The sequence below is a fragment of the Flavobacterium gelidicaeli genome, from assembly GCF_013294005.1.
Lineage (GTDB): Bacteria > Bacteroidota > Bacteroidia > Flavobacteriales > Flavobacteriaceae > Flavobacterium.
In genome coordinates this window covers 1-57,671 of the sequence record NZ_JABSNK010000007.1, presented here as the reverse complement: position 1 = coordinate 57,671, position 57,671 = coordinate 1, and the positions used below count along the sequence as shown (strand labels likewise).

The 57,671-nt window shown below is 33.0% G+C and carries 48 protein-coding genes and 1 tRNA gene (1 of these 49 running past the window's edge); 26 read left to right on the top strand and 23 right to left on the bottom strand.

Going from position 1 to position 57,671, the window contains the following annotated elements:
* The 12 genes from HNP99_RS11780 to HNP99_RS11725 all read left to right on the top strand — a co-directional run.
* On the top strand, positions 1-306 hold the end of the coding sequence (locus HNP99_RS11780) for a mevalonate kinase family protein (protein ID WP_173853587.1). Its footprint begins 633 nt before the window's first position; 306 of the gene's 939 nt are visible here — the last part of the coding sequence; its start codon lies off the left edge, out of view; it ends in the stop codon at positions 304-306.
* 70 nt (positions 307-376) lie between these two features.
* Positions 377-1,336 (top strand): geranylgeranylglycerol-phosphate geranylgeranyltransferase, encoded by a 960-nt coding sequence (locus HNP99_RS11775; RefSeq protein WP_173853586.1) that lies wholly within the window; start codon positions 377-379, stop codon positions 1,334-1,336.
* A gap of 233 nt (positions 1,337-1,569) precedes the next feature.
* Positions 1,570-2,478 carry a pseudouridine synthase gene (locus HNP99_RS11770; protein WP_173853585.1) on the top strand — a complete coding sequence of 303 codons (909 nt, stop codon included), beginning with the start codon at positions 1,570-1,572 and terminating at the stop codon, positions 2,476-2,478.
* Between the two features lie 88 nt (positions 2,479-2,566).
* Entirely contained in the window at positions 2,567-2,929 is a 363-nt protein-coding gene (locus HNP99_RS11765) for a nuclear transport factor 2 family protein (protein WP_173853584.1), read from the top strand.
* A gap of 217 nt (positions 2,930-3,146) precedes the next feature.
* Entirely contained in the window at positions 3,147-3,998 is an 852-nt protein-coding gene (locus HNP99_RS11760; RefSeq protein ID WP_173853583.1) for a c-type cytochrome, read from the top strand.
* A 64-nt stretch (positions 3,999-4,062) separates the two neighbouring features.
* A complete protein-coding gene (locus tag HNP99_RS11755) occupies positions 4,063-5,829 on the top strand; it encodes a DUF885 domain-containing protein (protein ID WP_173853582.1) in 1,767 nt (588 codons plus the stop codon).
* Between the two features lie 412 nt (positions 5,830-6,241).
* The gene (locus HNP99_RS11750) at positions 6,242-7,810 is read left to right on the top strand and encodes a type I restriction-modification system subunit M (RefSeq protein WP_173853581.1); all 1,569 of its coding nucleotides are present in this window, start codon (positions 6,242-6,244) and stop codon (positions 7,808-7,810) included.
* On the top strand, positions 7,794-9,005 hold the full coding sequence (locus tag HNP99_RS11745) for a restriction endonuclease subunit S (RefSeq protein ID WP_173853580.1): 1,212 nt from the start codon (positions 7,794-7,796) through the stop codon (positions 9,003-9,005). The genes HNP99_RS11750 and HNP99_RS11745 overlap by 17 nt, the downstream gene beginning before the upstream one ends.
* A 34-nt stretch (positions 9,006-9,039) precedes the next feature.
* Positions 9,040-12,171 carry a metallophosphoesterase gene (locus tag HNP99_RS11740; RefSeq protein ID WP_173853579.1) on the top strand — a complete coding sequence of 1,044 codons (3,132 nt, stop codon included), beginning with the start codon at positions 9,040-9,042 and terminating at the stop codon, positions 12,169-12,171.
* Between the two features lie 326 nt (positions 12,172-12,497).
* Positions 12,498-13,223, top strand: coding sequence for a DUF6088 family protein (locus HNP99_RS11735; RefSeq protein ID WP_173853578.1), 726 nt, complete (start codon positions 12,498-12,500; stop codon positions 13,221-13,223).
* A complete protein-coding gene (locus HNP99_RS11730; protein ID WP_254596858.1) occupies positions 13,208-14,218 on the top strand; it encodes a nucleotidyl transferase AbiEii/AbiGii toxin family protein in 1,011 nt (336 codons plus the stop codon). The genes HNP99_RS11735 and HNP99_RS11730 overlap by 16 nt, the downstream gene beginning before the upstream one ends.
* Before the next feature lies 1 nt (position 14,219).
* Positions 14,220-17,408: a type I restriction endonuclease subunit R gene (locus tag HNP99_RS11725; RefSeq protein WP_173853577.1), complete on the top strand. Its 3,189-nt coding sequence runs from the start codon at positions 14,220-14,222 to the stop codon at positions 17,406-17,408.
* Between the two features lie 239 nt (positions 17,409-17,647).
* Here HNP99_RS11725 and HNP99_RS11720 read toward each other — a convergent pair.
* Positions 17,648-17,729 (bottom strand) — tRNA-Leu (locus HNP99_RS11720).
* 110 nt (positions 17,730-17,839) lie between these two features.
* On the opposite strand from HNP99_RS11720, the gene HNP99_RS11715 reads away from it, so the two are divergent.
* The 4 genes from HNP99_RS11715 to HNP99_RS11700 all read left to right on the top strand — a co-directional run bounded on the left by HNP99_RS11715 (position 17,840) and on the right by HNP99_RS11700 (position 22,511).
* On the top strand, positions 17,840-19,231 hold the full coding sequence (locus HNP99_RS11715) for a dipeptidase (protein ID WP_173853576.1): 1,392 nt from the start codon (positions 17,840-17,842) through the stop codon (positions 19,229-19,231).
* 436 nt (positions 19,232-19,667) lie between these two features.
* Positions 19,668-20,114, top strand: coding sequence for a toxin-antitoxin system YwqK family antitoxin (locus tag HNP99_RS11710; RefSeq protein WP_173853575.1), 447 nt, complete (start codon positions 19,668-19,670; stop codon positions 20,112-20,114).
* Between the two features lie 562 nt (positions 20,115-20,676).
* Positions 20,677-21,051, top strand: a complete 375-nt coding sequence (locus HNP99_RS11705; RefSeq protein ID WP_173853574.1) for a BlaI/MecI/CopY family transcriptional regulator — start codon at positions 20,677-20,679, stop codon at positions 21,049-21,051.
* Positions 21,048-22,511 carry a M56 family metallopeptidase gene (locus HNP99_RS11700; protein ID WP_173853573.1) on the top strand — a complete coding sequence of 488 codons (1,464 nt, stop codon included), beginning with the start codon at positions 21,048-21,050 and terminating at the stop codon, positions 22,509-22,511. The genes HNP99_RS11705 and HNP99_RS11700 overlap by 4 nt, the downstream gene beginning before the upstream one ends.
* A 58-nt stretch (positions 22,512-22,569) precedes the next feature.
* Here the strand turns inward: HNP99_RS11700 and HNP99_RS11695 are convergent, their stop codons facing one another.
* Positions 22,570-23,940, bottom strand: coding sequence for a saccharopine dehydrogenase family protein (locus HNP99_RS11695; protein ID WP_173853572.1), 1,371 nt, complete (start codon positions 23,938-23,940; stop codon positions 22,570-22,572).
* 166 nt (positions 23,941-24,106) lie between these two features.
* Here HNP99_RS11695 and HNP99_RS11690 point away from each other — a divergent pair, with 166 nt between their 5' ends.
* From HNP99_RS11690 to HNP99_RS11680, 3 genes are all read left to right on the top strand, one after another.
* The gene (locus HNP99_RS11690) at positions 24,107-24,493 is read left to right on the top strand and encodes a DUF423 domain-containing protein (RefSeq protein ID WP_173853571.1); all 387 of its coding nucleotides are present in this window, start codon (positions 24,107-24,109) and stop codon (positions 24,491-24,493) included.
* Positions 24,494-24,572: 79 nt separating this feature from the next.
* On the top strand, positions 24,573-26,174 hold the full coding sequence (gene pckA, locus HNP99_RS11685; protein WP_173853570.1) for a phosphoenolpyruvate carboxykinase (ATP): 1,602 nt from the start codon (positions 24,573-24,575) through the stop codon (positions 26,172-26,174).
* Between the two features lie 193 nt (positions 26,175-26,367).
* Positions 26,368-27,468, top strand: coding sequence for a DUF4407 domain-containing protein (locus HNP99_RS11680; RefSeq protein ID WP_173853569.1), 1,101 nt, complete (start codon positions 26,368-26,370; stop codon positions 27,466-27,468).
* Between the two features lie 63 nt (positions 27,469-27,531).
* Here HNP99_RS11680 and HNP99_RS11675 read toward each other — a convergent pair whose 3' ends face one another.
* Both HNP99_RS11675 and HNP99_RS11670 read right to left on the bottom strand, forming a co-directional pair.
* Positions 27,532-28,266, bottom strand: a complete 735-nt coding sequence (locus tag HNP99_RS11675; protein WP_173853568.1) for a PH domain-containing protein — start codon at positions 28,264-28,266, stop codon at positions 27,532-27,534.
* A 170-nt stretch (positions 28,267-28,436) separates the two neighbouring features.
* The gene (locus tag HNP99_RS11670) at positions 28,437-29,612 is read right to left on the bottom strand and encodes a glycosyltransferase (RefSeq protein ID WP_173853567.1); all 1,176 of its coding nucleotides are present in this window, start codon (positions 29,610-29,612) and stop codon (positions 28,437-28,439) included.
* 140 nt (positions 29,613-29,752) lie between these two features.
* On the opposite strand from HNP99_RS11670, the gene HNP99_RS11665 reads away from it, so the two are divergent.
* The 3 genes from HNP99_RS11665 to HNP99_RS11655 are packed head-to-tail and all read left to right on the top strand — an operon-like array spanning position 29,753 to position 35,617.
* Positions 29,753-32,845 (top strand): hypothetical protein, encoded by a 3,093-nt coding sequence (locus HNP99_RS11665; protein WP_173853566.1) that lies wholly within the window; start codon positions 29,753-29,755, stop codon positions 32,843-32,845.
* Positions 32,842-34,077, top strand: a complete 1,236-nt coding sequence (locus tag HNP99_RS11660) for a hypothetical protein (RefSeq protein WP_173853565.1) — start codon at positions 32,842-32,844, stop codon at positions 34,075-34,077. Before HNP99_RS11665 ends, HNP99_RS11660 begins: the two co-directional genes overlap by 4 nt.
* Positions 34,064-35,617: a glycoside hydrolase family 2 TIM barrel-domain containing protein gene (locus tag HNP99_RS11655; protein ID WP_173853564.1), complete on the top strand. Its 1,554-nt coding sequence runs from the start codon at positions 34,064-34,066 to the stop codon at positions 35,615-35,617. The genes HNP99_RS11660 and HNP99_RS11655 overlap by 14 nt, the downstream gene beginning before the upstream one ends.
* On the opposite strand, the gene HNP99_RS11650 is transcribed toward HNP99_RS11655, so the two are convergent.
* The 3 genes from HNP99_RS11650 to HNP99_RS11640 are packed head-to-tail and all read right to left on the bottom strand — an operon-like array spanning position 35,614 to position 38,418.
* A complete protein-coding gene (locus tag HNP99_RS11650; RefSeq protein WP_173853563.1) occupies positions 35,614-36,792 on the bottom strand; it encodes a glycosyltransferase in 1,179 nt (392 codons plus the stop codon). The genes HNP99_RS11655 and HNP99_RS11650 overlap by 4 nt on opposite strands.
* Before the next feature lie 54 nt (positions 36,793-36,846).
* Positions 36,847-38,097: an MATE family efflux transporter gene (locus HNP99_RS11645; RefSeq protein ID WP_173853562.1), complete on the bottom strand. Its 1,251-nt coding sequence runs from the start codon at positions 38,095-38,097 to the stop codon at positions 36,847-36,849.
* A 30-nt stretch (positions 38,098-38,127) separates the two neighbouring features.
* Entirely contained in the window at positions 38,128-38,418 is a 291-nt protein-coding gene (locus HNP99_RS11640) for an STAS domain-containing protein (protein ID WP_173853561.1), read from the bottom strand.
* Between the two features lie 149 nt (positions 38,419-38,567).
* Here HNP99_RS11640 and HNP99_RS11635 point away from each other — a divergent pair, with 149 nt between their 5' ends.
* Positions 38,568-40,628, top strand: coding sequence for a tetratricopeptide repeat protein (locus HNP99_RS11635; RefSeq protein ID WP_173853560.1), 2,061 nt, complete (start codon positions 38,568-38,570; stop codon positions 40,626-40,628).
* Positions 40,629-41,001: 373 nt separating this feature from the next.
* Here the strand turns inward: HNP99_RS11635 and HNP99_RS11630 are convergent, their stop codons facing one another.
* From HNP99_RS11630 to ruvC, 14 genes are all read right to left on the bottom strand, one after another.
* Positions 41,002-41,349, bottom strand: a complete 348-nt coding sequence (locus HNP99_RS11630; RefSeq protein ID WP_173853559.1) for a hypothetical protein — start codon at positions 41,347-41,349, stop codon at positions 41,002-41,004.
* Between the two features lie 107 nt (positions 41,350-41,456).
* Positions 41,457-42,164 carry a LytR/AlgR family response regulator transcription factor gene (locus HNP99_RS11625; protein ID WP_173853558.1) on the bottom strand — a complete coding sequence of 236 codons (708 nt, stop codon included), beginning with the start codon at positions 42,162-42,164 and terminating at the stop codon, positions 41,457-41,459.
* Between the two features lie 11 nt (positions 42,165-42,175).
* The gene (locus HNP99_RS11620) at positions 42,176-42,493 is read right to left on the bottom strand and encodes an Hpt domain-containing protein (protein ID WP_173853557.1); all 318 of its coding nucleotides are present in this window, start codon (positions 42,491-42,493) and stop codon (positions 42,176-42,178) included.
* Entirely contained in the window at positions 42,480-43,517 is a 1,038-nt protein-coding gene (locus tag HNP99_RS11615; RefSeq protein ID WP_173853556.1) for a sensor histidine kinase, read from the bottom strand. The genes HNP99_RS11620 and HNP99_RS11615 overlap by 14 nt, the downstream gene beginning before the upstream one ends.
* Positions 43,517-44,650 carry an FIST signal transduction protein gene (locus HNP99_RS11610; RefSeq protein WP_173853555.1) on the bottom strand — a complete coding sequence of 378 codons (1,134 nt, stop codon included), beginning with the start codon at positions 44,648-44,650 and terminating at the stop codon, positions 43,517-43,519. Before HNP99_RS11610 ends, HNP99_RS11615 begins: the two co-directional genes overlap by 1 nt.
* A 2-nt stretch (positions 44,651-44,652) precedes the next feature.
* A complete protein-coding gene (locus HNP99_RS11605) occupies positions 44,653-46,950 on the bottom strand; it encodes a PAS domain-containing protein (RefSeq protein WP_173853554.1) in 2,298 nt (765 codons plus the stop codon).
* A gap of 4 nt (positions 46,951-46,954) precedes the next feature.
* The gene (locus HNP99_RS11600; RefSeq protein WP_173853553.1) at positions 46,955-47,497 is read right to left on the bottom strand and encodes a heme NO-binding domain-containing protein; all 543 of its coding nucleotides are present in this window, start codon (positions 47,495-47,497) and stop codon (positions 46,955-46,957) included.
* A gap of 5 nt (positions 47,498-47,502) precedes the next feature.
* Positions 47,503-47,916, bottom strand: coding sequence for a response regulator (locus HNP99_RS11595; RefSeq protein ID WP_173853552.1), 414 nt, complete (start codon positions 47,914-47,916; stop codon positions 47,503-47,505).
* A 120-nt stretch (positions 47,917-48,036) separates the two neighbouring features.
* Positions 48,037-48,402, bottom strand: a complete 366-nt coding sequence (locus HNP99_RS11590; RefSeq protein ID WP_173853551.1) for an MmcQ/YjbR family DNA-binding protein — start codon at positions 48,400-48,402, stop codon at positions 48,037-48,039.
* 12 nt (positions 48,403-48,414) lie between these two features.
* Complete coding sequence (locus tag HNP99_RS11585; RefSeq protein ID WP_173853550.1) at positions 48,415-48,816, bottom strand: GNAT family N-acetyltransferase; 402 nt, start codon at positions 48,814-48,816, stop codon at positions 48,415-48,417.
* On the bottom strand, positions 48,813-49,577 hold the full coding sequence (locus tag HNP99_RS11580) for a cyclase family protein (protein ID WP_173853549.1): 765 nt from the start codon (positions 49,575-49,577) through the stop codon (positions 48,813-48,815). Before HNP99_RS11580 ends, HNP99_RS11585 begins: the two co-directional genes overlap by 4 nt.
* A gap of 52 nt (positions 49,578-49,629) precedes the next feature.
* Positions 49,630-50,784, bottom strand: a complete 1,155-nt coding sequence (gene hemW, locus HNP99_RS11575) for a radical SAM family heme chaperone HemW (protein ID WP_173853548.1) — start codon at positions 50,782-50,784, stop codon at positions 49,630-49,632.
* Positions 50,785-52,125, bottom strand: coding sequence for a hypothetical protein (locus tag HNP99_RS11570; RefSeq protein WP_173853547.1), 1,341 nt, complete (start codon positions 52,123-52,125; stop codon positions 50,785-50,787).
* A 3-nt stretch (positions 52,126-52,128) separates the two neighbouring features.
* On the bottom strand, positions 52,129-52,683 hold the full coding sequence (gene ruvC / locus HNP99_RS11565; protein ID WP_173853546.1) for a crossover junction endodeoxyribonuclease RuvC: 555 nt from the start codon (positions 52,681-52,683) through the stop codon (positions 52,129-52,131).
* A gap of 245 nt (positions 52,684-52,928) precedes the next feature.
* Here ruvC and HNP99_RS11560 point away from each other — a divergent pair, with 245 nt between their 5' ends.
* Together HNP99_RS11560 and HNP99_RS11555 are read left to right on the top strand one after the other, a co-directional pair.
* Positions 52,929-53,873, top strand: coding sequence for a lysylphosphatidylglycerol synthase transmembrane domain-containing protein (locus tag HNP99_RS11560; protein ID WP_173853545.1), 945 nt, complete (start codon positions 52,929-52,931; stop codon positions 53,871-53,873).
* Entirely contained in the window at positions 53,873-54,973 is a 1,101-nt protein-coding gene (locus HNP99_RS11555) for a glycosyltransferase family 2 protein (protein ID WP_371810469.1), read from the top strand. The genes HNP99_RS11560 and HNP99_RS11555 overlap by 1 nt, the downstream gene beginning before the upstream one ends.
* Here the strand turns inward: HNP99_RS11555 and HNP99_RS11550 are convergent.
* Positions 54,966-55,679: a DUF4184 family protein gene (locus HNP99_RS11550; protein ID WP_173853543.1), complete on the bottom strand. Its 714-nt coding sequence runs from the start codon at positions 55,677-55,679 to the stop codon at positions 54,966-54,968. The two genes, HNP99_RS11555 and HNP99_RS11550, sit on opposite strands and share 8 nt — an antisense overlap.
* A gap of 3 nt (positions 55,680-55,682) precedes the next feature.
* Positions 55,683-56,159, bottom strand: a complete 477-nt coding sequence (locus tag HNP99_RS11545) for a hypothetical protein (protein WP_173853542.1) — start codon at positions 56,157-56,159, stop codon at positions 55,683-55,685.
* A gap of 460 nt (positions 56,160-56,619) precedes the next feature.
* Here HNP99_RS11545 and HNP99_RS11540 point away from each other — a divergent pair, with 460 nt between their 5' ends.
* A complete protein-coding gene (locus HNP99_RS11540) occupies positions 56,620-57,120 on the top strand; it encodes a DUF456 domain-containing protein (protein WP_173853541.1) in 501 nt (166 codons plus the stop codon).
* Positions 57,121-57,671 lie beyond the last annotated feature (551 nt).

Sequence of the window (57,671 nt, the reverse complement as noted above, 5' to 3'; positions counted from 1 at the left end):
CGAACAATGTTAAAAAATCAGTTTGTAAAACACACTGATGCTTGTGTTGAAAACTTTTTAGGAGGTGACATGAAATCATTGTTTAGCAATACTAAAAAATTATCAAAAGTTGTTTTAAGTCATTTTAAACCAATGATTCCAGAACAATTTCATGCTATTTGGCAAAAAGGAATTGACACAAATGACTATTACTTGAAACTTTGTGGTTCAGGTGGCGGTGGATATATCTTAGGATTTACTGAAGATCTAGAACGAGCAAAAACAGCATTGAAAGATTACAAATTAGAAGTAGTTTATCAGTTTTAATAGAACAAAAAAAACCAAATTTAAAGCTTAAAATTCAATGTGATTTTAAGCTTTATTATTTTAATAAAGTATGGCATTAAGTAGAAAGCAAAAGCTTTTTTTAAAAAAGGTAATCAGTTTATTCTCAGTAGTAAGGGGACACAACATCCCGGTTATTATATTGGCACAGTACCTTTCGGCGATATTTATCTTAGCACCAGAGAAAAGAGCGATTGCTATTTTACTGGATTTCAATTTGTTTTTATTAGTTTTTGCCTCAGCGATTACGATTGCTTCTGGTTACATTATCAATAATTTTTACGACAGCCAGAAAGATTTAATCAACCGCCCTAATAAATCGATGCTAGACCGCTTAGTAAGTCAGGCCACCAAACTAAAGGTCTATTTTACTTTGAATTTTATTGCCGCATTGCTAGCTTTATGTGCTTCTTGGCAAGCCTTTTTATTTTTTTCGGCTTATATTTTCTTAATTTGGTTTTACTCCCATAAAATAAAAAAATATCCGGTTGTAGGTAATTTGACCGCTGCAATGATGGCTATTATACCGTTCTTTGCCTTACTCCTACACTATTACAATAGCATAACCTTTGAAGAAATAGAAAGTTACAAAGGCCATTTTGCCGTGATTTTTGCACATGCATGTTTCTTGTTTTTATTATTGCTAATACGAGAAATGATTAAAGATTTAGAAAATTTAAAGGGAGACTTGGCTAACAATTACCAAACAATCCCAATTCGTTTTGGCGAGCAAATGTCTAAAAAGATCATTACTATTTTAACGATAGCTACTATTGTCCCAGTTTATGTTTTAATAGATATTTATGACGTAGGTTATATGGACATCTATTTTTATGTTTGCTTTATCATCCTTATTTTCTTTTTACTTTACTTATGGAAATCACATCAAAAAGCAGAATACTTATTGTTGCATAATGTTTTAAAATTCTTGATTGTTGCAGGCGTTTTTTGCATTGTTTTGATCAATCCATCTGTTTTATGGAACGGCAGGAAATTGTTGCTAATGATGTAAAAAAGGTTTCTTTTAAATCCTAACTTTCTCGTAATTCTAGCCCTGATTACAACGGTATCCTTTTACTTTTTTCTTTAAAAAGTAAAAGATATAGTGGAAAGCAGGAAATAGCTCCTTAAAAAAACCAAATTCACTTATTTAATACTCCTATAGGTTAACGTTTTAGCATTTTAATTAGTAGTTATTGATTGCCAATTATATAAATACTATCTTTGCGCAAATTATTGATTATTATGAATAACAAGGAAGGCAATAATAAGAGTAGCGGCGGAAGAGCAAATAGCTCACGACCACACTCGAATAAGCCAAAACCTGCCATGCAGAAGCGCGCTCAAGGGCCAAAAAAAGTTAAGGTAACTACTAAAGTTGCCGATGTTGCTACTGATAAAGTAGAAAAAAAGCCAAATCAAGCGCCAAAAAGACCGAAGGTAAAAGACGAAATTCGTTTAAATAAATACATTGCTAATTCAGGTGCGTGCTCGCGTCGCGATGCAGATATTTACATTACATCAGGAACAGTAAAAGTAAACGGAATTCCGGTTACTGAAATGGGATATATGGTTAAACCAGGAGATGTGGTTAACTTTGATGGTGCTACATTGACACCAGAGAAAAAAGTGTACATCTTATTAAACAAGCCAAAAAACTTTACTACCGCTTTTGACGAAGGTCAAGAGTTCCGTAATGTTCTTGAGTTAGTAAAAGGTTCTACGACTGCCAAAATTGGTGCTGTAGGAAGAATGGATAAAAATACGACGGGTTTATTATTGTTTACTAATGATACTGACATGATTCGTAAATTTACTTTACCAAGTCAAAAATCATCTAAAATATACCACGTATCTCTTGATAAGAACTTAAAATTTGAAGATTTAGAAAAAATCAACAAAGGACTAACTCTTGATGGACACCGTGTTTTTATTGAAGACGTAAGTTATATTGAAGGAGAAGCTAAGAGCGAAATAGGTCTTAAATTAAGATCCGCTAACGTGAAAGTGGTTCGTAACATATTTGAACACTTTAGCTACGATGTTTTGCGTATTGACAGGGTCTCTTTTGCAGGTTTGACTAAGAAAAACTTACCAAGAGGAAACTGGAGATTGCTTACTGAACAAGAAATCATCAATTTAAAGAACGTTTAATAACCGCCTTTAAAAATAATACATAATTAGAAAAAATCCTTTTCATTCGTGAATAGGATTTTTTTTTACTCCTAACCCATCATTCCCCATGACACCAGAAAAACTACAATCGATTGCTTTTAAATGGATCGAAACTTTTAACAACAAAGAATTAGACAAATTATTATCATTATATGATGATGATGCCGTTCATTTTAGTCCAAAATTAAAAATAAAAAACCCTGAAACTAACGGGAATGTTAGTGGAAAAGAGGCTTTACGCCAATGGTGGCAATCGGCTTTTGAGAATATACCGAGTTTACAGTACCAGCTTAAGTCGGTTACTGCAAATGGAGATCGTGTTTTTATGGAATACATTAGAACCGTTGACAATGAAGATGACTTATTAGTTGCCGAAGTTCTTGATATTAGAGAAGACAAAATTGTTGCTTCAAGGGTATATCACGGTTAAAATTGACAGTAAGATTAGTCAAGAAACAAACGTTATTACACCATTTAAAATTCCATTTCGATCTCCTCGAAATGGAATTTTTTATTTCGCACTCATTTTAAAAGGGGTTTATAAACTATCTCCTCTATCAAAGCTATTGAAATATTGCCTAATTTTGAGTATCACTTTATTGGTAACATTATTTCAATTACAGCTTTACTCTTTATTCAAACACAAAATGCACAAATTATATTTAAAACTAGTTGCCTTATTATTCCTTACACTAGCGAGTTGTCAACAGCAGGGAAAGCAACACAAAATTGTTGCCGAAAACACTACTAATGCTAGCACAAAACAGATAGTTGATTCTATGAGCATTGATTTGCTTGCTTTACAACAAGAAGGTAAATTAAAAAACACCCACTTAGTCACTGTGCAAGATGATCCTGTTTATCACAGCATCAAAAGATATCAGGCAGTTGCTTTGTCTAAGTTACTCTCCAGCTATACCGCTATTAAAACAATAGATCCTAAAAATTACCAAATCGTTTTTGAATGTGAGGACGGATACAAACCCATGATGCCTTTGCAAAAAATCATGGATTCTAAAGCGTATGTTGCCGTAAGCGATATTGACGCTCCAAAGGGTCAATTGTGGTCGGAGATTATTAAGGACGGACACGAAATGAAAGCAGCACCTTTCTATCTAATTTATGAAGCCGTACCTGCTAATGAAACAGACTATAAATGGCCTTACAACCTTGTCAAAATACAGCTCGTGAACAACAGCCTGAATATTGCCCTTATCGCTCCAAAAGACGATCCTAAAGCACAAGCGGGTTTTGACTTATTTGATAAAAATTGTGTGACTTGCCACGCCATAAATAAAATAGGAGGCACTATGGGACCCGAATTAAATTATCCAAAGAGTGTCACCGAATACTGGAAAAAAGACCAATTAAAAAAATTTATACAGCATCCAGCATCGTTTAGGAATGATGTAAAAATGCCAACCTTGACAAACATAACCCCAAGAGACATCGATCAAATCTTTTATTACCTAGAATACATGTCATATCATAAAATATAATTTTATTTTAATCGAAAAAAAAAAAAAATACAAATAGATAAGAAACTTAGTTAAACCACCTGATATGACAACACAAAAACTTCTGATTTTAGGAATAGCAGTCTGCTTATTTTTTAATAGTTGCAAAAAAGAAGAGCGTAAAACTGCTGATTTTAAGGCCATTACTAAAAACTATTTTGACGATAAAAACACACTCGATCCTTTGAGCGCAACCCAAAACGGACAAAACCAATACAACGACCAATTGCAATTTGAAATGACTGATAGTTATCGCAAATCACAATTGGCTTTTTTTGATAAATACCAAAAAACCATCGCAGGTATCAATCAAAAAGACTTGTCTGAAGAAGAACTCAACAGCTATGAAATTATTAAATGGGAAGTAACCGTAGGCGAGGAATTATTAAACCAACCCACCAATTTAATTCCGATACATCAGTTTTGGGGAACGCATTTAACCATGGGGCAATATGCTGGAGGAAGTAGTGGCCAACCTTTTAAAACAGAGAAAGACTATACCAATTTCTTAAAAAGGATGGACTTGTATAGCGTTTGGATTGACTCGGCGATGGTGTATATGAGAAAGGGAATTGCAAAAGGAGCGGTTTTACCTAAGGCGCTAACCGAAAAACTACTTCCGCAGTTTGCTAACATGCCAACCGCTAACGTCGCCGACAATTTGTTTTATTCGGCGATTAAAATCATGCCAGCAACTTTCTCAGACGCCACTAAAAAAGAGCTAACCGCAAAATACACCGCTACAATCAACGATAAGTTGGTGCCACAATACAAGAAAATGGCCGACTTCATTAAAGACGAATACTTGCCAGCCTCTCGCACGACAAGTGGTATAGGCAGTTTGCCTTTTGGAAAGGCATTGTATGCTGTTTATGTCAAACAATGGACCACGACAAGCATGACTCCTGATGCAATTCATGCGTTGGGACTAAGCGAAGTCGCGCGCTTGAATAGCGAAATGGAAAAGGTAAAAACGCAGGTAGGTTTCAAAGGAACATTACTCGAATTTTTTGACTGCGTAAGAAACAAACCCGAACTAAAACCCTTCAAAAAACCCGAAGAAGTCATTGCAAATTTTGAGCGAATCTACAGCGTGATCAAACCCAATGTAGACCGATTGTTTTCGTTACAGCCAAAAACTGAATTTGAGATTCGAAGAACAGAAGCCTTTAGAGAACAAACAGCCAGTGCTGAATACAGTCCAGGCACAACAGACGGAACACGTCCAGGGATATTTTATGTACCTATTCCAGATGTGAAGGAATACAATATGTATGGAGACGAAGATTTGTTCTTACACGAAGCCATTCCGGGGCATCACTTTCAGATTTCGCTACAGCAAGAAAACGCTAGCCTACCTGATTTTAGAAAATACAACTGGTTTGGCGCCTACGGTGAAGGCTGGGCATTGTACACCGAAAGTCTGGGGAAAGAAATGGGCTTGTACAAAGATCCGTATCAGTATTTTGGGATGTTAGGAAACGAGATGCACCGTGCGGTACGGTTGGTTGTCGACACGGGATTGCATAGCAAAGGATGGACTAGAGAGCAAGCTATAGCCTATTCACTAGCCAACGAAGCCGAAAGCGAAGCCAGCATCACCACTGAAATTGAACGCTATATGGCGATTCCAGGGCAGGCGTTATCATATAAAATAGGACAATTAAAAATCATGGAACTGCGCAAGAGAGCACAAGATAAAATGGGTACCCAATTTGACATTAAAAAATTCCACGAGAAAGTATTAGCATCTGGAGTAATGCCACTGGCTTTATTAGAGAAAAAAATCGATGCTTGGATTCAGGAAAAATAATTTAAAATAGCACGTATAAAAAAGCTTCTCAAATGAGAAGCTTTTTTATACATCGACTATCGATACTATTCTTAAATGGTAGTTCATCACATCTAATATCACTAAAACTGGGTATTGCCAGATTCTTAAAATCCTCGTTACTTTACAATTGACCAAGCTAAAAGACATTAATCTAATTCAAACGGATTTAAAAATGGCTTTAACGCACCAAATTGTGGAAAACCGTAAGCAAAAACAAATTTATCAGCTTAGTTTTGGTTTTAGTAATAATGAACCTATTACAAATCACTCCATGAGTTTTTTATGTAATACATTATAAAGCTGTTCCGTATTTGAATAGGTTATTGTGTTTTAAATCCTATTTTTACCAGTAAATCAATTAACGTAAAAGCATAACAGCAACTAATTCATAATGGCAAAACTAGTAAAAGCAAAAAAAGAAAAATCAATAGAAGAAACCCTATGGGACTCAGCAAATAAACTCCGTGGAACAGTAGAATCATCAGAATACAAACACGTAGTACTGGGGTTGATCTTTCTAAAATTTGCCAGCGATAAATTTGAAGAACGTCGCAAAGAATTGATTGAAGAAGGCAAAGAGAAGTTCATCGAGATGAAAGAGTTTTACAACATGAAAAACATCTTTTTTTTACCTGAAGAATCTCGTTGGTCTTTCATTATACAAAATTCCAAACAAAATGATATTGCCTTAAAGATTGACACCGCTCTTCATACTGTAGAGAAAAACAATCCTGCTCTTAAAGGTGCATTGCCAGACAATTACTTTTCCCGTTTAAATATGGATGTGAGTAAACTAGCAGCTTTACTAGACACCATTAATAACATCGACACTATAAAAGACAAACAACAAGACATTGTAGGTCGTGTGTATGAATATTTCCTAAGTAAGTTTGCCCTTGCCGAAGGAAAAGGAAAAGGCGAATTCTACACCCCAAAAAGCATTGTGAATCTAATTGCTGAAATGATAGAACCGTACAAAGGCGTAATCTATGATCCCGCTTGTGGTTCTGGTGGTATGTTTGTGCAATCGATCAAGTTTATCGAAAACCACCACGGAAACAAAAAAGAAATCTCCATTTACGGACAGGAATATACGGCTACGACTTATAAACTGGCCAAAATGAACCTTGCCATTCGGGGTATTGCAGCTAACTTAGGCGATGTTCCTGCTGACACTTTTGGTCGTGACCAACATCCGGACTTAAAAGCCGATTACATTATGGCCAACCCCCCTTTTAACCAAAAAGATTGGAGAGCCAGTGACGAATTGATAGATGATCCTCGTTGGAGAGGGTATGACGTCCCTCCTACCTCAAATGCCAACTACGCATGGATTTTGAACATGGTAAGCAAACTTTCTGAAAATGGTGTGGCTGGATTTATCTTGGCCAATGGTGCCTTGTCAGGTGGTGGCGATGAATACAAAATTCGTAGAAAACTAATTGAAGATGATTTGGTAGAAAGTATTGTGATTTTGCCCCGATCTATGTTTTATACTACTGATATTAGTGTAACGCTTTGGATTTTGAATAAAAACAAAAAAGAAAGAACGGTTACTCTACCCGATGAAACGAGAAACTATCGTAACAGAGAAAACGAAATCTTGTTTCTGGATTTAAGAGAAAAAGGAATTCCGTTCGAAAAAAAATACACCCAATTTTCTCCAGAGAATATTATCGAAATTACCCAAGCCTATCACAATTGGCAAACCGATTTAAACAAATACAATAACGTAGCTGAGTTTAGTTATTCTGCGACTTTAGATGAAGTAATTGCTAAGGATTTCTCCTTAGTACCTAGTAAGTATATTGAATTTATAAACCGTGACGAGAACATTGATTTTGATGATAAAATGAAATCACTTCAAATTGAATTCTCTGAATTACTACAAGCCGAAGCCCAATCCAAAAATGATTTATTAACCGTTTTCAAAGAATTAGGTTATGGGATCGAATTATAAGCGATTAGGTGATTATATACAAGAAGTAAATATTCGTAATAAAGCGTTGATTGAAGCTCCTTTGATGGGAGTAAGTATCAAAAAAGTACTGATGCCTTCTATTGCTAACATTATTGGTACAGATATGTCAACCTACAAATTGATTCAAAAAAATCAATTTGCTTATGGCCCAGTTACTTCAAGAAATGGTGATAAAATATCTATTGCTTTATTAGAAGAACACGATCACGCAATGGTCTCTCAAGCCTACACAGTTTTTGAGGTCATAGATAATAATGAACTACATCCTGAATATTTGATGATGTGGTTTCGCCGACCTGAATTTGACCGTTACGCACGTTACATGTCACACGGTAGTGCACGAGAGATATTTTCATGGACTGAAATGTGCGATACTTTATTACCAATACCTTCTCCAGAAAAACAACTTGAAATTGTAAAAGAATACAACACCATTCAAAACCGCATTCAACTTAACAACCAACTTATTACCAAACTCGAAGAAACCGCACAAGCTATTTACAAACAATGGTTTGTGGATTTTGAGTTTCCTGATGAAAATAACAAACCATATAAAAGTAATGGTGGGGAGATGGTTTTTTGTGAGGAGTTGGATAAGGAGATTCCTGTGGGGTGGGAAATGAAACCTTTTACTTCTGTTGTCAAATTGAGTGGTGGTGGTACACCGAGTACAGAAGAAATAGAGTATTGGAATGGAAGTATACCATTCTATACACCAGGAGATTTAGTGCAAAATTATTTCACTATTTATACTTCAAAACATATTACTGCATTAGGATTACAAAAATGCAGTAGTAAATTGTATCAAAGAAATACAACATTTGTTACGGCAAGAGGAGCGACTGTTGGAGGAGTTAGTCTAGCAGGTGAACCGATGGCAATGAATCAAACCTGTTACGCCATAATCAGTAATGACTCTTGTTCTTTTTTTGCACATCAATTGACTTTGCAAACTATACAAAAATTAAAGAAAGAAGCAACTGGAGCTACATTTGAAGCACTTGTGACCAAAGACTTTGATGGTTTTTTAGTTCTACAGCCTGATAATTTCTCTATGATAACATTTGAAAAAATAATTACAAACTTATACCAATCGATGTTGATAAAATCAAAACTAAATCAAAAACTTGAAGAGCTGAAATTTTTATTATTAGCTAGAATGACGAAAGTATAATAATTAAGCCACAGAATAATACATTTATAAAATCATGATACGAATATTACATTTAACAGATTTTCATCTAAATAAAAAAACATTAAAAGATTGGGATGATTTTTTGAAAGAAGCTTTCTTTAAGAAAATTGAAGAACTACAAAGTGAAAGACCTATTGATTTAGTTTTATTTACTGGTGACATGATAGATAAAGCTGGATTGGATTTCAAAGAAAAAGACGACCTTATTTCTCCAACCACTAAAGCATTTGATATATTTAAAAATCAAATAATAGATCCGATAATACAAAAATTACATCTCGACATATCAAAGTTTATTATTTGTCCAGGAAATCATGATATAAATAGAAATGCTGACAAAATTTATAATGAAAGTGGTTTGAAAAATCACTTAAATTCAATTGATTCAATTAATGCATTTACAAATTTGAATGACGATGATTATGATGGAATCCAAAGAATAAAGGATTACAAAGATTTTGAATTTAAATTATACAATGAAGTTGATGACAAGCTTCACTCAAAGTTTAAATTTTCTATTAAATTAAAAATCAACGGAAAATCTATTGGAATTTCCTCCTTAAATTCCTCGTGGAGATGTTACGATGACAATGATTTTCAAAACCTTCTTATTGGAGAAAATCAAATTAATGACAATTATAAATTCATAAAAGATTGTGAAGTGAAAATTGCATTAATGCATCATCAATTAGATTGGATATCAGAAATTGAATCGAAAACTGTTAAAGGTCATATAACTCAAAATTATGACTTAATCTTTAGTGGTCATGTACATCAAACTGATGTAGAATATGTACAAAATTTGACAGGTAAAAGTCTTAGGTTCGTATCTCCCTCAGGATTAAATAATATTAGACAAACTGATAGCAATTTCACAAATGGATTTAGTGTCATTGATAATGATGAAAAAAATAATAAATGTCATTTTTTTAAGTATGTTCATATCAATAGAATGTTTGTTGATAATACTGATGTCTGTGATAAAGGAATTTTAGAAATTAAAATTGACTCAACAAAAGTTTTAAATCAAGTTGTAGATATGAAGTCTATGGTTGAAGATGAGTTTTATGATTTTTTAAAAGATAGCGGTGCAAATTTCACCCATAGAAGTAAAACATTAACCCTTGAAGATATATATGTGCCTCCTTTTATGGAGCAATTTAGTTTAAGTGATGATGAAGAAAAAGGGTCATCAGTTAGATCAGAAGATGTTCTAAATAGATTCAACAGGAAGGAGGTCGATCATACGATAATATTAGGAGAAGAAAATAGTGGAAAAACATCTTTTTGTAAAAAAATATACCTCAATTCTTTAGCTTTACAGAATACAGTTCCAATCTTTATTAAAGGACGTGATATAAAAAAAACGACTATCGCTGATATATTAAAATTAATCAAGAAGGAATTTAGAAAGCAATACAAAGAAGATATTAATTTAGATACAAAGGATTTAGTTATAATTATTGATGATTTAAATAACTGTAGGCTTCCTCAAAAAAGTAAAAAGAATTTTATTTTAAATCTCTATTCTCTTACTTATCAAACTGTAATTACTTGGGATGAATATTTCACATTAAGTGAGCTGCTTGAATCTCAAGTTACAACTATTGAAGTATTCGAAATACTGAAATTTAGTGGAAAAAAAAGGTTGGAATTGATTAGAAAATGGATTGATTTATTAGAAGACGAATTTGAAGATGAACAATCTAAGGAATTTCAAATAAAAGAATTAGCAAAAATAGTAAATGCTGTTATAGGCAAAAATTTAATCCCTTCACTTCCTATATACATATTAACAATCTTACAAGCCAATGAACTAACCAGTACAACAAACTTTGAACAGAGTACTTTTGGTCATTATTATGATGTATTAATTAAATCTGCACTGGGGCAAAAAATTAAAGCTAATGCTGAAATAGAAAAATATTACTCCTATTTAACAGAATTATCATTTTGGCTTTATGAGGAAAAAACTATTGAAATAGATGAGGGTAATTTTATAGAATTTCATCAATTTTTTATTAAAAAGTATAGTATTCAATTTAGTTTTCGGGAAGTTTCTGAAATCTTAGAGAACTGTAATTTAATTCATAAAAATGGGGTCATGTATAAATTTAAATATAAATACATTTATTTTTATTTTATAGGCAAGTACCTTTCTGATAATTTAGAAGACGAGTTAATTCAAAACAAAGTAACTGATTTATCTAATAAATTATATCAGACCGAAAGTGCTAATATTTACATTTTCTTATCCCATCATAGTAAATCTAAATTTATAATAAAACAGATTTTAGAGAGAGCTAGAGAATTGTTCAAAGAGGAAAACATTATAAAATTTAACGATGACATTAAAGCAGTAAATAATTTAATTGAAAGAACAGTTGTTAATATAGATTTTAATGGTAAAGTCGAAATACTAGAAGCAGAAGATGACAGCGTAGAAATTGAAGTCATTGATGAAAATAATAATGATCTCAATGATGAAATAGACAGCATCTCAAATGTTAACAAAGCTTTTAAGACTATCGAAATTTTAGGTTATATTATTAAAAATCGATATGCTTCATTAACAGGAACTGATAAATCTGATCTAGTAGAAGAATTGTACAAATTGGGATTACGTTCTTTAACTTTCTTATTTAGGACACTCTTGGGCGGTGAAGAGTATATTAAAACTGAAATTATTGACTTAATAAAAAAAGACCCTAACGGCTCCCTGACAGTTCGCGAAAGAGAAGAATTAGCGAAACAATTTATGTTCAATTTATTATACATGGTTTCATATTCAATATTTAAGCGTATTTCATCTTCTATTGCATCTAAAGACTTGGAAATTACATTTAACGATGTAAGAACTAAATTATCAGTTTACGATGATGGTAAAAAAAATAATGCAATATCTTTAATAGACATTGCCGTAATATTTGAGTACAGCAAAACTTTTCCAGAAAAAGATGTAAAACGTATGACTGAAGATCTAAAACACAACCCTCTTGCATTCCATATTCTTCGCCGTCTAGGACTTAATTTTATGAGAATGATTCCGATGAAGGAACAAGAGCAGCAAAGAGCAGGTAATTTGTTAGATATTTCAATGAAAAGCCAAAGATTAATTGGTGGAACTTCATCAATTCGAAAATAGTAATTTAGTTTTTCAATATTTATTAATAAGTAAAAATATTTCATAGTAAAATATAGCGTACACCAACAGCCCGTAGAAACCTTATTGAGGTAGATAAAATCTGGCGATATCGCCATACCTAAAATAGTAGAAGAATAGCATGAATATAACTCGTTAGTTTTTGCGACAAGAAACAAAGAGAGGATGGGGGTTATTTAACTTTGATTTATCAAAGTTAAATAACCCCACTCAAATAACCTAAATAATTATAATATTATTGTAAAAAATGTCCAGTTTTTTATATAATAAACTGGACAAAAGTATATATTTGTAGTAAATAAACAAGCATGAAAACCACTGACTACATAACAGTTACTATAGACAGACTCCCAAGAGGGTACGTTTTCACCTATGCTGACTTTACTAATGAGGTGAACAAAAAGGAAGCCGTAATAAAAGCCTTGAATCGCATGGCGGTTTCGGGTAAAATCGCAAAGTTAGCCAAAGGGAAATATTATAAACCCGAGCAAACTGTTTTTGGCAGATTGCAGCCCAACCAATTTCAAGTGGTGAAAGACTTGCTTGAAGATGATGGAAAAGCAATTGGGTATCTTACAGGGTACAGTATTTTTAATGAATTAGGTTTGACTACGCAATTGAGTAATACCATTCAGATTGGCAGAAACGAAATTCGTCCTGTGCTACAGCGAGAACAATACACCATTAAATTTATCAAGCAAAAGAATACTATTAATAAAGAAAATATTCCATTGCTACAGCTTTTAGATGCGATACGTTTTATCAAGAAAATACCTGACTCTACTATCGCTTCCGCCTGTTTGCGTTTGCTATCACTATTAAAAAAACGAAGCGAAAAAGACATGGCCACTATGGTACGCTTGTCTCAAAAATACCCACCATCTACAAGAGCTTTGTTAGGGGCGCTACTAGATGAAGCAGGAATTTTTCAATACCAAGAAGCATTACGAAAAAACTTGAATCCTATTACTACCTATAAATTATCAGGTGTTGCTTCTATTTTGAAAACTACTCAAAAATGGAATCTAATATGAGACTACACGATAACGCTACACTATTTAGACAATCCATTGCCTTTACAGCGCAAGAGATGGGTATATTGCCCATTTATGTAGAAAAAGACTATTGGGTTACGTATGTACTTCATCTTATTTTTCATGATACAATTGGAACAGAAACCGTTTTTAAAGGTGGAACGGCTTTATCAAAATGTTTTGGTTTAATTGAACGATTCTCTGAAGATATTGATTTAGTAGTTTTAAAACGAGAAGATGAAGGTGGAAATCTACTCAAGAATAAATTAAAAAGTATCACCAATCTAGTTGGAACAAAATTAACTGAAATTGATGAAGAAGGTATTACACATAAAGTGGGAATGCTTAGAAAAATCGCTTATAGTTATCCAAAAACCGTTACTGGAAAATATGGGCAGGTTCGAGAAAATATTATAGCCGAAGCTACATGGCTAGGGAGATATGAACCTTTTCACAAAACTACTATCTCCTCTTATATTTTCACAATGATGGAAAAAATGGGACAGTCACAACTTGCAGAAGAATATGACTTATTTCCTTTTGAGGTTGAAGTACTACACGTAAATAGGACTATTTGTGAAAAGATCATGAGTTTGGTTCGGTTTTCTTATGGAGAAGATCCAATCACTGACTTGCAAAACAAAATTCGTCATACTTATGATTTACACCAATTATTAAAAGTCCCTGCAATTATAGAATTCTTTGAAAGCCCCGCATTTGAAGAAATGCTTTCACTTGTTGGGCAAGATGATGTTACTAGTTTTAAAAATAATAATCAATGGTTAGCCTATCACCCTAAAGAAGCTATCCTATTTCGTGAGACCGAAGAAGTATGGAAACAATTAGAAACTACATATACCAATGATTTTGCTAATCTTGTATACGGAACACTACCAAGCAGCGAAGCGATCTTAGTGTCGCTTATTAAAATTAGGGAAAGAATAAAAAGTGTAAAGTGGAATATTATAATTCCTGAAAAGGAAGAAAAAGAATAACATGAAATTCACCGAATCAAAATTAGAGGAAGCGTTTATAAGTTTACTACAAGAAGAAGAAATGACTCATCTTGTGGGTGCGCAAGTACGCCAAACAGAATATCAAGGAACGTCAGAGCCTGAGACTGTATATGGGCATATAGTAAGTGAAAAGGTGCTCATTATCGAAGATTTAAAAGCGTACCTAAGAACTAATTATGCTGTCGAAAAGATTACCGAAAACGAAATCGATTCCATAGTTAGGGATTTAGAGCGACTCCCCTCTTCTGATTTATACGAAACCAACAAAGTCATTATGAAAATGGTGTGTGATGGTTTTTTACTGAAACGAGAAGATCGTAGCCAAAAAGATTTCTATGTACAACTTATAGACTATTCTGAGGAAGATAAGAACACCTATAAAATTGTTAATCAATTAGCGATCAAAGGCTATGAGATGCGAATTCCTGATTTGATTTTGTACATTAATGGTTTGCCATTAGTCGTTTTCGAATTCAAAACCGCTATTCAAGAAAACACTACAATTCATGATGCCTATAAACAATTAACTACACGCTATAAAAGAGACATTCCTGAATTGTTTAAGTACAATGCTTTTTGCGTGATCAGCGATGGAGTAAATACCAAAGCAGGTTCGTTCTTTGCACCTTATGAATTCTTTTATGCGTGGCGAAAGATTGAAGGCATGATTAAAGAGGTAGATGGTATCGATGCCATGTTTACTCTTATCCAAGGAATGTTCAACCGTACTAGATTACGAGACATTATTCAAAATTTTATTTATCTACCCGATAGCTCCAAGAAGAATGAAAAAATTGTTTGTCGTTATCCCCAATATTATGCAGCAACAAAATTATTCGAAAATATAAAAAATCACCAACGTCCAGAAGGTGACGGAAAAGGTGGAACTTATTTTGGTACTACAGGTTGTGGTAAAAGTTACACGATGTTATTTTTAAGTCGCTTATTAATGAAAAGCACTTATTTTGGTAGTCCTACCATTATTCTAATAACAGATAGAACAGATCTAGACGATCAATTATCTGGACAATTTACCAACGCCAAAGGATTTGTAGGCGATGATACGATTGTTAGTGTGGAAAGTCGCTCTAATCTACGTGAATTATTACAAGGCAGAAATAGCGGTGGTGTGTTTCTGACTACCATTCATAAATTTACAGAAGATACCAAACTGCTAACGGATAGAACTAATGTCATTTGTATTTCGGATGAAGCGCACCGAAGCCAAACGAATCTAGATCAGAAAATAAAAGTCACCGAAAAAGGCGTGACTAAAACCTTTGGCTTTGCTAAATATTTACACGACTCTCTTCCAAATGCAACCTATGTTGGTTTTACAGGAACACCGATTGATGCTACAATTGATGTTTTTGGTGAAATAGTCGATGCTTACACCATGACCGAATCGGTAGCCGATGAAATCACGGTGAGAATTGTTTATGAAGGACGTGCTGCCAAAGTATTGCTGAACAATCATAAACTTCAGGATATTGAAAATTATTACAATCAATGTGCCGAAGACGGAAGCAACGAAAACCAAATTGAGGAGAGTAAAAAAGCCATGACGCAAATGAATGCAATCATTGGTGATCCTGCTCGTTTAAAAACCGTTGCCGAAGATTTTGTAAACCACTATGAAAACAGGATTGCAGAAGGCGCAACTGTAAAAGGTAAAGCAATGTTTGTTTGCAGCAGCCGTACAATTGCATTTGAACTCTATAAAAACATTACCGCTTTAAGACCTGAATGGGCAGAAATTAAAATCTCTGATGGTACAGTGGAAATAACAGAAAAAGAAAAGAAAAAAATCAAACCTTCCCAACGTATCAAAATGGTCATGACCAGAGGAAAAGACGATGAGGAAGAAATGTATAATTTACTAGGAACAAAAGACGACCGTAAAGAAATGGATCGCCAATTCAAAAACGAGAAATCAAATTTCAAAATAGCTATTGTAGTTGATATGTGGTTAACAGGTTTTGATGTTCCTTTTTTAGATACGATGTACATTGACAAACCGATACAAAGACACAATTTAATTCAAACGATTTCTCGTGTAAACCGAAAATATGAAGGAAAAGAAAAGGGACTTGTAGTAGATTATATCGGAATAAAAAAACAACTGAATTTAGCTTTGGCCATGTACAGCAAAGCAGACACAGATAACATTGAAGACATAGAGGAATCTATTGTAGTTACTAAAGATCAGTTAGATCTATTGAATAAGTTGTTTCATAAGTTTGACAAAACAAACTATTTTAGTGGTTCTCCACTAGAGCAATTGCACACACTTAACAAAGCGGTTGAGTTTGTGCAGTTAACACAAGACTTAGAAAAAAGATTCATGTATATCGTAAAGCGATTAAAGTCAGCTTATGATATTTGTTGTGGTAGCGGAGCTTTCAAAGAAACTGAACGTGATACGATACATTTCTATTTGGCAGTTCGTTCGATAGTGTTCAAATTAACTAAAGGCGAAGCACCAGACACAGCTCAAATGAATAACCGAGTGCGTCAAATGTTACAAGAAGCTATTGAAAGCAATGGTGTAGAAGAAATTTTCAAACTTGGAGAAGACAATCAAACGGAAGTTGATATATTTTCAGATGATTACATGGCTAAGATTGACAAAATCAAATTGCCAAATACTAAAATTAAACTGCTTCAAAAATTATTAGCAAAAGCAATTGATGACATTAAGAAAATTAACAAAATCACAGGAATCGATTTCTCCAAAAGATTACAAGCTATAGTTGACCGTTACAACGAACGTAAAGAAAGCGATGTATTGAATAGTGAAGTGCTAGAAGAATTCACGGATGAAATTATCGACTTGTACTATGCGCTTAAAAAGGAAAAAGAATCTTTCAAAGATTTAGGTATCGACATTGAAGAAAAAGCGTTTTACGACATTTTGAAAGCTTTGGCTAAAAAATACGATTTTGTCTATCCCGAAGACAAACTACTTATACTTGCTCAAAGAGTGAAAGATGTGGTGGATGATTTAACTAAATACACCGATTGGAGCAAACGCGAGGACATCAAAGCGGAATTAAAAGCAGATCTAATAGTTCTCCTTGCTGAAAATGGCTATCCTCCCGTAGATAGAGATGAAATCTATAAGGAGATTTTTGAGCAGGCAGAGAATTTTAAGAAGTACGCGAGATGATTAATATGCTTTTCTTTTAAAGATATATAGTTTTCAATAATCCTATTATAGATTTATGATCACTTAAATAGAAAATTTTACATAATCTCAATTGATCTCAAGATCTCTTTAAACCCTATTTGATCGGTTTGTTGAAAGATTTCAAATCCATTCAAATTTAGGTGTTTTTTAAATTGTCGGGCAATAGTCGGGCAAATCTTAAAATAAAAAACCCCAACTATTTACTAGTCAGGGTTTTGTGCGGATAATAGGACTCGAACCTACACGCCTTGCGGCACCAGATCCTAAGTCTGGCATGTCTACCAATTTCACCATATCCGCGTAATTGTGGGTGCAAAGATAGACATAACTTTGAACTTTCAAAGCTTTTTTTTAAAAAAAATAATAATTCTATTTTTTGTACTTTTGGGTTTATAAAAATTAACAAATAAATGGAAAATATAAAGGCATACGTTCAAGAAAACAAAGACCGTTTTATCAATGAATTAATCGAATTATTAAAGATCCCATCAGTAAGTGCAGATACGGCTTACTCTCAGGATGTAATCGACACCTCGGAGGCAGTGAAAGCGAGCCTTGAAACAGCAGGATGTGATTTTGTTGAAATTTGCGAGACTGACGGATACCCTATTGTTTATGGAGAGAAAATGATTGATCCCGCCTTGCCTACCATCCTTGTTTACGGACATTATGATGTGCAACCCGCTGATCCAATCGAGCTGTGGACTTCTCCCCCATTTGAACCGGTTATTAAAACCACTGATATTCACCCAGAAGGAGCGATTTTTGCCCGTGGTGCTTGTGATGATAAAGGCCAAATGTACATGCACGTGAAAGCGTTTGAGTACATGATTAAAAACAACAACCTGCCGTGTAACGTAAAGTTCATGATTGAAGGGGAAGAAGAAGTAGGTAGTGTGAACCTGAAAACATTTGTAGAGAAAAACACCGAGAAGTTAAAGAATGATGTTATCTTGATTTCAGACACGGGAATGATCTCTAACCAGCAGCCGTCTATTACAACTGGTCTACGTGGTTTAAGTTATGTAGAAGTAGAAGTTACTGGTCCTAACCGTGATTTACACTCTGGATTGTATGGTGGTGCTGTGGCTAACCCAATCAATATTCTATCTAAAATGATTGCTTCGCTTCACGACGAAAACAACCATATTACGATTCCTGGTTTCTATGACAACGTAGAAGAATTATCACTAGAAGAAAGAGCAGAAATGGCCAAAGCGCCTTTTAGCCTAGAAAAATATAAAAATGCCTTGAAGCTAAACGATGTTTATGGCGAAAAAGGATACACTACAAACGAGAGAAACTCGATTAGACCTACGCTAGACGTAAACGGAATTTGGGGTGGTTACATAGGTGAAGGTGCTAAAACGGTAATTGCTAGTCAGGCTTTCGCCAAAATATCAATGCGTTTAGTTCCCAACCAAGACTGGGAAGAAATCACTGAACTGTTCACTAAACATTTTATGAGCATTGCTCCTGCTGGTGTTACTGTAAAAGTAAAACCACATCACGGTGGTCAAGGGTATGTGACGCCTATCGACAGCATAGGATACCAAGCAGCAAATATGGCCTACACAGAAACTTTTGGAACGCCTGCTATTCCGGTTCGTTCTGGAGGAAGTATTCCAATCGTTGCTTTATTCGAAAAAGAATTAAAAAGCAAAACCATATTAATGGGATTCGGCTTAGACAGTGACGCCATCCACTCACCAAACGAGCACTTCGGAATCTTCAATTACCTTAAAGGAATCGAAACAATCCCGTTGTTCTACAAATACTTCGTTGAGTTAAGTAAAAAGTAATTCCTTTCTAATCAAAAGGTAATTTTTTATCAAAATCAAAATCCGTTCAGCAATGAGCGGATTTTTTTTTGAGTATTTTTTTAAGTTGCTGAGTTTCTAAGCTCCAGAGTTGGAAAGGTTTCTGAGTTTCTAAGTATGAAATCCGTGATGATCCGCTTGATCCGTGTTATCCGTGTTATCCGTGTGCCAATTAGTAAAGTTTCAGAGCGGCAAAGTTACACAGCTTTAAAGTAAAAAATCCGTAACAATCCGCGGACTATACTCAAACCAAACACAAAAAAGTAATTTAAAAATCTGTTTCATCTGTGTTCCAATTCGCAAAGCGGTTCACACGATGCAATTCACAAACCACTACCCAACAAATAATTACAAAATAATTTGTTTTATTGAAATATAACTCTACATTTGTAGAGTAGTGTTTAATTATGTAGAACAAATGAAACAATTCTCTTTTCTTTTTATCATCATTATAAGTTTGAATTCATGCAAAGTAAGAACTAGCAATCAAACCATAAATAATAAACGAGAAGGGCGCTGGGTAGAACAATACACAATAGATAGCGCGCATTATAAATCAATTGGAACATATAAAAATGATGATCTCGTAAAAAAGTGGTGCTACTTTTTAAACGGTAAGCTAATAAAAAAAGAACGCTATCATAAAAAATATTGTAAAACCAAGCTCTTTTATGAAAACAGAAAAAAACAAGCCAGCGGAAAAACACATCTCGATCAAGGTACAAAGGAACTACATTGGTACTATTCTGGAAAATGGAAGTTTTACGATAACAATGGAACACTAACAACAGTTAGAATTTACAATAAAGGAGAGTTGGTTTCGGAGATTCTTAGCTGCAAAGATGCTAAGCTTCAAAGTAACTAAGCTTCAAAGTTTTTTTAAGCTGCAAAGATTCAGAGTTGCAGAGTTGCTAAGCGGCAGAGCTTCAAAGTTTAAAAAGAAAAAAAAATCCGTTATGATCCGCTTAATCCGCGTCATCCGTGTTCCAATTGGCAGAGAAGAGTTGCAGAGTTGCAAAGATTCAGAGCTGCAGAGTTGCTAAGCTGCAAAGTGGCAGAGTTTCAAAGTTTAAAAAGAAAAAAAATCCGTGATGATCCGCTTGATCCGTGTCATCCGTGTTCCAATTGGCTGAGAAGAGTTACTAAGCTGCAAAGTTTCTGAGTTTCTGGGTTGCTGAGTTACTAAGCTTCAAAGTTAAAAAGTAAAAAAATCCGCGATGATCCGCTTAATCCGTGTCATCCGTGTTCCAATTCTCAAAGTTTCTAAGCTTCAAAGTTACAAAGTAAAAAAATCCGTGGCAATCCGCGGACTATATACAAACACAACAAGAATAATTTAAAAATCCGTGATGATCCGTGTGCCAATTCGCAACACAAGTAACACAAACAAACTAACACAACATAAGTCAACAAAATAAAAAAGTACCATGCAACAACTTACAAACTCCGAAGAACAACTCATGGAACATTTATGGAAGCTCGAGAAAGCTTTTATGAAAGATTTACTAGAAGCGTTCCCGGAGCCTAAACCAAAAACAACTACTGTAGCAACTTTACTAAAACGCATGATCGATAAAGATTTTGTGGCTTACAATGAATTTGGCAACTCACGTGAATACTATCCGCTGGTTAAAAAAACCGACTATTTCTCTAAGCACGTCAATGGATTGATTAGTAGTTTTTTTAATAATTCGGCTTCGCAGTTTGCGTCGTTCTTTACAAAAGCAACCAATCTCTCTACAAAGGAGCTAGAAGAATTGAGACAGATCATTGATGGTGAAATCTTAAAAAAGAAAAAATGATAGCCTTTTTAATTAAATCGACCCTTTCGTTAGCCGTACTTTTAGCGGTGTACCATCTTGTTTTAGAGAAAGAAAAAATACACAGATTTAATCGCTTTTATCTGTTGTTTTGTTTGGCGTTTTCGTTTGCTGTTCCGTTTATTACTTTCGAAATAGCGCAAGAAGTCAGCAGTGCGGCAATCAAAAAACCGTTGGTATTTGCTTCTGAAGCGACAATGGTGGTTATAGAAGACGAGACCAATTACTGGCTGCTTGCCTTATGGATCAGCTACGGACTGCTTACTACTGCTCTTGCTTTTCGTTTTGCTAGTAATGTGGCTAAACTGCTTCACAAAAAAAGAAACAATCCCACGGTGGAATATAAAAATGCGGTGTTGGTTTTACTAGATGAGGAGATATTGCCACATACTTTTTTAAACTATATATTCATCAATAAAGATGCGTATCATTCGAGAAAAATTGAAGCCGAACTGTATGCACACGAACTCATTCATGTCACTCAAAAACACACTATTGATATTTTAGTAATCGAAATAATTCGCGTGTTTTTTTGGTTCAACCCATTATTCCTATTGTACAAAAAAGCAATCCAGCTCAATCATGAATTCCTAGCAGATGAGCAGGTTGTGAAAACCTATAACAATGTTCCGTTTTACCAGAATTTACTACTCTCTGTAGCTAACGCGAACCCAACTTATTACTTGGCCAGTAATTTAAACTATGCAGTAACTAAAAAAAGACTTATTATGATGACACAAAAAACCACAGCTACCAGAGCTATTTTAAAGAAAGGGATTGTAATTCCCGTATTGACAGCCTTACTATTTTCATTGTGCATAAAAACTGTAGCACAAGAAAGCACACAAAAAATGGCGACAGTAGACTATTCGACTTTATTTAAAAATTATTACATCAATACTAATTTCCAAATATTAGGTGAAGACGGTACGGTAGTCGCTACTAAAAAATACGCTGATTTGACCGATAAAGAAAAAGACGTTGTCCCTGCTTTGATTACGGGAAATATTAAAAACCCTAGTAAAGAGAAAATGGACGAAATACTGACAAAAGGGGGACCAGAGACGTATCAGGTAGATGTTTATAGCAAGAAAATAGGCGCTGAAAAAGCCGCTGGCTCTACATACAACATCGCTGAGCTATCAGAAAAACCAGAATTTCCTGGAGGTATGGTTGAGTTTTATAAATTCGTTGGTAAAAATTACACCATGTCTCCAGAAATGTCTAAAGAGAAAGTAAAAGGAAAAGTCTACATTACTTTTATGATTGAGAAAGACGGATCTTTGACTGATTACAAAATTTTAAGAGAAATAGGACACGGTACAGGAGAAGAAGCGATTCGTGTTTTGAAACTTTCTCCAAAATGGAATCCTGGTAAGTTGAATGATGTTGCTGTTAAAACAATGTACAGTTTACCCATTACTATAGCAACAGCACAATAAAATGTGTGAAAAACAAAATCCGCTTTGTGAAAAGTGGATTTGTTGTTTTATAAAAAGACTAACTAAAATCTTTATCGGGCTTGTACCCTAAATAAGGCATTGTTTCCTCTTTAAAAACAACACCATATTCCTCTAATTCTTTTAAAATAGGCAAATACACTTCTTTATTAATAGGAAGCTGTACCCCTGGAGTTTTTATTTTTCCGTTTAATATTTGTAATGTTGCCATAGCTACTGGTAATCCTACCGTTTTTGCCATAGCCGTATATGTTTGATCATCCCCTACGCAAACCATTTTAGAATCAATTTGCTTTTTTACACCATCAAGTTCATAACCAAACTTATGGTACATGACAATCATGTCTTTATCATCTTGCTCTAAGGTCCATTTGTCACTTAATATTTTTTCTAACATTTGTGCAGGTGTCGCATTTTTAAGACCCACAATTTTATTTTTATTGAACAAATCCAATTCTAATAATTTATCCCACATGATGTCATCTTGATCAATTTTTAAAATCAATCTGGTTTTAATCTCTACCGAATCTGTTGGGTGGTAAGGCAAAAACGAATTTACAAAATCTCGGTAACTCATCGTGTCTGAGTTTTCCATTTGGTAACTGTCATCAGTCATTCCTAATTGAACAAACATATTCCATGCTTTAGAAAAGCCAACTCTACGAATTGTCCCTCTATACAAAGTCAGTACTTTGTCTAGGCCATAAACCGAGCGGTATTTTAACGAATCTCGATTAGAATAAGCTTCAAAACGACCGTATCCTTCTACATCAAGAAACTCAGTTCGTCTAAACAAGTTGCAGTACGGAATGTATTTGTACGTTCCTTCCTGAACAAATTTAGCGGCACCACCTTGACCCGCTAATACAACATTACGCGGTGCCCAGGTAAATTTATAATTCCACAAATTAGTATCTGATTCTGGAGCCACTAACCCACCACAAAAAGATTCAAACAAAAGCATTTTTCCGCCCTTATCTCTAATCTCGTCAATCACTTTCATAGCACTCATGTGATCGATTCCTGGATCTAAACCTATTTCGTTCATGAAAACCAAATTATTCTCTTTTGCAGCAACGTCCAGCTCTTGCATAGCATCACTAACATACGAAGCAGTAACCAAGCTTTTTTTACATACAATACAATCTCTAGCAACTTCAATATGCAAATGCGCAGGCAACATACTGATTACAATATCCGCTTTGCTAATTGCATCATGTCTTTGATTAGTATCAAAAATATCTAGTGCAATTGCAGTAGCATTAGGATGATTGTTTGTTTTCTTTTTGGCTAGAGCCAAAGACAAATCGCCAATAACAAGATGTAAATTTTCCTTTTCAGATTTATTTAATAGATATTGTATTAATGAAGAGGCTGATCTTCCTGCACCAATTATTAAAATTTGTCTCATAATTTATATAAATATAACACAAACATACAAAATTGTTGTATTTATAACAACGCGCATTTGTTAAAACATTTTTTAATATTTAACAAATCTCTCTGTAAAGTATCACTAATAAATGTTTTAGATTCGTGAGATAAGGAATACTTTTGTATTTCATAAAATAATGATCATGAATAAAAAAATAATCACCACAGCAGCATTATTAGGAGCAATTGCAATAATTTTTGGGGCTTTTGGAGCACATGCTCTAAAAAAAGTTCTTGCTCCAGAGCAATTAATCACTTTTGAAACAGGGGTACGCTATCAAATGTACCATGCATTATTTTTGTTATTTATTGGTACCCTAACCACACTTTCAGAGAAAGCTAAAAAAACCATCCACAATTTAGTACTTATAGGTGTACTTTTATTCTCGGGTTCTATTTATTTATTAGCTACAAACGACCTTACTCCCTTTAATTTTAAAGTAATAGGTTTTGTTACACCAATAGGAGGAGCCTTGCTAATAGCGGCTTGGATAGTTTTGTTTTATCAAAATTGCAAGAAAAAGGTATAAAAATAGGAATATCAAATCGTATCTGAAATATAATATCTATTTTTGCAAATAATAAATTAAACCACTCAATTATAATTCCATGAATAATAACACACCGTTTACGAAATCGATTTCGCTAACTGACTTAGGAATCGAAAACGCAAAGATTCATTACCAATTATCAGCCAGCGAATTACAAGCAAAAACAATCGCACTAGGTCAAGGAGTAGAAAACTCTACAGGAGCACTAGCAATTAACACTGGTGAATTTACTGGACGCTCGCCGCAAGACCGTTTTATTGTAAAAGACAGTATTACAGAAAACCAAGTTTGGTGGGGAAAGGTCAACATTCCTTTCGATCCTGCTGCTTTTGACGCTTTATATAAAAAAGTTACGGCTTACTTGAGTAACAAAGAAATTTACGCTAGAGACTCTTATGTATGTGCTGACCCTAATTACCGCTTAAATGTGAGAGTGGTTACTGAAACTCCTTGGGCAAACCTGTTTTGCTACAATATGTTTTTGAGACCTGAAGAAAGCGAATTAGAAAACTTCAAGCCAGAATGGACTGTAATGTGCGTACCTAGCTTTATGGCTGATCCAGCTGTTGACGGAACACGTCAAGCTAATTTTGCCATCCTAGACTTTACTAAAAAAATTGTCTTAATTGGGGGAACTGGCTATACTGGAGAAGTAAAAAAAGGAATTTTTTCAGCATTAAACTTTATCCTTCCTGTAGACAAAAACACTTTACCAATGCACTGTAGTGCTAATGTAGGTGATGATGAAGACACTGCTATTTTCTTTGGATTATCCGGAACAGGAAAAACTACTTTATCTGCAGATCCAAAAAGAAAATTAATTGGAGATGACGAACACGGATGGACAAATGAAAACACAGTTTTCAATTTTGAAGGCGGATGTTACGCAAAAGTTGTAAATCTATCTGAAGAAAACGAACCAGACATATTTAGAGCTATTAAAAAAGGAGCTATCTTAGAAAATGTAATTTTTAAAGAAGGAACTAATGTAGTTGACTACGAGGATGTTTCTATCACGCCAAACACAAGAGTAAGTTACCCTATATTCCATATTGATAATATTCAACCAGGTTCTATTGGAAAAAACCCTAAGAACATCTTTTTCTTAACGGCAGATTCATTTGGAATCCTACCTCCTATTTCAAGATTAACTCCTGGTCAAGCTGCTTACCACTTTATCTCAGGATACACTGCAAAAGTAGCAGGAACAGAAGCTGGAGTGACTGAACCTCAGCCTAATTTCTCAGCTTGTTTTGGTGCGCCTTTCATGCCGTTACACCCTACGAGATATGCCGAAATGTTAAGCAAAAAAATCCAAGATGCCGATGTAAAAGTATGGTTAATCAACACGGGATGGACTGGTGGAGCTTATGGAACAGGTAGCCGAATGAAATTAAAATACACTCGTGCCATGATTACTGCAGCATTGAATGGAGAATTAAATGATGTAGAATATAAAAACCACGCCGTTTTTGGAATTGCAATTCCACAAGAATGTCCAAATGTTCCTAGCGAAATTTTAAATCCTAGAAACACTTGGGAAGACAAAGATTTATACGATAAAAAATCCGTTGAATTAGGTCAAAAATTTAAAGCTAATTTTGCTAAATTTGAAGAGTTTGCGAATGCCGAAATTATGGCAGGAGCACCTAACGCATAAGTTAATTATAATTCAGATTCTAAAAGAGCTGTTCCTTACGGAATGGCTCTTTTTTTGTTTAAAAAAGAGCTAATCAAAAACAAATCAGCAATTTAAAATAATAATAGTTTTTTTGGTCTTAAATTTGCATTGTCGTTTAACACCTTCTTTAGAGGAAACGAAACAATCAAATCATCAATCAAAACAATCTGTTATGTTAAAACAATTTTTCATTCTTTGCTCAGGAGCTGACAAAGATATTCTAGATGACTGCTCACAAGGAGAACAAACTAAATACGTAGGAATAGGCGCTACGGTGTTTTTTACCGCAGTTATGGCTTTAATTGCTAGTGCTTATGCCTTATTTACTGTTTTTGACAATGTGTACCCTGCCATAATTTTTGGGATTGTCTGGGCATTACTTATTTTTAATCTCGATCGTTTTATTGTTTCTACTATTCGAAAAAGAGATAAGATAGGAAGTGAATTTCTACAAGCAACTCCCCGAATTATATTAGCCGTTATTATTGCTATTGTTATCTCTAAACCTTTAGAAATTAAAATTTTTGAAAAAGAAATCAATACCGTGTTATTGAAAGAGAAAAACGCAATGGCTTTGCAGAATAAAAAAGAAGTGGCCAATTATTTTAAATCGGATGTAGATAAAAACAAAACCGAAATAGAAAAGCTCAAAGCAGAAATCACCAACAAAGAAAAAGAAGTAAATACGTACTACGAGACCTACATTGCAGAAGCTGAAGGTACATCAGGAACTAAAAAACTAGGTAAAGGCCCAGTTTTTAAAGAAAAAATTGCCAAACATGATTTGGCTAAAAAAGAATTAGACAGTTTGCAAAAGAATAATTTAGCAAAGATTGCTGTATTAGATAAAACAGCCACAACTCTACAAACAGATTTAGATAAAAAAGTAACCGAAACCCAACCTATAATTGATGGTTTTGACGGTTTAATGGCCCGAATAAATGCGTTAGATAAATTACCTTGGTTGCCTTCATTCTTTATTATGTTGTTATTTTTAGCGATTGAAACCTCTCCTATTATTGCAAAATTGCTTTCGCCAAAAGGAGAATATGATTTTAAAACTGAAGATATAGAAACTGCATTAAAAGCTACAATTACACAAAACAAATATCAAAGAGAATTATTAGTAAAAACTAGTGCCACAATGCATGACAAAGTGTATGAAGATATTGCACAAGACAAAAACCTCTATGATTTACAAAGAAAGAAAGCTACTGAACTACTAGAGTTACAAGCTCATAATTTTACCGAAAAACAAAAAAGAACATTATAAAACTAAAAAGGTCAAATGAGAAACATCATTTGACCTTTTTAGTTTATTTATAATAGCTAGGAGTTACATATAAGAAAGGATCTCCTTTTTATAAGTATCATACTCTCCCTGCAAAATAAGTCCGTTATCAAGGAGCTTTTTATAATTCTGTAATTTTCCAAAAAGTTCATCTTGTGATAATTCCCCTAATGCTTTTTCTTTACCTCCGTTTTCCTCTTCAACAACTGCGGCATCAGGAGTATTATAATGTGGTGTAGCTATTGGCATAATTTCTGAATAGTTAGTTACTTCTTCAGTTTCTACTTCTTCAATAACCTCTGCTTCTTCAACGATTTCTTGTTGCTCTTCAACTTGAATTTCTGGTTTTACCTCATCTACAACTACATTATTTTGAGCTACTGGAGATTTTAAAAAATCCATTTGCTCTTTTGCGTAAGTATATAATTTTCTAGCTTGCGTTTTCGGGATATAATCAATTGAAATTGTCAATTCACTTTTTGTAGAAAACGAAAACTCTGAACCAAGAATATTCTCTTTTACAAAAGCGGCCGCCACATCTTCCCAGTCATAATCAACAAAATCCATGGACAGTCCTAAATTTTTAGGTTTGCACAAAATAATTCGCTTACTAGTCAACACAATACTATCAGGAAACACTGTTATAGCTGGCTTTTTTTGAACTCCAATGTACCCAACCTCTTCGTTTTTCATTAATAAATCCTGCAATTTTGAAGTGATTTTTTCAATCGCTTTAGGATCTTGATCTTCGTTTAAGAATTTTTTAATTTGTTCTTTCATATTGTATTGCACTTGATTACACTGCTTTTTAAACAGCAACTATTACGACACAAAAGTAATACCTATTTACGATATATAGTGATGCCTATTTTATTTTTTAATTGATTTTATAAAAAAAAGATTATGCTCTAAAACATAATCTTTAATTAAACCTTTATTAAAACTATTTTTTACCTGTAGTGGATTGCTATATGTCCAATTTGGAATACAATTTTCAAAGAATCTTTAAATGACAATTTAGATCCATCAGCGTGAATCCATCTTTTTAAAGGCTGTTCACATACTATTTTTTTAGTTTCTTCATCTCCGTAGATTTTTTTCATTCGCATAAAAATCTCTACGTCAAATAACCATTTTGTAATAAACTTAGTTTGAAACGTATTTTCAATAACATCCTTACTCATTATTTTAGCACCACATTGGGTGTCATTAAACTCCATCCCGATTGTTTTTCGAATAATGAAGTTGATGATTTTACTAATGATTGCACGTGCAGATTCCTTAGTAATATCAGCTCCCATGCGCGCCATTCTAGAACCACTAACCACCTTGAATTTAGAATTAGAAATTGTTTTTACAAGATCATGAAAATCTTCAAAATCAGTAGATAAATCAGCATCTAGGAAACCTATATAATCAAATTGGTCTTGCTTAGCGAGGTGTAACATCCCGAGACGAACAGCCTCTGCTTTACCGCCATTTTTCTCACAATCATAGATACTAATATGATCCTCATGCCCTACTCTTAATTTTTCTAAAACTTTAAGTGTTTTATCTGTACTTCCATCATTTACAAAACACAAGTGGTAACCTAAATTAGAATTTATAAAGGCTTTGAACTCATTCCCTAACAATCGTAATTCTTCATTATAGCAAGGAATGACAACACCGATACAATCATTTTGAATAATCTGATTTTTTTTAGTGTTAGTGCTTATTTTGTCTCCACTTCCAATTAAACGTTTTACACGAGCACCAATTTCGCTTAAGCTCAAAGGCTTTTTCATATAATCATCTACACCAAGATCAAAACCTTTTACAATGATATCCTCATCTGTATTTCCAGACAAAATCATTACTGGTGTTGCATGACCTCTTACCTTTTTAACGTGTCTCGCTATTTCAAGTCCATTATAAGCCACCTGTAAATCCGTACCATTAGCATTCGTTTCATTGGAAAAGGGCATGTTGATATCTGCGATAACTAAATCAGGACTGTGCTGATCATACTTTTCAATACCATCAGAAATGGTGTTAGCAGAAATCACTTCGTAGCCTAAATCAAGAAGGCTTTTTTCTAAAGAAAGAATAACTAATTCTTGATCATCAATTATTAAAATTTTCATAACTCTACTATTTGGCATTTGGTTATAGTAAATATATTAAATCTGCTTTAAAAACCAAACAAAATATGACAGTTATTAGCTATGATTTATTTAATTAACAGTTTTATCATTACTTTTACAAAAACATCAATTTTCAATCATTGGCAAAAGAAAAATCAAATAAATATTTAATTGTAGCGCTACTTATTGGAGTTGTCTTTCATTCGAGTGCTATTTTCTTTACACTTGAGAGCACTTACGATGCGTTAATACACATGTTTTTTGCCAATCATTATGCAACAAGTTGGTTTGAACCCTGGAATTATAGCTGGTACACAGGATTTACCGTTATGGGATACCCACCGCTTGTTCATCAAGTAATTGGACTTTTATCTTTAATTGGGGGCCTAAAATTTGGTATGTTTACCGTGGCTATAATTGGTATTGTTTTATTTATAACCGGTGTATATCGCTACACTTTAATGATTACAGGGGATCGTACGGTAGCTGGATACGCATCAATTGTAGCTGTTTTTTCTTCATCATTTGTTGAAACACTCCATATTTTTGGACAATTACCTAGCATAATTGGTGTTTCGGTATTGATGCATTGCATGCCAGAGATCTATCTTTGGATAAAAACCGGAAAAATTAAATACCTTTTAAGGTCCTTTTCACTCTTAGCGGTAACAATAACTTCACACCATGTTACACCAATTTTTGGAATGATTTTTTTTATTTTTCCTTTGATTGGAACTGTAATTATGGATGTTTCTCGAGAACAAGTGAACTCCTATAAAGAGATAAAGTTTAAATTATTTCTGCAAACATTTTTTAAATTATTCAAACGAATTGTCACCTTTGGGGCTGGCTCATTATTTCTAATTATATTTTGTATTTTCCCATATTGGGTAAACTCAAAAGCAAACCCCATCACACAAGTCCCTATTCCGCATGGAAGTAGGGATAACTTTATTGAGGTTACCTCATCAGGGCTTATGTTTTTTGTGATTCCGTGGGGGATATTATTCTTTATTTTGCCGTATATATTGTACCGTTATTACAGTAAAAGATACATTTGTTTTGGGCTATCCATCTCTTTATTAATCGTTTTGGGAACGGGAGGAACAACACCTATCCCTTTAAAAGTTTTAGGCGAAACCGCTTTCAATATCTTAACACTTGACCGTTTTACGTTGTGGGCATCCATCATGAGTTTACCCATGTCAGGAGAATTTGTCTACCGCTTGATTGAAGGTGATTTAAAAACGGCTATTCAAAACCGTTTTGGGAATGTGTATCACCGTATTTTAGGGGCTTTGTTTGCAGGTTCTTTTTTGTTTTTTGCAGGTTTTACAATTACGCTGGGTTACTTTAGACCTTTTCAACCTCAAAAAATAAACACCTTACCGCTTGTTAATTTCTTAAATCAAGATCAGCACGATCAGTGGCGCTATTTACCACTAGGTTTTGGAGATCAAATGGCTACATTATCCTCGCAAACAAAAGCCAAAACAGTAGATGGTAATTACCATTCAGCACGAAGGCTACCCGAGTTAACTACCCGAGCTGTGGAGCGTTTAGAAAATTCAAAATTTAGAGGAATGGAAGGAATTGGCTCATTACAGCAATTCTTGACTGTACCGGAAAAATACAACCTGAAATATGTTTTTTCTAATGATAAATTTTATGACCCTATACTCTATTTTTGTGGTTGGCACCGCTTGTCATTACTAGAAAACGGAATCATGGTATGGGAAAAGCTAAATATTGCGCCACTCCCAAAAGTACTCCCCAAAGACGAAGTTCCTCTCTATCTAAAATTAATGTGGGGAATTATCCCAATCCTTACTGTGATAATTGCTTTTGTAATTAATATACAAAGTATTTTTTATAAAGCATTAAAATTAAAAGATGAGCCAAAACCTGATTTCTTCAAGTTTGCTGTGGCTTATAAAAAATTTCCGTTTAAGATTATCACTATTTTACACCTTTGGATTGTACTTTTATTAGGAATTATTGGGTATAGCACCTATGATTTTTACACGTACAACGCGACACAAATAAGTCCGAAGAACGTGATCAAAGCATACTATGATGCACTAGATTTTAAATTTTACGAAAAAGCACATTCTTTTATTGATCCTGAAAGCAAACTTTCTATTTCACAATTTATGCTCGAAACATCTGTTGCTGATGGGATTTTAAATTCTTATGCAAAACTTGATGCTATAGACATAGAAATCGCTGAGATCTCCGAAAACAGAGCCTCTCTTGTTGCTAAAACAAAATGGATTACGCCACTTGAAATAATTAAAAAAGACTTTTACCATGAGGTAATTAAACGAAAAGGAAAATGGTATATCTTGCCTCAAAAACTGCCTTTAGATATTCCGCCAGATCAGTTTTTACTAGACAATACTACTGAATATTTCAAACAAGGAAGGCGAAAAATAACCACGCAACAAACCTATCATGAAGACGTCTTAAAACAACCTGAATTGGAAATTTTATCGGCTAAATTGATTCATTATAAAAATGAATATATTATTATTGGTGAATTGCAAAACTTAGATAACAGTCCCGCTGATGTGGTTTTAAAATCTACCCTCTACAATAAATATGACAAATCACTAGCTACTTTTAATGCTAAAGACGCTATTAAACATAAAATATTACCCAAAGAAACAACTAGTTTTAGAGTGAATTTTGAAGAAATCGCTTGGTTAAATAAGGATGTAACACAGCCTACTACCTTTAATCCTAATGAATTTACGCCAAAAAACATTACCGAAACTCCGGCAAATTTTGACATCCAGTCAGCGGGTAATATTGCTATTACTGATTTTTATATTCAGGTAGCTTTATCTGATTTAACTATCGAAAACAACCACGTCAAGGGAACATTGTTCAATTATGGTATTCAAGAAGTCACTGTCCCTGAAATAATAATTTCGTATTATACTGATAAAAAAGAGCTATTGTATGTTGATAATTATTTTTTAAGAGAAGGAGTGCGTGTACAGCGCAAACAGTATTTTGATTATAAATTGCTTGATTTATCTCAGTGCCGAATCATACTATCATCATTAAAAAATTGTTTTGTTAATGGTTTACCCAATGAGGCTCTGGCCAAAACAATTCTTCCTAATCGAAATAAAGAGGTAGAGAAAGAACTGCTACAAAAAGTAGACGGAAAAGGATTTAGTTACATTAAAATCGAAATGAATAACTATATTGGTAATCCAAAATGATAAAGAAACTAACAACTGTATTGCTTCCATTAGTATTATTCTTTTTATTCGTTTTTGCTATTTCAAAAACAAATAATACAGAAGCAGCATTTATTTTGGATACATCCAAAAAAACATTTGTAGCAGGAAGCCCCATTTCATTACACTTTTCGACTACTTCTAAAACCGCAACAGCCGATTTATTTATTATTCATTCCTACGGAAAAACCATTTTGAAAGCCAAAAACAATAACGGAAAACTTGTATTTAATATTCCGCCCCTTTACTGTCTTAAAACCGGATTCGTAACTTGGTATTTGTTGCAGAATAATGAAAAAATAATCACAGGTGATTTTAGCATTCGCCCAAATGATGACACAGCTACGGTTCTAGAAAACTATTTAGGCCCAACAACTATCCTTACAGGGCAAGAACATTTTACAATGATGGTTGCCATTCCTACAGATAGTTATGACAACCCAAAAGAAGACAATACAACTGTTTTTATAAAAGATCAATTTCTTGAAAATGTAACGGTTACTACCAAAAAAACAGCTTCGTTTATTGCATGGAAAAACATTTATTCCAGAAACAAGTCAGGTAAAATGCTTGTTTCTACAGAATGTAATACTACAGGATCTAAAGAATTTGAAACCGAAATAACGCCATCACCAGCGACTAACTTTACTATTAATTTTAAAAGAAACCACGAATTTGCTGATGGCAACCAGATCACAAAATTAGAAACCTCAGTAATAAAAGACCAGTTTGGCAACCTTATTGGTGATGGAACCTTAGTTACTTTTCAAGTTACTACTAACAATAACAGCTTGTTAAAAACCTATGCTGCAACAATAAACGGAATTGCAATAGGACAATTATTGCATCCCGATCATCAGGATATCTATCGCGTAAAAGCTTACATCACTGGAATGGCTGAGAGCAAACCCATCCAGATTAGTTACAAACCATTGATTAGAACTTTTCCTTATGAATTTTATGAAAAGAATAGAAAAATTACCGTGGGTCCTCTTAAAAGTTTCATGAAACAAATTGTTCCTGACGGAATAAAAGTAGAGTTAAAAATATTTCATCACAAGGAATTAATAGAGACTAAAATTGCTGAAAGTTCTAAAGGTTATGCTAATTTTATTTTATTCCCTCCTTTTTACAAAGAAAAAGAATACCGCTTTGAAATCACAACGTTAGGAATAACTCGAAAAACCGAAATAAAAAAATATGAGACTAATTAACAATCGAAATATTTATAAAGGAGCATTCATTTTTTCCTTTATTCTAATTTGTATTTTCACACTATTGGGTTTGGCCAGAATTTTAGATTATTTAAATACTGGAGCAGATAGAAGCAGTATGCTACATCTAGAAACCGAAAGTGAAGATATTTATTTACCTAAAATAAACTGGACCAATCTTGTTAATCCGGCGCGGGTAATGGAAAAAAACACGCTAGGAAAACTAGAGCGCGATTACTTGTTTTCATGGTATGTAAAAAATAATGCCTTAGAGAATAACACTTCAAAAGGCATTGATGATTACTATACTCAAAATACGCGTGAGAACTTATACCGCACTATTAAATACAATAAATCTCATGAAATATCTATTGAGAACACGACTATCAAACATTTTCCTGATTTAGAATTTTACAGTGAAGATGGGCAGTTAGTTGTATTTAAAGATAGAAATGTAGTTGAGTATCAAAAAATCTATCAAAACAAAACGTTACTTACCACTATTCAAGATACGGCGACCTATAAGGTGATGATGTTGCTTGAAGATGGTTTTTGGCGTGTGCGTCATTTAGAGAAAATGAAATCCGAGGCATTTGCAAAAGACACGGTAAAACCACACCCCATTTATACAGTTAAAAAAAATCAAATCTTACAAAATAACATTCCTTATACCATTAAAGGAATTAATTATTACCCTAAAAACTCTGCTTGGGATACCTTTGGTGATTTGTTTAATAAAGACACAATTGCGCAAGATTTTGATATTATAAAAAAATCAAATCTAAACACGGTTCGCGTTTTTATCCAGTATGGTGATTTTGGAAAAGCAAAATTGATTCCGCAGAAAATGGAAAGGCTAAAAGTACTTTTAGATTTGGCTGAAGCCAAGAAATTAGCCGTAATCGTTACATTATTTGATTTTTACAGTGATTATTCTATTAACAGCTGGACCTTGACGCACCGTCATGCCGAACAAATTGTTACTTCTTTTAAAGACCATAAAGCAATACTCGCATGGGATATAAAAAACGAACCGAATTTAGATTTTGAAAACAGAGGAAAAGACAATGTTTTGAGTTGGCTAGATCACATGGTAACAGTTATAAAAGAAAATGACCCCAATCATTTAATAACTATTGGTTGGTCAAACTCTGTTGAAGCGACACACCTTGCCGACAAAATGGATTTTATATCCTACCATTTTTATAATGACATGGTACATTTAGAATACGAGACAGATAAATTAGTAAGAACTACTAAAAAACCAGTAGTGATCGAAGAGTTTGGCGTTCCCTCTTACGGCGGAATGTGGAATTTTTGGGAAGGAAGTGATAAAAAACAAGCCGAATACCATCGAAAAATACAAGCGTACTTTAAGAAAAACAATTATTCATTTATGTCTTGGACGTTATATGATTTTCCTCATGTGCCAGATCAAGTAGCGGGAAGATGGCCTTGGCAGAAAATGCGACAAAAAAAATTCGGGTTTATTGATGACAAAGGCAACAACAAACCCGCATTTAAATACATCTCAAATTAAGATTTTGATTGGATAATTTTCTTAAAAGTGTCCATATACATTTCTGTAATTTTGTCCATTGACAAAGCACTCGCAGCCTTATAGTTTTGCATTGCAATTGCTTTGCGATTAACATCGTTATTGATAATTTTTTCGAGTGCTTGCGCTAAAGATTCGGCGCTTTCAGGATCAAAGAATTCTCCTCTATACCCCTCTTCCTCCACTAATAAAGCCAAGTCACCTAAATCTGGCATCACTACCGCTTTACCATAACTACCCGCTTGGTGTAAAACTCCTGAACTACCTGTGGTTGAAGTATATGGGAAGGCAACTACGGTACTTTCTCCAAAGATAACGGGAACATCTTTTTCCTCTACATATCCTGTAAATCTAATTCCTTCCACCTCTTTATATTTCTCCTTTACTCCCGCAAGATATCCAGGTGTATTAGGACTATCTGTTCCTGCAATAACTACTTCTATTTTCTCAGTGCTTCGTTTTCTTATTAAAATAGCAGCTTCAATGAGAATCTCTACTTTTTTATAGGTACCAAACTTACCAAAAGCCATAATTTGTTTTGGCCCTGGAGCCAACTCAAATGAAGGTTCATCGATACTATCAAACGTTCCATGCGGAATCACTTTTACATTTTTAACCTTGTATTTTTTCTCTAATACTTCTACGTATTTATTGATTGTAACCGCAACAACATCTGACCTTAATATAAAACGGGTTAATGTGGTTCCAACAAAATTATAGAATTTTTGAGCTAATTTATTATCTGTAAAACCGGCACTTTCTAAATCTACTTGTTCTAAGATATTGTGTAATAAAGATACTGTGGGCACATTATTATTGCGTAAAACCATTGGAATCATCAAGCCTAAAGCCGCAGGAACTTTCTTATCACCAAATTTCATAAATTGAAGATTGATCAAAACCGCATCTGGTTTTTCCTGACGTATTGCCGCGCTAATAGACATAATATTAGTGTAACTATTAAAGGACCAACATTCATTGACTTTTACTTTATTACTATTTTCAAAATCAAGTTGTTTGGGCTCGTCTGTTTTGTCACACAGCAAGACAACTTCTGAAACATCATTTTTTTGAGCAAAATTCTTTACTAAATGGTATCCATACTCATTTAAAGTAACTTTACTTGGCGGAAAGGCAGTGATTACAGCAATTTTCATCTTAATATAGATTTGGTTTGGAACTTAATTAGCAACATTAATTCACACTACTAATTACTTTTTATTTTTATAAAAGAAATAACACAATTGAAAAAACAATAAAATAACCATAGCAATAATTTGCATGTGAACCACTTGTTCTAATGAATTATGAAAGGCTACAATTAAACCTATTTGCGTTGAACCCAATACTGCCGAAACTACAACAGGCACATATTGATTTAATGACAAATAGTAATAAGCAAAAATATTTGCTACTGCAAAAAGTGATGTTGCTAAAGCATATTTCCATAATAAAAAGGAAATAGAAACATAGGCTTTTCCAAACATTACACTCACAACAAACTCAGGAAATAATGCAGTAAAGCCAACGATTAAAGTTGACAAAACAACAATACAACCTACGTATTTTAATAAAATAGGCAGTGTATCTTGATTGTCTTTTTTCATTTGGATAACCTTAGGCAACAACAACATTACAAACATCCAGGCTACAAAATACACCACGCGCCCAATTAAAGCCAACGAAGCATATAAACCCGCCTCTTTGCTGTCAAAATAGTGTTTGACTAAAATAATATCACTATTGTTTATTATGATTTGTGTGAGCTCATAAAATGCTGTTAGCGCAAAGAAACTTGTTATTGAACGGGTATCAATTGCAGCGGTAACCGAAGTTCTTAATCCTTTGAAAATTATTTTTTGAAAGGGAAGCACACCAAATACAAATGAAAATAGAATTCCAAGTGCTACAATTATAGAACTAGGCACATTTGGCAGCAGCAATAAACCAGCAATAGTCAATAGTAACCTACTAGCCATTTCGGTTTGGTATGTTGTCGCTAATTTACTTAATACATTTTGACCTTGGTACAAGCCTCTATTGACGCTCATCATAAAATATAGTGGTATCCCTATACCAAAAATATAAAACATTGCTGCCGTTTTAGTATGAAAAACAGCTTGTAATTCTTGGTAAAAAATTATAATTGCGATTCCGAATAATACCCCTAAAACCGTCGCATATTTTGTAATTAACTTAATAAAGGCAAGCAAACTATTTTCTTCAAACAATACTGCATACTTAGCCGTTACAATTTGAAAAGTCATCCCCACAAAAGACAATATTAGTAAAAGTGTAATTAAAATAGCTGCATCAGAAAATGCTTCTGGGCCCAGCATTCTCCCCAATAATAAATTATACAGGTAATTCCCTCCATTAACTAATAATATGGTTACCATGAAAACTTGTTCTGGACCTAATTTTCGGGGTATTTTAGCAATCAGACTTGAGACTATTTTCATTAATTCTATTTTATTTATTAAAAATATTCTTTAAAGTAGTACGTCGTTATAATGCAATGTATCAAATTGCTCACTCACGCATTTATTTTTTTTGCCAATAATATAAAATGACTTATCCATTAAAATTGTTTGCTCTTGAAGGGCAATAACACTTTTTATAGCATATTGATCAATGGCAGTGACTTTTTCTAGTGAAAGAACGATTCCAGTAGAAGCAGCAATAAGCGCATTTAAATGATTCTCTAAATATACACTGTTTTGAGAATTTAACAAACCTTTAATCTCATAAACTCCTGAATTATAATTTATTTGTAAAGCCATAATTTTTTAATTTGTTATTCATTTATTAAGACAAATATCAATTATATCACAACAACGGACATAATTCTTAGATGAATGACCCGAAAGTGTAGATGAAATATTACCATTTAATCCTTAACTTGCATCATTGAACCCAAGATCATTATTCTATGAAATTTGTATACAAGATTACTTTATCTATTTTCTTCATTTTTAGTCTTTCGATGAATGCCCAAGACATGAAGAAAGGATTTACTCAGCTTGAAAAAGGAGATTTTGCTAATGCCGAAGTATTTTTTAAAGACATCTTAAAAGAATATCCTGAAAATAAAACAGCACGTTTGTGTTATGCACGAGCCATTGGATTGAATAATAAAGCTAACGAAGCATTAGACAATTTTATCCAATTGAAAAAAGAGTATCCTGGCGATCTTGAAATTGAATTGAATTATGCCGAAGCGCTGCTTTGGAACAAAAAATTTGACGAAGCAAAAGTTTTCTATAGCGAGCTCGTTAAAAAGAACCCAACCAATTTTGTCGCGCATTTAGGATTTGCAAACACACTATCTAATTTAAAAGAATATCCTGACGCTTTATTAAATGTAAATAAAGCATTGATGTTATCTCCTGGTAATTCTGGCGCTTTGATTTCAAGGAAATACATTAAATTAGGTTATGCTTATCAAAATGTCAACGAAAAAAAGTTTATTGAAGCTGAAACGTATTATGATGAGATTCTAGTTGATTTTCCTTTAGATAAAGAAACATTGATGAATAAAGCCAATATGTACCTTATCACTAAAGAAATTAAAAAAGGAAAAGACGTTTACAATTTACTTCAACCAGAACATCCTGTTATTGCACTGAACGGGCTTTCCTTATTAGAGCATATTGACAAAAAAGAAAAAAATGCTTTGAAACTTGCGACAACATCTTTAGAAAAATCACAGAGCATTACTGATGAGAGTTTAAAGAAGCAAACTCAAGAACGTTATGTTCAAGCGTTGATTTGGAATAAAAAATACAAAGAAGCTGCATCAGTAATCGAAGAGTTAAAAGTTACTTACCCTAATGAAAATTGGGTGCTTTCCTTAGCAGCAACGCTAGCAATTTATAAAAGTAATTTTCCTGAAAGCATCACTCATTACGAACAAATTTTAAAAAATGACAGCAAATCATTTGATGGAAATCTAGGAATAGCAAATGCTTACAAAGCCTCTGGAGAAATAAGCCTGGCATATCAAGCAGCTAATACTACTCTTGAAATTTTTAACAATCAAGGAGATGCTTTAAATTTTATAAAAAAAATAAAGGAAGACTACACACCTTATGTAGAACAAAAATTTAGTTACTCATTTGATAATGGTGATAATACTGCGATAGCATCTCACACCGAAATTAATTTACCGCTATCTACTAAATGGGCTATTAATAGCACCTACCAATTTAGAAAAACAGACAATAAAGTAACTAAGGCCAATGCAGAAAGTAATGATTTTCTATTAGGTGCAACGTATCAGTTTCACCCAAAAATTAGTTATGCTTTTGAAGTTGGTGTCAATTCAGCTAATTCTAGCACAACCGATTACAATCAACTTTTAATTCATACTTATTTTAAAATTAAACCTTTAAAATTACAAGATTTAGAAGTGGGTTATAAAAGAGAGATGCAAAATTTCAACTCTGATTTGATTGACAAAGAAATTGCTACAAATAATTATTACTTTAATTATAATTTGAGTACTAATTTTAATTTTGGATGGTTTACCCAATACTTTTTTACCTCACAAACAGATAATAACAATAGAAACTTATTATTTACATCTTTCTATTACAACTTCATGTCTAGCCCAGTGCTCAAGGGAGGCTTAAATTATCAATATATTGCTTTTAAAAACCGTGTTCCTACTGATTATTTTAGTCCTAAGAAGTTTAATGCTGTAGAATTATTTTTAGAAGTATTAAAAGACGAAAAAATTGTTGAAGCTAAATCTTGGTTCTATAATGCGAGTCTTGCCACTGGATACCAATTTATTGAAGACGATAGTAAACAATGGACCTACCGCATTCAAGGAAAGCTAGGATATAAATTTTCAGATAGGTTGTTAAGCAACTTGTATGTAACCCGAAGTAACATTGCCTCTACAACAGCATCTGGATTTACATTTAATGAATTTGGCTTGCGTATAAAATGGAATTTAACAAGTCAACCAATCTTTAAACTTAAATAAAAAACTTTAGCAAGCGCTTACTTTTTTACAGCGTTAGTTTACTAAACAGAAAAAGACTGCTCGTGGTAGCAGTCTTTTTTTTATATTAACTAATCTTACAGTTAATACTAAATTTGTTTTTAGAAAACTTGTATTACTCTATCTAAAATCAGGGCAGTTAGACTGCAACAAAATTCAAATAGTGTTATTAATCTTATTTTGTTTCGGGACAAAAAGAGTGTTTGTGTTTTGTTTTCTATACAAAGATAGGTACAACGGCAATAAAGAATTGGGGTTTTTCGGTAAGATCAAATTTGCATTCGACCAATGGTTATTTTAAAACGATAAGAAAGATAAAAATACGGCCAAACTACTCTTTTAGGTTAAAGTAATTTCAGTTTGCTAATTGCAATTCGCCACTATCAAGACCAATAAGTTTGCGTATTTCGCCAGTATTAGGTAAAGAAACAGAGTCACTTGTTATGACAAGAAATGATTTAAGCAATGAATGGCTTATTATTAATGTTGTTTTTTTACTTTGACAAATTTTTTCGGCTTCAAATTTACTCATAGGACCAGCCCACTTTGAGTTGTAACAATAGCCTAACCCTTTACATCTAATAAAAGTGATATTAACATCATTTATCATGGTCCAACGTTTAGACACTAAATAATAACCTGTAACTTCATCGTAATTAACGCTTGTAGCATCAGGATTTATAGTAGGTAGTTTTACATCCATGTTTTTACGTTTTAAATAGAGTACTAAAGTAGTGACAATCTAGATAAAAAACATATTTAGTCGATTAAATACATCTTTTTAAACTATTGGTAAGTAAAGACTTATAATTAAAGCACATTTATCCTATTAAGTAACTCCGCTCTATTTGAGCGACTTACAGGAATAACATCTTTTCCTATTAAGACACTATTATCTTCGATATCGATAATTTTACTAGTGTTAATGATAAAAGAACGATGTACCTTCAAGAAAATATCTTTAGGTAGTTTGTCTTCTATTTTTTTTAAGGTGGAGTGCACGATGTAATTTTTAGCCTCTGTTTTAATATGAATATAATCTCCCTTGGCTTCAATTATATTTACGGTATGAAAATCTATTTTAATCAATCTTCTATCCACATTAATGTAGAAATCATGAACCACATCATCAACCATAGGTTTTGTTTCAATGATGGGCGTCTCCGTTTTTAAAGAATTTAATTTATGAATGGCTTTTAAAAAACGAGCTTCTGTAATGGGTTTAACAAGATAATCAACGATACATTCATATTCGAATGCCTCAAAAGCAAAATTTCGATCTGAAGTAACTAGGATAATATGAGGCGGGTTTTTGATAGTTTGGATAAAATCAAAACCCGTAAAATTAGGCATGTGAATGTCTAGAAAAACTAGATCTACTGTGTTTTGATTTAAAAATTTAATTGCATCGATCGCGCTAGGAAAATCACCAATTACTTTATAATCAGTGTAATTGGCTATAAACTGTACCATAATGGCTCTTGCCATTTCTTCATCGTCTATAATAATGCAATTCATGTAAGATTGTTTTACAATTGTATAACAAACTCTTCCATAGCTTTTAATATTGATTCAAAATCACTTTTTAAGGCTACTGAGTTATCATTTAAATTATCTTCGTAATCAGAAGCAATATAATAACTTTTTTCGAGACCTAAAATAGAAACTTTATGTTTTAATTTATGTACTGCTTGAGCAGCTTGATTATAATCAGCCTTTTGCATTTCCTTTTGATAAACTTCTACCTCTGCTGGGAGCTCTCTCTTTAATATATTAATAATCTTAGCTTTAAATTCTTCATTGTCACCTGACAAGTCATTTATGTAATTTAAATTAGGTGTCTCCATTCGTTTTTGGTATTGTGAAATAAAAGGTTGTTCCTATTTTCTCTTGGCTTTCCAGCCAAATTCTCCCTTTATAATATTCGATTATTTTTTTTACTATTGATAGCCCTATTCCTGATGAGTTTCCGTCGTTATGTAATTTAGAAAAAACATCAAAAATTTTACTATGATACACTGCTGGAATTCCTATACCATTATCTTTAATTTTAAAAGTGATTTCCTGATTACTCTCTGAACAGGAGATGGATACCTTGGCATTTTCTTTATCGTTGTATCTAATTGCGTTTTCAATTAAATTTTGAAAAAGTTGTTTCAATCTAAAATCATTACCTCTAACTTTTGGTAATATGTTATCTATGCTAACAACTACATTTTCTGGAATTGGAATCGTTTTTAGAATATCCTTAACCATCATATTCAAATCAATTGTCCGGCTATCATGCGATTGACTTTCTATAGAGGAATAGTTTAAAATACCTTTAATTAACAAATCCATTTTTTCGACATTAAAAAGAATCCGATTTAGAGATTTGAGATTATTCTCGTTCATTATTTCCTGATTGTCCTGTATGAACCAGTTTATTAAAGTATCAATAGTTCTTAAAGGTGCTTTTAAATCATGCGAAACCATGTGAGCATACTCATTTAAAGCTATATTTTGCTTCTCTAAATTCACTAAGAGATCCTCCCTTTGCTTATTTATTTTTACAATTTCAATTGATTGTTGTTTAATATAATCAGAGGAATCAAAACCTTCTTCTTTCGAAGTTAATTCGGGATCCAAACTCATTGACTCTAATATGTTCTGTAAATTTCTATTAATCTCTTTTAAGCTCTCTGCTTCATCACGAAGTTTTTGATTGGCATCAAACAATTCATCAGAGCTTATTTTCATAGCACGCTGCAGCATCTCAATCTGACTTTCGTAATTTAAATACGATTCGTCAACAGCTTCGAGAAAAACATCCAAATCATTCAGACCTCCGTTGAGCTTTTTATCTATTTGTCTTTTTAATAATGAATGCATTACTCGCTAATTAAGGTTAGTGTCATTGTTTGATTGTGTAATTCACAGGAAGTACTACCGTTAAAAGGTGCCATCTCTCCATAAGAATAAAAACCAGCCATAGGTACGCGTTCTCCAACAACTTCGCGCACTTGTTCAACCTCCTCTTCAACTCTTTGATTCATTACTAATTTTCTACCAATACAACTAACTAAAAGAGCTAATTCTGGCTTACTCTTTCTATTGTTCATTGCTAACTTAGCTGCTGTTTGTGCTCCTTGAGCAATGCCATCAACTGATGCCATCATTAATTGCACGCGGGAATTTACGGGTGCATCTCCAGCTAAAATCATCGATTGATCTTCGTTATTTATATTTAAAATAGTACGCACAACGGGGTCTTTCTTTCCATCAGGAGTAACGTTTAAGGGATATAATAACGAGGCTTGAGGCAATTCATTAGATTTATCTCCTAAATATTTTTTATATAAATCCAAAGCGGGATGTCCATCAATTTCGTATAAAATATTCCCCTCAGCTTTAGTAATTATGCGCTCAGGACCAAATGGAATCCAGCCTCCAAAGCTTGCGTAAGACACCTCTAGAGTAGCTCCATAAAAACCAATTAAAATCACTTCGCCTTCTTTTGGATTTTCTTTATAGGAAGCTAATGTTTTTTCAAAACGTGCATCATCACCGCACATTCCTCCTGTGATAGATAAGTTAGCATCAATATTAGTTTCTAAGCCGTTTATTAATGAACTACCGTTAACAAAACTACCTTCTGAGAGTACAAATAAATGTTTTAAATTTTCTTTCGGCATTTTCTCATATAGCGCTTCACCTAATTCTTTAGCATTTTTATCAAAGTCTAATATATTTTCTCTCTTTACAATAAAACTAGAATTCTCAAGCGCTATAGCGGTAACCGAAATGGATTCGTCATTAACATTACAACAAATTATTTCACCCGAAGTAGATCCAAAAACAATATCTTCATAAGGAAACTCTTTTCTTATATCATCAATTACCTCCGATTTCTCTAGTAAATAACGGTTTCCAAAAACTAAAACTAAAGGATTCTTAAGCATTGCTTTTTCCTGGAAATATTCCCATTCTTTACCGGCTTTTTTATATGCTTGAATAATTTTCATAGTTATTTTTTAAGTTTTACAAAGAAGGTTGTTCCTTTTCCTTCTTCGCTTTCGAGCCAAATTTCACCTTTATAAAAATCAATTACTTTTTTAACAATAGACAACCCCAAACCGGTTGAATGCTTACTGGTTGTGTAAGTTTTAAAAGTATCGAATATTTTAGAATGAATCTCTTTTGGCATCCCCATTCCGTTGTCTTTTATAGAGAAAACATAACTGGAGTCTAATTCCTCAGCAGCAATTTCGACCAATCCGTTTTCCTTATCAATATAATTAACCGCATTACCAATCAAATTTTGAAACAACTGCTGAATTCTAAAACGGTCGGCTTTTATAGTAGGTAACGTATCAATTATTTTAATACTAATATGTTTTGGCACATGAATAATATCAATAATACTGCTTATTATAGCCTGAGTGTCAACACTTTCATTTCGGGTTTCTTCTTTATCAATCTTAGAATAGGTTAATATACCTTCAATTAAATGGTCCATTTTTTCTACTTTATGCTCTATTAGTGCAAAGTATTTCATTGTTTGTTCTTCAAAACCATTTTCATTCTCTTCTTTAATCCAAGATATCAACGAATTAATGCTTCGTAAAGGTGATTTTAAATCGTGAGAAACTATTTGAGCATAATCTTCCAGTTCTTTATTGGTTTTAGCCAAATCACTTATTAAGTTTTCTTTTTGAGCTTCAAGAATTTTCTGTGCAGTGATATCTTCTTCAATAGCAAAGAATTTTATTATGGCTCCTTCTTTATCGTACAAAGCTTGACCTTGAATTCTAACCCAATATTTTTCTTTGTTTTTAGAATAATTGACTATTTCACAATTAAAAGGCAATCCTTTTTTTATTTGCTCTCTAAGGTATTGCACCGATTCTTGATTCGATTCTTCCCCTTGAAGTAATTGACCTGGTCTAAAACCTAAAATTTCCTCTTTAGTATATCCTGACATTTTCAAGAAACTACTATTAGCCCATTCTATATGCCCTTTAGCATCACATATAATCACCGCATTAATATTCTTCTCAGCGATTAAAGAAAGTAAATACAGCTGCTCTTCTTGATTTTTTTGATCAGTAATATCTAAATGAATTCCTATAGAACCAATTATATTTCCTTGAATATCATAATTAGGAGCACCACTAACTAACCAAAACTTTTCTTCGTTATTTTTATTTATAGCGGTAACTTCAAATGAATCAGTGATTCCATTAGTACGTAAATCCCCTTTAGATTCAATTAATTTTATACTTTCTGGTGATAAGAATTTTCTAGCTGCTTCATGACCTATTAAGTCATCCATATCAAAACCACTCATATCAAGAAAACTTTGATTTGCCATGGTAATTCTATCATTTAAGTCTACTTCAAGCAAACCTAAATTCATATTAGCAATAATACTTCGGTATTTTTCTTTTTCGATCTCTAAGCTTTCATCATATCTTTTCTTGAGTGATATGTCTTCTAGAATTGCAAAATATTGTGTCGCATTTCCATCTGCATCTGTAATAGGCTGCCCTTTTACGCGAGACCAAAATGAATTACCATTTTTTCGAGCATGGTGCAACTCAACTTCAAAAGATTGACCAGTATTAAACGCAGTAATCATTTTAAGAATTTCCGCTTTATCTGTTGTTGCAGTTCTTCCTACTTCAAGAGGTGTTTTTCCTAAAATTTCAAATTTATCAAACCCTGTCAAATGAGCATAAGCATCATTACACCAAAAAATAGTACCATCGAGTTTTGTAAAAACAACTCCGTTTTTATTAGCACTTGCTACAAATGACAATCGGTTTAATTCCTCTTGATCTTTTTTTAGCTGGTTTTTTTGACGATTTATTGTTAGCAACAGTTCTTTTAATTCTTTTGAAGTATTCTCAGCATTATTGAGAACGTGCAGTAAATCTAATAAGGGATCATTATGAGCAAAATCTTCAAAACTTAATTTCCTATCGATCACTTCATTCATAGAAGTAAACCAAGGTGAGCCCACAAATAATAAAGTATCGTCCATAATTTCAAACTGACCTCTAAGAGTTAGATCAGTTTTAGCATATCGTAATAGAATATGTTGGTCGCTATTTTTTAAAAGTTCTTCGAACGAAATAGTATTTAAGTGTGGTCTTTTAATTTCAAAACTAGCAGTAAATAAATCATTTTTTTGAAGATCTGGACAAACTTTAGCAAGGCTTTTTCCAAAATTCAAAATATGAAAATCAGTACTTAATTGAAAATAAAAGGGAAACAATCTATTAAAACTATCTTCATTAAAATGCATTGCTAATTCAGCCATAAGTTTACCATTTTATTTTAAAAACTTCGTGTGAACTACCTTCATTTCTAGATTCTAATAACTCAAGTTCAACAGGCGTTTCATAAACATTTCCTAATCCTTGAATTATTCCTCTTACAAAATCTTGTAGCCCCTCCCTTTTTGAAAAGTAATGTAGATTAAGGCTTTTTTCAGCAACATCACTTACTTTAAATTCAGGTGGAGTTAGTTTTGGGTAAATCAACATAACCCTATTATGGAAATTAGGTAAATTAATTAAAAAATCCCGTAAATTATTACCTCCTGACTCCATTAGCCCTGGATACTTTTCTTTTGTAGTTCTCATTACCCACCATTGTCCAAAAGCAATTAGTACCTCACTTAATGTCATCTCCATTACCTCACCTACGGCAGTTGCAATTTTATAGGTTACATCATCATCATAAACCTCGTTACTTAAAAAAAAATCGATATCAACTCCACTTTTTTTATGAATAATATCCCATTTCTCTTTACCAAAGTTTGCGATAACTAGGTCTTCTATTGATTTATTGACAATTCCGTACATAATTTCTAGTTGGTTATTAGTTCATTACAACTCCAGTATTCGATTAATTTTGTAATTCTATCCACATAATCATCGTATTTTAAAGGTTTAATAACATATCCTGCAATACCTATTCTATAGCACTCTAAAACATCTTTATGATTACTAGAAGTTGATAAAATAATGGCAGGAATATATTTCAAATAATCATCAGCTTTTAAAATTCCTAAAAATTCAATTCCGTTAATCTTAGGCATATTCAAATCCAGAACAATTATATCAGGAACAACTTCTTTGACTTTTAAAATCTCTATTGCTTCCTCTCCATTATTAGCCTCTACAATTTTGTGATTTAGCTTCAAGGTACTCAATACCCTGTTGAATTTCATTACTTCAATTTCGTCGTCTTCAATTAACAGTATATTTAATGCCTTGCTCATGGTATTTATGATAAAAATTTGAAAGATAAATTTAACTCTATTTCACAATAAATTTTGCTTGTATTCGATACTAATTCTATAATGATAGCTGAGTCGACGAAAAGTATCGACGAATGGTTTTTATAAATTCTCGATCTCTAGTTGTACTTTCTTCGGCAAACTTTTAAAAACCAAATCATACGAATGACCAATTAATTCTTTTATCAATTTATCTGGAACATCTTTATTTATTGCAACGGTATTCCAATGTTTTTTATTCATATGAAAACCCGGAATGATATCGTCATAGCTAGCGCGTAGTTCTTCGGCTCGGTCTGGATCACATTTTAAATTGACTCCTGGTGTTCCCATTTCCCATTTTTGCAATGAAGACAAAGCAAAAACTTTCCCACCAATTTTAAACACTAAAGTATCTTCATCAAAAGGAAAATGCTCTGTCACACCTTTTTTTGACAAACTATATTCATAAAACGTTTCTAAATTCATGTTACTACAACTTTATTTGATCACTTTTTCCATCATTCTTTCTGGTCGAGCCAAAAGAGCAAAACCAAATTTCTCATATAAAAAATGCGCATCAGCAGTTGCCAATCGCCATATTTTAACGTATTGTAACTTAGGTTCTTTTAGCATTGCATCTATTAAAATTGATGAATACCCTTTCTCCCTGTGCGCTTCATCAATAAAAACATCCATCACATACGCAAAAACAATGTAATCTGTAATTACTCTAGCAAAGCCTATTTGCTTGTCATCTAGATAAACACCAAAACAAAAGGAGTGATCAATTGTGGTTTGCACCTCTTCGATCGTACGGCCTGCAGCCCAGTAAATATCTTTAAGAAACTCCTGTATAAACGGTACATTGAGTTTGCTTTTATCTGTAGAAATCGCAATCATATTTGATACAAAATAGGTTTGGACGGAGATGCATCATTTTCAAAAGAAGCAATTTGAAGGTTCAATACATAACTCCCATCTTGAACAACATCATCAACAAAAATCAGCTCGGTTATTGTTGCATTTAGCCTTGCATCCTTATTTAAGTGATTCACATCAGTAACATTCCAAAAAGCTTTGTGCGCCAACAATTTCCCTTCGTCCTTCTCTTTATCTACACTAGGCAAGTCAATTAATAAATGCTGTATACCACTTTCGCGAATGAAACGTGCCGCAGCCTCCTCTAAATAAGGGGGATTGGTATGCGAATATTTCCTTGATTTTTTTGAAGGTTCGTTGGGCACTGTTCGAATAACAATTGCTTCTGGCGTATTACCATTTAGCGCTTTTGCTATCGCTTCTTTGGTTATAACCAAATCTTCACCTCTTTTTTCTAAAGACACCGAAACCAATTCGGCACTAAAAAAAAACTGCTTCAAAGCTTGATTAACGCTGTAAAAATCACGTGTAATGTGCCCCAAGCATTCGGTATGCGTACCATGACCGTGCGGGTTGAAAAGGATGTTATTAAAATTAGTAGACGACATACCTGACGACACTTTGCCTACCCATTCGTCAAATTTTACTGGCTCAATCACTGGTTTATCAATGTACCATGCAATTGGGTTGTCATCTGTATTGGTTATCGGAATCGAAATATCAATTGGTTTTGATAAATCAATTTCAAGTAGTGTATTGTTATGTTGTATTGTAGTTTTCATAATTTTGTTTTTCCGCAAGATTTATTCCTGTAACGAACGATCGGATACGTTATTATTCCAAATTTACCCAAAAAAGATCAGAAGCGATCCCATCGGTCAAAAACTTTCCTTTTTTTGTAGGCTTCAAAATTGCATTTTCAATCGAAAGCAATTCATCATTTAAGAATTTCTGAGCTTGTTTCATCAAATAATCATGGTAAGCTTGTCCAAATTCAGATTGAATTCTGTTTAAAGAAACACCCCAAATTGTTCGCAGTCCTGTCATAATATATTCGTTGTAACGATCTGCTTCAGAAAGTATTTCAACTTCATTTGGTAATTCATTGGATTCAAGTGCTTTTATATACAAAGGATTATTGGCAATATTCCAACTCCTCGAAATCCCATCGTAACTGTGTGCCGAAGGACCTATACCAATGTATTTTTTCCCTAACCAGTAAGCCGAATTGTTTTTTGAAAAATAGTTTTCTTTCCCGAAATTCGAAAGTTCATAGTGAATGAAACCATTTGCTTCGAGCGTATCCACAAGAATCATAAAATGTTCTTGAGCAACTTCGTCATTTGGGGCAGCTATTTTTCCGGTTTGAATCAGTTTATTCAATGCTGTTTTTGGCTCGACCGTCAAAGCATAACTAGAAATATGCGGAATCCCAAAAGACAAGGCCGTTTCAATATTTGATTGCCATTTTTCATTACTCATTCCCGGAACACCATAAATCAAATCTATCGAAATGTTATCAAAGTATTTTGTGGCCTCAGTCAAGCATTTCTGGGCTTCCGCCGAATTGTGCGCGCGGTTCATCATTTGTAAATCATCTTCAAAGAAAGATTGAATTCCGATGCTTAATCGATTGACTTTACTTTTTGAAAGTTCTAAAATTCGTTCCGTAGAAAGATCATCTGGATTGGCTTCTAAAGTGATTTCTGGGTTTGCGGTAACCGTATAATTGTTATACACTTCGGCAATTAAAAAATCAATTTCAGCCGAAGTCAGTACACTAGGTGTTCCTCCTCCAAAATAAATAGTCTCGATCACAATGTCATTTCGAGAAGAGTAGAGGAAAGCAGCTTCACTTTTGCGCAAGCGAATTTCTTTGGTCAAAGCCAAAACCATCTCCTCTTTTTTCTTCATCGAAGTCGAAAAATGGAAGTCGCAATAATGACAAGCTTGCTTACAGAAAGGGATGTGTATGTAGATTCCGCTCATTTATTTTAGTTTTATAAAATACGATTCTTTCAGGATATCAGAATCTTCAAATATTTTAGGATAATTAATTAAATAACCTTCAAAACTAATCTTCTTTAAAATGAGTTTACAAATCAACACATAAAGTCTCCAAGAATAGTATTCATATTTAATTTCTAATTGGTAAAAATCCTCTTCATTCTTTATTTCTTGACTTTCAGGTATTATTCTTCCATGTAAAAAATTATTTCTTTGTTTAAACAGTTTCCTGTCTTCATCATTCAAATGAATTTTTAAGCTTTTAAAAGTTTGCTCAAAATGCACAGCATTATTTGACAATCCAATATGAATATGCGCAACTATATCTTCTAAAATCAAATAATCTTCATTACTTATTTTGTCTTTAATATTGGTTAGAGTATTCTCTCCTTTTACTTTTTTTAATTCTTTCTCAACTCGATCAGTTTTGTTATTTAATTCATCGCATAGTGTTTCCAAAATTACAAACATTGATGAAACTCTTGAAATCGAAGAATACTCGTAAAAATCAAATAACATTTTAATTGAAAAGTAAATTCTTGGTTTCTTTATAATTAATAACACTAGTTCCTGAAAATTATTCTCATCAATTATTGATGAAAAATTTTCAATCATTTCATCGTCTAGATCATTTGAAAGTTTACAATTAAACTCATTTGGATACTTTGAAAACGGATGTGGGAAATTATATTTTTTATTTGAATTCCTATAAAGAAACTCTGTATGCGCGGAAAAATCTTTGGAATTAGATTGAAAATAAAGCTCTTCCAACTTGTGAAATTTTCCTACCAGAAAACCAATTGAAGTAATAATATTGTTTACTAAATGTTTGAATTCTTTAAAACTTATTATACTATCACATTTTAAACAAAGGAAATTTGAAACAGTATCTGGATCAATTTTGCAAGTTGATATCGTAAAATTAAATCCATCAATATTAATTGAGAATTCAGTTTGATTGCCTTCTAAAAAAGAAATCAAAAACGAACAAGTAATTTTAGAATAATAACAATGATAGCTTTCAATATCATTATCAAAATCTATACTTTGAAACATATAAGCTTCACATAACCTACTATTAAAACTTTCATTCTTGGGTAAAAAATGAGTTATCCTAACTTCAAATGATTTATTGCAAATTGAAAATAAAGTATTCTCATCATATAACATTTTGTAATGTGGAAACAAAAGACTGAAAGCAAAACCATTATCATTTTTTTTCACTAAAACATCTCTTACTATATTTGTATTTGAGTCTTTCAAACAAATTAAGTTCTCATTTTCAAAAGAATATATCCACTTAAATATTTCATAAACTCCCATTTGTTATTTTTTTATACGAGATTCATTATTTTTGACAAAAGCATCCCAACCAGAATAACTTTTAGTTCCAACCACCTTTCCTGAATTAAAAAAATGACAAACTGCTGCCGCCAATCCATCCGTTGAATCGAGGTTTTTTGGTAGTTCTTTCAGTCCCAAAAGTTGCTGTAGCATTTTAGCAACTTGTTCTTTACTCGCATTACCGTTTCCGGTAACTGCCATTTTTATTTTTTTGGGTTCGTATTCTGTAATCGGGATATCTCTTGATAATCCTGCAGCCATAGCTACTCCTTGAGCACGGCCAAGCTTCAACATTGACTGCACATTCTTACCAAAGAAAGGCGCTTCGATAGCAATTTCATCCGGATGATGCGTATCTATTAATTCAATTGTACGTTCAAAAATTCGTTTTAGTTTCATATAATGGTCATCCATTTTATTCAACTGCAATTCATTCAATTGAATAAATTCCATTTTTTTATTGACTACTTTAATTAAGCCAAAACCCATTATGGTGGTTCCAGGGTCAATTCCTAATATGATGCGTTCGTTTGCCAAAATATTTGTTTAAAGTTAATTTATTACACAGAGCTACACAAAGAAGACTTAGAGGGCCACGAAGTTATTGAAAGCTGTTTTTGCTACACAGAACGTCACGAGCCGCCTCAGAGTTACGCAAAAATAATTTAATCACTTTGCAAATATTTGCTCTCTCTTTGTGAATCTTTGCGAAACACTTTTTCTCACAGTGTAAAATCTACAGACACGTCGTTTTCACAATACTTTTTCCTTTCTTTGCACTCATGATTTCGATTCCTCACAAAACTAAGCAATTCCTCGTACTTCTAATCAAAGTTTTGATTGTTGCTGGCGCATTTTACTTCATTTACGATCAACTGGCTAATAATGACAAACTAGACTGGGTACAGTTTATGACAAAATTTAAAAAAAACCAGTCTGTTATAGGAATTAGTTTCATACTGTTGCTAAGCGTATTGAATCGTTATTTTGAGATTTTAAAATGGCATAATCTAGCTTCGTACATTAAACCTATTCCAGTTGCCGAAGCGACAAAGCAAGTGCTTGCTGCTCTAACCGCTGGAATTTTTACACCCAATGGTGTAGGCGAATATGCAGGTAAGGCCTTGTACTATGAAAAACACGAAACCAAACAAGTCGTTTTCCTAAACTTAATTTGCAACGGAATCCAAATGGTACTCACTGTCATCATTGGATTATTTGGATTGCTTTATTTCAATGCCCAATACAATGTAATCACTACTAAGACCGTGGTATTACTATTTGGCGCACTATTAGTGTTATTTATGATCTTATTTTCGATAAAAAAAATAACAATTAAAGGCTATTCTATAGAAAAACTGATTCATAAAATCAATGAGATACCAAAACGCATACACCAAAAAAACATTCTTTTAGGTATTTGCCGTTACCTGGTTTTTTCGCATCAATACTATTTTTTATTTTTAGCTTTTGATGTTGATTTGCCTTATTTGACTTTAATGTCGGCTGTAACTAGTGTTTATTTTTTAGCATCATCATTACCTACTTTTCAGTTTTTGGACTTTGCTGTAAAAGGAAGCGTTGCCATATTTTTCTTTGGAATATTAGGCGTAAACGAATGGATTGTAATCTTTGTATCTACTTTAATGTGGTTTTTAAATGTAGTACTGCCCGTAGTCATTGGTAGTTATTATGTGCTAAATTTCAAAACCCAAAAAACGGCATGATGTTTTTTACAATAATCATATCATCCCTTTATTTCGTAGCCATAGCGCTCTTAATTTATGGCTTTACCAAAATAAAAAACTACGATTCTATTGGCTTAAAGCCAAAGACAAAATTCACTATTGTTGTACCTTTTAGGAATGAAGCCAAAAATTTACCGTTACTTTTAGATAGCTTTTCAAGACTTAATTACCCTAATAAACTCTTTGAAATTCTTTTAGTTGATGATGAATCTGATGAGATATTTGGTCTGCCTAATTCTGCATTAAGCATACGAATTATAAAGAACAATCGAGTTTCTAAATCTCCAAAAAAAGATGCCATTACAACGGCTATTCCCTTAATAAAAACAGATTGGATTATCACTACTGATGCCGATTGTACTGTACCTGAAAATTGGCTATTGACTCTGGATAATTATATCCAGACCCACAATGTTACCATGATTGCCGGCGCAGTAACTTATGAGTGCAACACTACTTTTTTACAACAGTTTCAGCAACTTGATATCGCTAGTCTGCAAGGAGCAACAATAGGTAGTTTTGGCATCGGGCAAGGGTTTATGTGCAATGGCGCCAACTTAGCCTATACTAAATCACTTTTTACAGCATTAAATGGTTTTGATGGCAATGACAAAATCGCAAGTGGTGATGATGTTTTTTTATTGCAAAAAGCAATTAATAGAGCTCCAAATGACGTTCATTATCTGAAATCAAAAAATACAATTGTTACGACTCAACCTTTGAATAACTGGACCGCTCTATTTCATCAAAGGGTTCGATGGGCTTCAAAAACAGGTTCGTATCAAAGCGATTTTGGAAAAATCTTAGCCTTAATAGTTTTTGCAGGTAATGTATGCTGGATTATAATGTTTATTTTTTTATTAATAACTAATATAAACAAACACATAATACTGTTATTAATTCTATTAAAAATTATTATTGATAGTGTATTAATACTGCAATCAAACCATTTTCTAAATTCTAGGAAAACATCTTATCTTTTATTAAGCAATATACTTTACCCATTTTTTAGCGTTTCCGTTGCACTGTATTCCTTATTTGGAAAATACGAATGGAAAGGAAGGCAGTTTACTAAGTAATTTTTTTAAACCTAAAAATCAATCCTACAACTGTTAGAGCCAACATCCCCGAAAACAGAATACTAACAATTACACTTCCTATTTCCTCTATTTGCAATCCAAACATAAAACGGGCAATCAATATTACAGCTGCAAAAGCAATCGTCATAAACCAGTATTTAAACAAAGAACTTTTTAATATTGTAACATCAACGGCTAAGTTATGAATGTAGAAAAATAAAATAGCTAAACCTACAACTGTACTTAAATGCTGTGCTATTTTATAAATTGGTATGGTCATAACTTCTTTATTAAAAAACGTAATCCTTTGCACTAAATAACCGTCCCAATGTGTCATAGAATCCCAAAATAAGTGAGAAAGCGCTCCAATTAAAAAAGAAATCAATACTAAAAACACATTTTTTTTCAAATATTCGAACCAATTAAAATTCCGTAACAATTGCAGTCTGCTTTTAAAAAAAAGTGGTGAATTATCTATTAATGGCTTTTTAATAATACCGTGAAAAACAAAAATCACTAAAAAACATAAAGGAAAATCAATTAAAAAAAGTCCTAAAAAAGTATGGCTTAATTCACTTTGCATTTTCATTCTAAAAAAGTATTCAAAATCAGGAGACATCGAACCGACAACTAAAGCAGTCGCTGACATTTTTTTATTTTTTAAAAACGGTAAAATAATAGCAGGATGAGAAAAAGTAAAAGGCATTAATTACTCGACTTTTATAATTACAGGTAATATAAATTGTGTTTTAACTGGAATTCCACGTTTAATTGCAGGACTAACTTTTGGAAAATCAATTAAACGCGCATGCAAAATACTATCTATTTTAATAGTATCATAAGCAACCGAATCTTTAGGAAACTGAGGCTCAAACTTCATTTTAGAGTTAGGAAAAACTGTTACTTTAACTTCAATAGTATCTAGCTCAGGGTAAAGAATAGAAAGCGTATCAATACTTATTTTTTCTTGAATTAAAGTGGTTAAATACTGAAAAAAACATTGTTGGCGTTCTTCCTTGCTTTCCATTTTATTACAATCAACAAATGACGGATATTCATCCACTTCATTCCAATTGATAGCCTTCAACTCCTTCTGCAACAATTCCTTTTCTGAAGGTACTTGCTTATCAAAATACTGACAGGAATTAAAAAGAAAGAGTAGTAAAAAAAAGTAAAAATGCTTCAATGTGTTATTTTTTTTCAAATTGACTTATAGAGTACAAAATTACGATTATTTTTTTTGTGTTCCTTTCGAAAGCAAATAATCTTAATAGCTTTCTACAAACCACTTCTTACTACTTTCAGTTATTAACATTTTTGTTCAATATAAAGAATATAATTGATCAGAAAAGGGTGCTATTTGAAACGTATAATTATAAAAATCCTCTTTTGACATTAATAAATTAGTATCAGCCTTTTTATTAGAAAATTCAAAAAATAGTTTATCAAATTCTTTCAAAGAAAATTCAATACTTTTACCCGTTAGTATTATAAATACTCTTTTTCAAAATGCTATGAAAATCTTTATTTACTCGTGAGAACCAAAGAGTATTACCACATAAAACAACTATTAAAACGATATAATTTTTCATTGAACACAAAAAAATCAGAATTTAACTCATCCAAAATTACAAATAAAACAACATATGGATTTTTTACTTTTAACCCTCGGCTTGAGCTGCATGCTAATAGGTATAATGGGCTGCTTTTTGCCTTTGTTACCAGGGCCAGGACTAAGTTGGTTAGGAATACTTATTCTTTACTCCACCGCAGCAATACCAGCCAACTACTGGATTTTAAGCATCACTTTAATCATAACAGCACTACTAACCGTACTCGATTACATAATACCATCCAAAGGAACCAAGCATTTTGGAGGAAGTAAATACGGGATTTGGGGAACAAACATAGGTTTAGTTATCGGAATCTTCATTCCTGTTCCATATGGTTTCTTAATTGGCCCTTTCTTAGGCGCATTGATTGGAGAATTACTATTTGACTCTACAAATCACAACCGAGCTTTAAAAGCTGCAGCAGGTTCCTTTATTGGTTTTTTAGCCTCTACTTTTATACAATTCTTGATTTGTATCTTATTTTTAGGCTTGTTCATCAGTATTGTGTGGCAACATCGCGCTGGTTTATTTTAATTCATCTTCCAAGCAGTTCAGCATGGTCTAGAATTAGGGCGTGACCCAAAAAGGGTCGAGCTATTCGCTGTATCTTTTATGTAGTCCCGATAGCAATCGGAACTACATAAAAGGATGCCGCTACTATCTCTCACGCAAAAAAAAACGAAAAATAATTCATAATGAATGAAATTACCTGGCACAAAAACGTCATTAAACTCAAAAGTTTTGAAACTTACTTTTTTAGAATAATAAATAGATACTAAAGCAAAGTTTATTATAACTTCAACTAATCACTCTAGAAGAGAACAACGGTAACAGTAAGTAATTAATAATTTTAGTAAAATGTAGACATTATAACATAAGTAAAAAATCAACAATACTTTGTAATAAAGTCAAATTCATAATATAAAAAATAGGCAATAGAAGAATCGCGATTATTATAAATGCTAACAAAATTAGTCGTAATGTATCAAGACATATTGTTGTGGGGAAATATTTAAATAAGGATATTTGTATTTTAAAATCTTATCCCAATGCAAGAATCTTTTAATGAGATCCTAAAATTATTA

Coding starts and splice junctions, on each gene's coding strand:
- HNP99_RS11775 (WP_173853586.1), top strand. CDS start 377: ATGGCATTAAGTAGAAAGCAAAAGCTTTTTTTAAAAAAGGTAATCAGT.
- HNP99_RS11770 (WP_173853585.1), top strand. CDS start 1,570: ATGAATAACAAGGAAGGCAATAATAAGAGTAGCGGCGGAAGAGCAAAT.
- HNP99_RS11765 (WP_173853584.1), top strand. CDS start 2,567: ATGACACCAGAAAAACTACAATCGATTGCTTTTAAATGGATCGAAACT.
- HNP99_RS11760 (WP_173853583.1), top strand. CDS start 3,147: ATGCACAAATTATATTTAAAACTAGTTGCCTTATTATTCCTTACACTA.
- HNP99_RS11755 (WP_173853582.1), top strand. CDS start 4,063: ATGACAACACAAAAACTTCTGATTTTAGGAATAGCAGTCTGCTTATTT.
- HNP99_RS11750 (WP_173853581.1), top strand. CDS start 6,242: ATGGCAAAACTAGTAAAAGCAAAAAAAGAAAAATCAATAGAAGAAACC.
- HNP99_RS11745 (WP_173853580.1), top strand. CDS start 7,794: ATGGGATCGAATTATAAGCGATTAGGTGATTATATACAAGAAGTAAAT.
- HNP99_RS11740 (WP_173853579.1), top strand. CDS start 9,040: ATGATACGAATATTACATTTAACAGATTTTCATCTAAATAAAAAAACA.
- HNP99_RS11735 (WP_173853578.1), top strand. CDS start 12,498: ATGAAAACCACTGACTACATAACAGTTACTATAGACAGACTCCCAAGA.
- HNP99_RS11730 (WP_254596858.1), top strand. CDS start 13,208: ATGGAATCTAATATGAGACTACACGATAACGCTACACTATTTAGACAA.
- HNP99_RS11725 (WP_173853577.1), top strand. CDS start 14,220: ATGAAATTCACCGAATCAAAATTAGAGGAAGCGTTTATAAGTTTACTA.
- HNP99_RS11715 (WP_173853576.1), top strand. CDS start 17,840: ATGGAAAATATAAAGGCATACGTTCAAGAAAACAAAGACCGTTTTATC.
- HNP99_RS11710 (WP_173853575.1), top strand. CDS start 19,668: ATGAAACAATTCTCTTTTCTTTTTATCATCATTATAAGTTTGAATTCA.
- HNP99_RS11705 (WP_173853574.1), top strand. CDS start 20,677: ATGCAACAACTTACAAACTCCGAAGAACAACTCATGGAACATTTATGG.
- HNP99_RS11700 (WP_173853573.1), top strand. CDS start 21,048: ATGATAGCCTTTTTAATTAAATCGACCCTTTCGTTAGCCGTACTTTTA.
- HNP99_RS11695 (WP_173853572.1), bottom strand. CDS start 23,940: ATGAGACAAATTTTAATAATTGGTGCAGGAAGATCAGCCTCTTCATTA.
- HNP99_RS11690 (WP_173853571.1), top strand. CDS start 24,107: ATGAATAAAAAAATAATCACCACAGCAGCATTATTAGGAGCAATTGCA.
- pckA (WP_173853570.1), top strand. CDS start 24,573: ATGAATAATAACACACCGTTTACGAAATCGATTTCGCTAACTGACTTA.
- HNP99_RS11680 (WP_173853569.1), top strand. CDS start 26,368: ATGTTAAAACAATTTTTCATTCTTTGCTCAGGAGCTGACAAAGATATT.
- HNP99_RS11675 (WP_173853568.1), bottom strand. CDS start 28,266: ATGAAAGAACAAATTAAAAAATTCTTAAACGAAGATCAAGATCCTAAA.
- HNP99_RS11670 (WP_173853567.1), bottom strand. CDS start 29,612: ATGAAAATTTTAATAATTGATGATCAAGAATTAGTTATTCTTTCTTTA.
- HNP99_RS11660 (WP_173853565.1), top strand. CDS start 32,842: ATGATAAAGAAACTAACAACTGTATTGCTTCCATTAGTATTATTCTTT.
- HNP99_RS11655 (WP_173853564.1), top strand. CDS start 34,064: ATGAGACTAATTAACAATCGAAATATTTATAAAGGAGCATTCATTTTT.
- HNP99_RS11650 (WP_173853563.1), bottom strand. CDS start 36,792: ATGAAAATTGCTGTAATCACTGCCTTTCCGCCAAGTAAAGTTACTTTA.
- HNP99_RS11645 (WP_173853562.1), bottom strand. CDS start 38,097: ATGAAAATAGTCTCAAGTCTGATTGCTAAAATACCCCGAAAATTAGGT.
- HNP99_RS11640 (WP_173853561.1), bottom strand. CDS start 38,418: ATGGCTTTACAAATAAATTATAATTCAGGAGTTTATGAGATTAAAGGT.
- HNP99_RS11635 (WP_173853560.1), top strand. CDS start 38,568: ATGAAATTTGTATACAAGATTACTTTATCTATTTTCTTCATTTTTAGT.
- HNP99_RS11630 (WP_173853559.1), bottom strand. CDS start 41,349: ATGGATGTAAAACTACCTACTATAAATCCTGATGCTACAAGCGTTAAT.
- HNP99_RS11625 (WP_173853558.1), bottom strand. CDS start 42,164: ATGAATTGCATTATTATAGACGATGAAGAAATGGCAAGAGCCATTATG.
- HNP99_RS11620 (WP_173853557.1), bottom strand. CDS start 42,493: ATGGAGACACCTAATTTAAATTACATAAATGACTTGTCAGGTGACAAT.
- HNP99_RS11615 (WP_173853556.1), bottom strand. CDS start 43,517: ATGCATTCATTATTAAAAAGACAAATAGATAAAAAGCTCAACGGAGGT.
- HNP99_RS11610 (WP_173853555.1), bottom strand. CDS start 44,650: ATGAAAATTATTCAAGCATATAAAAAAGCCGGTAAAGAATGGGAATAT.
- HNP99_RS11605 (WP_173853554.1), bottom strand. CDS start 46,950: ATGGCTGAATTAGCAATGCATTTTAATGAAGATAGTTTTAATAGATTG.
- HNP99_RS11600 (WP_173853553.1), bottom strand. CDS start 47,497: ATGTACGGAATTGTCAATAAATCAATAGAAGACCTAGTTATCGCAAAC.
- HNP99_RS11595 (WP_173853552.1), bottom strand. CDS start 47,916: ATGAGCAAGGCATTAAATATACTGTTAATTGAAGACGACGAAATTGAA.
- HNP99_RS11590 (WP_173853551.1), bottom strand. CDS start 48,402: ATGAATTTAGAAACGTTTTATGAATATAGTTTGTCAAAAAAAGGTGTG.
- HNP99_RS11585 (WP_173853550.1), bottom strand. CDS start 48,816: ATGATTGCGATTTCTACAGATAAAAGCAAACTCAATGTACCGTTTATA.
- HNP99_RS11580 (WP_173853549.1), bottom strand. CDS start 49,577: ATGAAAACTACAATACAACATAACAATACACTACTTGAAATTGATTTA.
- hemW (WP_173853548.1), bottom strand. CDS start 50,784: ATGAGCGGAATCTACATACACATCCCTTTCTGTAAGCAAGCTTGTCAT.
- HNP99_RS11570 (WP_173853547.1), bottom strand. CDS start 52,125: ATGGGAGTTTATGAAATATTTAAGTGGATATATTCTTTTGAAAATGAG.
- HNP99_RS11560 (WP_173853545.1), top strand. CDS start 52,929: ATGATTTCGATTCCTCACAAAACTAAGCAATTCCTCGTACTTCTAATC.
- HNP99_RS11555 (WP_371810469.1), top strand. CDS start 53,873: ATGTTTTTTACAATAATCATATCATCCCTTTATTTCGTAGCCATAGCG.
- HNP99_RS11550 (WP_173853543.1), bottom strand. CDS start 55,679: ATGCCTTTTACTTTTTCTCATCCTGCTATTATTTTACCGTTTTTAAAA.
- HNP99_RS11540 (WP_173853541.1), top strand. CDS start 56,620: ATGGATTTTTTACTTTTAACCCTCGGCTTGAGCTGCATGCTAATAGGT.